We start from the raw sequence: 56,387 nt of genomic DNA, 5'->3' as shown, positions 1-56,387 counted from the left end.
AGGGCCGGCCCCGGCAAGTGAATCTTATTTAGTCGGGCAGAAGATCATTGGTGCTTGTTTGCTGACAGGTGCTGAGGCTATTCATCCTGGATATGGATTTTTATCAGAGAATGCTGAGTTTGCAGGAATGGTGAAGGATGCAGGTCTGATTTTAATTGGTCCCTCACCTGAAGCAATGGCTATTATGGGGAATAAATTGACTGCAAAAGCTGCTGCGCTGAAATATCAGATTCCTATGGTTCCCGGAACTGAAGAGGCCATTACAGATATTGAAGAGGCAAAACGCAGAGCGCAGGAAGTTGGTTTCCCAATCCTGATTAAAGCCGCCGCTGGTGGTGGTGGAAAAGGGATGCGGATTGTAGAGGAAGTCGCTGCTTTTGAAGAGCAGATGCAATTGGCAGTTAGTGAAGCGAAATCAGCATTTGGTGATGGTGCAGTATTTATAGAAAGATATGTATCCTCACCCAGACATATAGAAATCCAGGTGTTAGGTGATAATTATGGGAATATCGTCCACTTGTTTGAAAGGGAGTGTTCCATTCAGAGAAGGCATCAAAAGGTAATTGAAGAAGCACCTTCCAGTGTACTCAGTCCTGAAATCAGAGCAGAAATGGGTAAATGTGCTGTGGATGTAGCGAGATCCGTTAATTATACTGGCGCAGGTACGGTAGAGTTTATTCTGGATGAAAATCTTGATTTCTTTTTCCTGGAAATGAACACCCGTTTGCAAGTAGAACATCCGGTTACAGAACTGATCACAGGACTTGATCTGGTAAAAGAACAAATAAAAATAGCCAGGGGTGAAAAATTAAGCTATAGCCAGGAAGATTTGAAAATCAGTGGTCATGCGATAGAACTCAGGGTTTATGCGGAAGATCCTCAGCATAATTTTCTTCCTGATATCGGTGTCTTGAAAACTTACCGTACACCCAAAGGTAATGGGGTAAGGGTAGATGATGGATTTGAACAGGGGATGGAAATTCCTGTGTATTATGATCCTATGATCGCTAAGCTGATTACTTTTGGCGCAGACCGCAACGAAGCTATTGCGAGAATGCGCAGGGCGATTTCAGAATATGACATTACGGGCATTCAAACTACTTTGAACTTTGGTAAATTTGTGATGGAACATGAGGCGTTTACTTCGGGAAATTTTGATACCCATTTCGTTGGTAAATACTTCAATCCAGAAAACAAGGAAAATACAGACGAAGATGATGCCCTGATTGCAGCAATAGTCGCGTTGAAAAGCCTGAAGCAAAAAAATAGTTCTGCTGTGATCACATCAGCGGAAGGCACATCAAGTAACTGGCTTAAAAACCGGGCAAAATATTAAAATTTATGTTTACAGGAATTATTGAAACACTAGGTACAGTAAAAGAGATTACAGCAGAAGGAACAAACCTTCATTTTATAATCGAATCTGCATTGAGTAATGAATTGAAAATTGACCAGAGTGTATCTCATAACGGCGTATGTTTAACTGTTGTGGCATTGAATGAGACAAGCCATACCGTTACGGCTATTCAGGAGACGCTGGAGAAAAGTAACCTGCAACACCTGAGTGAGGGGATGAAAGTGAATCTGGAGCGTTGTATGCAGATGAACGGACGTCTGGACGGGCATATTGTACAAGGGCATGTTGACCAGACTGCGGTATGTGTATTGAGGGAAGAACTGGATGGCAGCTGGGAATACCGTTTTAAATATGATAGCAGCAAAGGCAATGTAACTGTAGAAAAGGGATCTGTTTGTATTAACGGAATCAGCTTGACAGTGGTTAATTCTGCTACTGATGAATTTTCTGTATTTATCATTCCTTATACTTTTGAACATACCAATTTACAAGAGGTGAACGCAGGGGATACGGTGAACCTTGAGTTTGATATTATTGGTAAATATGTAGCAAGGTTACTTCATAAATAGATAGAGGCTATTTTTTAATATTCGAACCTAAATCGTCTATATTGCTGTTTATCTTATGATTATCCGGTTTTTGAACAGAAATTAAAATCTATGGCAAGGTAATTGGTTAGTAATAATTGTAAATAATTACAGCAGAATATAAAATATAGTCATATGGATACTTTAAAAAAGTTCGAATTAATGGAGAAGATTGTAAGAGAATTAGAAGACTTACAACATTCGCAACAGGCAATTATTCAAAAAATCGGCAAGATTGAAGTAGATAATATTGAATTGGGAGATAAAAAACTAGATAAAGATTTACCAGATATGCATCAGCGTGTTGCTGATAACCTGGATACCATAGTAGAGATATTAGCTTATTTTGCTGATAAAACTCAAAATTTTGGTAACAAAAACAATGTTGATGTGCTTAAAGAACAGCAAATCATTGATGAGGCAACAAAAGGTTAGTGAACCTTATTGTTGTGTGTAGAAAAAGGGCTGTTTTTAGACGGCCCTTTTTTATGCAGAACGTCTTGGGATTTGCAGTTTGAATAGAGTTCCTTTACCTAATTCGCTCTCAATAGTAATACTTCCTTCATTCCGCTCCATAAAATCCCAGCAAACCATTAAACCGATTCCGGTGCCTTTTTCATTTTGTGTACCCCGGCTGGAAAAATTCTCTCCATTGAAAATCTTCTGAATGTTCTCGAGTGCAATACCAACGCCGTTGTCCTGAATTTGCAAGCCTATATATTCTGCATTAATATAAGAAGCCATAATGTTAATCCGGCAGTTTTCGTGGCAGAACTTGATCGCATTAATAATCAGGTTACGAATCACAATCTGCATCATCAGCAAATCGGCATAAGCAACCAGATCATCTGTTAATTGCTGAACAATTTCTATCTTTTTTACTGAAGCGGCTTTAAGATGATAACTAACTTCTGAATTGATCAGCTTTTTCAGGTCAAAAATTTCCTGGTTAATCCCGTATCCTTTCAACTGGCTTCTTGACCAGTGCAGGATGTTTTCTAATAGATCAGTAGTATAAGAAATGTCTTTAGTCAGTGTCGGAGAAAGTTCTTTAAATTCTTCTGCACTGATGGTATCGTCAGAGGTCATTTTTAAGACTTCTGCCAGGTTTAGCAATGGCCCTCTGAGGTCATGTGCCATAATAGAAAATATCCGGTCTTTTAACTGATTTAGTTTTTGAAGTTCTTCTGCCTGACGCTGAGATTTTAAGGCTTCCTGCCGGGCATTTGTTAAATCCTGAAGTTTGATTATCGTTGCATTTCTGTTCAGCTTATTTTCATTCAAAAAACAGACATCTGCTTCCAGGTCAAATACTCCATTCGCCGTATGTACCATTAATTCTACTTTCCCGGACTCTTGTTGATTAAGCAGATCCAGCAGTTCCGGCTGATATTGCAGCAATTCATTAATGTCTTTACCGATGATTTTATTTGGATGATAGACACTGATATATTTTTTAAATGCTGAATTATAATCGATAATCCGGTTGCGGTGATCCAGCACCATGAATCCGTCTCCCATCAGTTCCAGGACTTTTTCCCTGGCAACAGGCAGTACATCCAATAGTTTAAACCTGTAAATTGCTATAAAAATCAGAAAAGTAGAAACCTGAAAAGCAAAAGGAGTGATGTCCAGATTTGGAATTGGCCTTAAGCCGATTAAATAAGAGAAATTCGCTATCCATGGAAGCATTGCTGCGGTCAGGATAACCCTGTTTTGTTTTTTATAGACCCGGTCAGAACGCCTGAATTTTTTAACCAGAAAATAGTTTCCAACAATCAGTAAGGTATAAAAGTAACAGACGAAAAAATAAAAGGCAATTCCAGGAACGATTTTGAGCATAGGAAAGCTCCCGCTGTAATCAATACTGGCCTTCTTATAATTCAGGTGATGCAAATTATTAGTCCATACCAAAATGATATACACAACAGGGACAGCAGTAATCAGAAACTGATTACCTGGTTTTTTTAACCATTTTTCCTTTCCTGCCAGATCTAAACAGAATAAAAACCAGTAAAATGGAACAGCCACAATACCCACGTATTCAACATTAATGAACATTTTCATATGCTCTAATGTCTTGCTGGCCAGTTCAAAGCCATAGCCCAGAGACCAGACCGAATTAGACAACATCAGGTAACCTACCCAACGGACTGTTCCTTTTTCATTGCTTAAGATGTATCCGGAAAGGAGAAACGTAATAATGCCAGAAATGATCAGGCTTAATGCATAAAGGTTAAAATCTAAATCCATTAGAAAACTGAGTGCGGCATGTGGTTCGGGAGCATAAACAAAGCTATGAAATAACGTGTGATTAATTTAAATTGACGTAATTTAGTTTGCAAAAAAAATAATCCTAATTTTACTCCGTATAAAAGCCATATTGTGCTTGATTACCTTTAAAATAACAAACAAAGAAAAACTTATGAAAAAAATTGTTCTATTCTCATTGTTTATCTGCTTTAGCGCAGTAGCTTTTGGCCAGATACTGCCATCTTTTCAATTTGGTGTTAAAGGAGGAGCCAATCTTTCTAAATTAAGTAGCCATAATACATTCAGCAGCGATAACTCAGCAGGTTATTATGCAGGTGTGTGGGCAAGAATCGGGGCAGCAGGGATACATTTTCAACCAGAGCTTTATTTGTCAGGCAAAAACACGACAATGACGAGCAATGAAGCTGGAAGTGCTGGTCAGGAAAACAAAGTTAAATTTACAAGTCTTGATGTACCTTTATTGATTGGTACTAAAATCGGTGCTGTTGGTGTTGGAGTGCGTTTAAATACAGGTCCTGTAGTTTCATTTATTTTGGATGATAAACAATCTTTTGGTGCTGCTACAAGTAATATCTTTAGTGGTGACTTCAAAAAACAAGCTGTTGCATGGCAGTTTGGTGCTGGTTTAGACATCGGTAAAATAGGTGTAGACCTTCGATATGAAGCTGGTATTACCAAATTAGGAAAACAAAACTATGATGGCCAGAGATTAAACTTATTTACTTTAGGATTGGCACTTAAACTTTTTTAAGCAAAGAATTTCTATAGTAAAACGATTAGCAGAACTTTAAAGCGCTGCTATGCAAAAAAGGAGTAAACGGATCACGTTTACTCCTTTTTTTGGCGTTAAATTTGCTGGAATAATCTTCCCTGACCTTAAATCTTAAGCTATGAGTATCAAAGAGTTATTATTAAACGGAACAAGCTTTTTATTGCTGATGAAAGAGTATGCTATTGATATCGCCGATATTAAAATAAAGGACGAAGAAGTAATTGCTGTACAGTTTTTGCAACATCCTGAGATCTCTAAAGAGAGCATTTGTATCGAAGGCAAAAATAAAGACGGAATTATTAATTTTTTTGGTACCCTTCATTATAATCTCCTGAATAAATTAGCTGTATTTGAAATGCAGGGATTTGAGCGGACTGCTTTGCAGGAGCTGAGTTAAGATGGCTTTAGAATTTCTTTGATTTCATAATTAAATGCTCCTTTAATGGGGCGTATAGGAGTTTCTTTGGCATCACTCAGCACTTTCACAAAACAAGCTCCGAAATAAAAGATAAAGGAAGAATAAAATACAAAAAGCATAATCAGCACAATGGAACCAGATGCTCCGTATATATTGCCTATGTTGCTCATTGGTAATGCGATACGTAGAATATATTTCCCAAGTGTGAAAAGGATTCCAGTCAGAATGCCACCTCTGATCGAAGATTTCCATGTAGGCCTGCCGCTGGTCAGAAAGCGAAATAAAACACTGAACCACGTTGTTACAATCGCAACAAACAGCAATTGGTTTAAGAGCATTAGAAATACCCTTCCAAAAGTAGGAGAGGCAGTATTGATATAAACACCTATAAAAGCCTGTACACTATCTGTTAGTAAGCCTATAAAGAATAATAAGCCTGCCAGCAGGATAATAACCATAGATCTTGCTCTTATTTTTAGCTTAAACATAAAACTCGTATGTTCTTTCATGCCAATAGACCAGATCTGATCCATGGAATTCTTAATGACTGCAAAAAGTGTGGTCGCTACAAAAAGAAAGAATACAAAACTCAGTAATGTAGCATACCATTGATGATCCATTCCCCTTATATTTCTTAATGTTTGTCTGATTTGTTGGGTACTGCTGTCATCAAGTATGGTTCCCAGACGTTCAAAGATCCGGTTTGCCATGGTCTTGCGGTCTATGAAAAAACCAAATAACCTGATCAGGATCAATAATATGGGCGGTAAGGCGAAATTTGCGAAAAAGGCTGTTGCGCCGGCCAGTCTTAACGGATCATTCTTTTGAAAGAGTTTAAATGCTCTCCGGAAATGCACTGTAAAAATATGAATTCTCTGGATAGTGATATTAAACATGCCTCTCTGATTGCCGGTGAAGTCCGAAAGTAGTTAAATTTTCCGAATGGAGAGGTAGAAAAAATCAACTTTACCAGGGAAATCCCGCGGGAGACCTAAAAGGACACCCCACGAGTTATACCTGGTTTTTGTAAACAATTTAGCTAAACACACCACATAATTAACTAAACAACAAACCATATAGTGGTAAGACCATATGGGTAATAAGCTTACAGGTTATAAATAACCTATTTAAGCTGAATAAGTTTGGAAATTAACCCTATAAATCTGATTATAGGGTTAAAGTATTGACTGATCAAACGTGCCGAAGGGGTAATACCCCTATGCAAATTTTCATTTTTTTATAAAAAACCATTGTTATATCATATGGCTTAACGTTCGCTACCCCCTCAGACAGCGTAACTCGGCCAATAAACAACAATGGTTTTATACTATTTTAAAGGTTACCTCTCAGTTCCTGCTCACGTTCCAGGGATTCAAACAAGGCCTTAAAATTTCCTGCACCAAAAGATTGAGCACCTTTTCTCTGAATAATTTCAAAAAATAAAGTCGGGCGATCCTGAACAGGTTTAGTAAAAATCTGAAGTAAATAACCCTCTTCATCATGATCAACCAGGATTCCTAATTCTTGTAAAGGCGCAATATCTTCATCGATTTTACCAACGCGTTCCAGTAAAGTGTCATAATAAGCCTTTGGCGGTGGACTCAAAAACTCTACTCCACGTGCTTTCATCTCTCTTACAGTTTGAATAACATCATGGGTAGCTACGGCAATATGCTGTACGCCTTCACCATTATAAAACTCCAGGTACTCCTCAATCTGTGATTTCTTTTTCCCTTCAGCAGGCTCATTGATCGGGAATTTTACATAGCCATTTTTGTTGCTCATCACTTTACTCATTAAAGCAGAGTATTCTGTGTTGATCTGTTTATCATCAAATGAAAGGATATTTCTGAAGCCCATTACATCTTCATACCATTTCACAGCCTCATTCATTCTGTTCCAGCCTACATTTCCAACACAGTGGTCAATGTATAAAAGACCTGTGCTTCCTGGTTGATAACCACCTTCTACAGCAACATAACCAGGCATAAATGCACCTTTATAGTTTTTGCGTTCTACAAATAAATGGACAGTTTCACCATAAGTATAAATACCTGCAGTACGGACCTCACCAAATTCATCTGTTAAAGTTTGTGGTTCCTGGTAAGAAACTGCACCGCGTTTAATGGTCTCTTCGTACGACTTATAAGCGTCATCTACCCATAATGCAAGGATCTTTACCCCGTCACCATGTGTTTTAATGTGTTCTGCAATTACGCCTTCAGAACCCATTGGCGTAGTCAGTACCAATCTTATTTTTCCTTGTTGTAATACATAGGAAGCTCTATCTCTCAGGCCGGTTTCCGGGCCTGCATACGCTACAGTTTCGAACCCAAAGGCTGTTTTGTAAAAGTGTGCAGATTGTTTTGCATTACCTACATAAAGCTCCAGATGGTCTGTGCCATTAAGCGGCAGGAAATCACGCACTTCTGTGTCTTTTTCTACAACTAGTGTTTGCATGTCTTTGTCTTTTTATTGAATTAAAAAAAATGTTCAGGTATAATAAGTTAGTTTTTGATTATTCTACATTGATTTGCCAGCTCTTATGATAGTCTGGATCTTCAATCGCTAATGCATCTTCTGTAAGCATTAAAGGGCGGAAAGGATCAATCATCACGGCAAGTTCTTCTGTACTTTCTTTACCAATTGATTTTTCCACTGTACCGGGGTGCGGCCCGTGAGGAATGCCTCCCGGATGGAGTGTGATCTGTCCTTTAACTACACTTTTTCTGCTCATAAAGTCACCATCTACATAATATAACACCTCATCACTGTCTACATTACTGTGGTTATAAGGGGCAGGAATAGATAAAGGATGGTAATCAAATTTGCGCGGTACAAAAGAACAGATGACGAAATTGTGACCTTCAAATGTCTGATGCACAGGTGGCGGCTGATGAAGACGGCCTGTAATTGGCTCGAAATCATGAATTGAGAAAGCCCATGGGTAATGGAAGCCATCCCAGCCTACAAAATCAAAAGGATGTGTCCCATAAGTATAAGGGTACATTAGTCCTTGTTTTTTAATCAGCACTTTAAAGTCACCAAATTCATCAATCGTTTCCAAATCTGCTGGTCTTCTGATATCACGCTCACAATAAGGAGAATGTTCCATCAGCTGACCATATTCATTTCTGTAACGTTTTGGAGACCTTATCGGGCTGAAGCTTTCCACGATGAACAAACGGTTCTTTTCGTCATCAAATTCCAGCTGGTAGATTGTACCGCGTGGAACAACCAGGTAATCCCCATAAGCAAAACGAATCTTTCCAAAGCCTGTTTTTAAGGTCCCTGTTCCCTGGTGGATGAAAATAACCTCATCGGCCTGACTGTTTTTATAGAAATAATCAGTCATGGATTTCCTTGGCGCAGCGAGAGAAATGTGCAGGTCGCTGTTAACCAGTACTGGTTTTCTGCTTTTCAGATAATCGTCTTCCGGAGCTACGTTAAAACCGATCAGAGAAGTGTGTTTCAGATGTTTCTCCCTGGCAATTTTAGGTTCTACAGAATAAGGTTCTCCGAGCGACTTAACGATCGTTGGCGGATGACAGTGATAGACAAGCGAATATAAGCTCGAAAATCCTTCAGTGGATACCAGTTCCTCTGCATAAAGTTCACCGTCTGGTTTTCTGAAAACAGTGTGTCTTTTAGGTGGAATGGTTCCTAAGGTATGATAAATAGGCATATCTATAGGTTATAAAATGGTTGAAATGTAGGATCAATAAAAAACGTGAGAACGTTTAATATGCGGTTGCTTTAGAAAAAAGCTTAAATGGAATATTGTGCAAAAATGAGCTTAGAGAGCATAGCATACCTGAACCCGGCCAGTACCTGGCTGGCAATACGATCCTGATATTTTAGTTTGCGCTTTGTCATTGTTGCGAAGGCTAAATTAAGAATTATATTGTTAGCTATCAAATTTATGCCATATAATCTATTGTCATTTATTTCACAGGCTTTTGTTCATTGTGGGCTAAATTCTCTAGCTTTGAAGCTGTACTATACATTGTGCTACCAAACATAAAACTATATGAAATTAGTATCCTACAAAACAGAAGACAGAGAACACCTTGGTGTTTTCATCAGCGGACATATCTATAACCTGAATTCATGCGATAAGCAGATTCCAAATGATATGAACGAGTTTTTAAAAGATTCCGAAGTACTGATGGAAAGGGCATTAGCGATTGATGCTAAAATTAAATCGGGTGAAATTGAACCTAAAGAAGAAGCTTTTTATGAAGTTGTAGCGCCAGTTCCGCATCCAAGCTCTTGCAGAGATGGTTATGCTTTCCGTCAGCACGTTGCTGCCGCACGCAGAAATCGCAAAGTAGACATGATTGCTGAATTTGATCAATATCCTATATTCTATTTTACCAATCATAATGCGATCCAGGGACCTGGAGAAATCGAATGTATGCCTGATCATTTCCAGAAACTGGATTTTGAACTGGAAGTAGCAGTCGTTATCGGTAAAAAAGGAAGAAATATTAAAGCTGCTGAAGCTGATGCTTATATCGCAGGTTATATGATTATGAATGACATGAGTGCCAGAACGTTGCAGATGGAAGAAATGCTGTTAAACTTAGGCCCTGCAAAAGGAAAAGACTTTTCTACAGTAATTGGCCCGTGGTTAGTGACGCCGGATGAACTGGAACCCTATAAAACTGCCCCTAAAACAGGTCATACTGGAAACAGTTATAAGCTGGAAATGACTTGTACAGTAAATGGAATCCAGGTTTCTGCTGGAAATACTGCTGATATGGACTGGACATTTGCTGAGATTATTGAGCGCTGTGCTTATGGTGTGGATATTTTGCCAGGTGATGTAATCGGTTCAGGTACGGTAGGTACAGGTTGCTTCCTGGAATTGAATGGTACGGGTTTGTTAAACGATCCAAACTTTAAACCACAATGGTTACAGGATGGTGATGTAGTAGAGATGGAAATTACCGGTCTTGGCCGTTTAAGCAATACGATCCGCAAAGTGGATACTGATTTTTCCATTCTAGCCCTTAAAAAATAATGCTGACAGTTAAAACTTCAGATTTGAGTCCGGCGCAACTGCAAAACTATTTGCAATATGCAGTTGCGCCAAGGCCAATATGCTTCGCTACCACCATTGATAAGGAGGGAAATATTAATTTAAGCCCTTTCAGTTTCTTCAATATGTTCAGTACTAATCCGCCGCTTTGCATTTTTTCACCAGCGAGAAGGGTACGTGACAATACCACAAAACATACGCTTGAAAATATCCTGGAAGTTAAAGAGTGTGTAATTAATATCGTGAATTACCCGATGGTTCAGCAAACTAGTTTGGCGAGTACTGAATATGCAAAAGGTATTAATGAATTTGAAAAGGCTGGTTTTACTATGCTTCCTTCACAACTGGTTAAGCCACCACGTGTTGCTGAAGCCCCTGTTCAAATGGAATGTATCGTAACCGAGGTGATTCATCTTGGGGATAACCCTGGCGCTGGAAACCTGATCCTCGCTGAAATAAAGCTGATTCACATCAAAGAAGAAATTTTAGATGAGGAAGGTAAAATTGACCAGGCCAAGATAGATTTAGTAGCGCGTTTGGGTGGTGACTGGTATTGCCGGGTAACGGCAGACAACTTGTTTAAAGTTGCAAAACCACTAACTACACTGGGTATTGGTATTGATGCTTTGCCTCAGGGTGTGAGAAATTCTTATGTATTGAGTGGTAATGATCTTGGAATGCTTGGTAATATAGAGCAGGTTCCTTCAGCAGAAGAAATCGATCTGATTAGAAATCATCCTGCTGTAAAAGAAGTATTGGATGCAACAATAGGCGATGCTGTAAACCGTCAGCGTGAATTGCATGAGCTGGCTAAAGAAATGTTAAGCAGGGGCGAAGTGCCTGACGCTTTGAAAGTAGTTTTGCTGGAAAGCTAAGTATTAAAGAATACTAACTGCTTTCATCAGACGGCTTTTGTAATAAGGATTAAGTGTGGTAACGGTTACACCGTGTGCTTTACCAGAAGTAGAGTGGATAAACTTAATCGTATCTCCTTCAATATCTGCGATAATGCCAACGTGGCCTACCACACGTTTTCTTGGATTGGTTCCGGTGAAAATAAGGACATCACCAACCTTTGCGTTTTCCAGCTTAACAGGAGTTCCTGCCTGGTTGAATTCTGTAGATGAACGCGGAACATTGACACCGAAATTATGAAATACATAACTGACAAAACCTGAGCAGTCAAATCCGATAGCCGGATTACTCGATGCATATCTGTAAGGTATTCCGATGAGTGTTTTTGCAAAACCTATCAATTGATCAGAGGTTTTATTAGCAACCATTTTTTTGAGTAATTCCTGATACTTAACAGGAACAGTCTGCGACTTGCCGGAAGCGGCAAAAAGAACTACGAAGCAGAATAATAACAGGCTTTTCTTCATATATCGTCCGCTAAGTTATCAAAATATTTCACAAAGCAATAAAAAAAAGACCCCTTGGCATGGAAGCCAAGGGGTCTTTTTTTATTGCTTTGTGAAATTAAGGAGTAGTAACGGCAACAGGAATGATCTTCCCGTTAAAAAACTTATGACCGGTTTTTGCAAAGTCAGCTACATATTTACCCATTTCAAAAGCCATTACAGGAGACTGATAACCCGGAAAAGCCTGTTCCAGCATTTCCGTTTGTGCCGATCCCAGCGCCAGGCAATTCACCTTAATACCTGTATCAGCCAATTCAAAAGCCAAACACTCTGTTAAGGTATGTAATGCACCTTTACTTGATGAATAGGCTGCAAGTCCCGGAAATTTAACACTCCCCTGAAAACCGCCCATACTTCCTATATTTACAATATGACTTCCATTATGCATCAATGGCAGCAGATTCTGAATCATATTAAAATGACCCGTCACATTGCTGTGAAACATCTCATTTAAATCTTCTGCCGAAAGTGCCAAGAATGGTTTGTTAATCAATGCACCCGCATTGTTGATCAGAATATCTACTGTACCCAGTCGTTCTTTTAAAAATGGGACTAAGGCTGCATAATCATCATTGACAATATCAAATTCAACCGGCAATAATGTGCAATCCGGATTGATACCTTTTGCGATTTCTAATAATTTTCTCAATTTATCAGCAGATCTGGCAATGCAGACTACCTTATTTTGAGTTTGTAATGTAAATTCCAAGGCAGCTTCAAAACCTATTCCGCTGCTTGCTCCTGTTAATACAATATTCATGTTTAGTCTTCTTCTGTAATTAATTGTGTAACAGGGTTTTCTATGACATGTAAACCATCCTGAATCAGTTTTTGATGTTGCGGTTCAGCGGAAGCTTTGGTTTCCAGGTAGATCCTGATTTCCTGCTCCAGGTTGTGATCTGTCTGGTTATAATGTGCTATCTCAAGAATCTCTAAAGCGCAAAGCCAGTCCTGAGGATAAGCGGCTTTTAAATTTTCAAATAAAGCAGGCAAGCGTTCTTCGCCAGTACCTTCTTCCCTGATCTGTCTTACTGCTTTGTAAATATGGTGCAATTGGTTCGTAACCTCATCGTAAACAACTTTTTCGGTTTGTTTACCGCTGATATAGGTGATTTCTTCGTAAGCATCTTTATCGGCCGCACCATTAAAAACAGAAATAATAGAGTTTCCGACAGCCATATCATAAGTACCCCATTCTGGTTGGAAAAGGATATTTCCGTTTTGTTCTTTAACTGTACAATCTTCAAACGCAATCAGAATTACCTGATTTTCATGTTTGTAAACTGCTTTAACAACTCCATTTACCTGGATACCGCTTTCAAAAAACAGTTCCGTAGTATTTCCTTCGATAATTCCAAAAGCAAAAAGCTCGTCGCTGCCAAAGTTTTCCAGCGGTAAGCCGGTGTCTTTCAATTTGCCAACCGGCGATGAAAAACCGTCCTTATGGTAAAATTTGCTATGCCCATTTAGTTGGATGTTGTCTACAGAAAGTGCAGAAGGCCCGGTAGTTTTAATAAAAACAGGTTCTCCTGAATCATTTAATCTCATATCACTGAATACGCCAGTTACCTGCAAGCCTGAGCTGTAAACTGCAGTCGCCGGATTTTTAGAGTCCATCGCTTTGCGTATACTTTCAGCACCACCTTTTCTAAAGGCCATTGTATTGGCAAATTGTTCTAAGACATCAATCAGGTTCTGAAAGGTCTCTGTGACGAAAAGCTGTGGTTGCGTTTTAGTAATATCGTACGAATAATTTAGCGTATCTATAGTATAAGGCAGTTTTTTAACGTTTTCTGTCATACAGCTGGAACTTTCCCCAATCGAAGAAAGCAGACCTGCACCGTATATTTTAGGATCAGTCAGACTGCCTATCAAACCATATTCTACAGTCCACCAGTGCAATCTGCTCAATAAAGCCATTTCCGAAGGTTCACCCATATTCGCTGAGATCTCCTGTAACTGTGCTTCAGCTTTGGTAATCTCAAATTCGGGTACATCTACTGCTTCTTTCAAAATTGATAAAGCACGGATAGCTTCGTATAATTCGAAATCTTTTGCCGAAAACATGGCTTTAGCACCAATAGAACCGATATAACTCAGGTAACTATTGTAATCAGCATCTGCAATAATAGGTGCATGCCCGGCCGACTCATGGATGATATCCGGAGCTGGCGTATATTCAATATGGTTAATCTGACGGATATCTGCCGCAATAACCAGTACATGGTAAGCCTGATATTCCATGAATGCCGCCGGTGGAATAAATCCATCCACAGTAACTGCACCCCAGCCTAATTTACCAAGGTTATCATTCATTGTTTGTAAATCCGGGATATATTCAATACTTAATCCCGCACGTTGTAAACCTTTGATATATGGATAATAAGCAACATCTTTTAAATAACTATAATTCTGACGCATTACATAACGCCAAACCGCCTGATCGACAGGCGTATATTTAGCATAGTTCTGATCTACGATAAATTGCCTAAGATGTTTAGGAAGCTGTGCTACCCGGGGGTTGTTAAAGTCATTAAAATCGCTCATTGCCTTTTATATTTGTGTTTGTCTAAAGATAAGGTTGACCATACGATTTATCAAGAAAACCGTAACCCTTTTACTTCTGGATGATTTATTTTTTTACCTTGAAAGAAAAGTGCTTTTGGCTGAAATAGCTGAATACAGCAAGAATCACTGTACAGATAATTTTGGCGACGGTTGGATAAAGGTGAAAAGTTTCTACCAGTAATTTCAGCATCGCAAAATTGAGCAGGATATTCGTAGCTACGACAGTACCGTATCGGAATAGCTGAACTCTTCCTTTTAACTGTGACTGTGTGAATACCAGGTACTTATTCAGGGAAAATCCGATGATGAAAGTAATAACAGACTCAATAATCAATGCAGCAACAGGAGCTGTAATCATTCCCGGAGGAAATGGCAGATCTACGTGTTGCTGATGAAGGATGAAGTTATAGACTATATAATAAACGATAATCCCTGTTGCGGCAGTTGTCCCACCAGAAATAATGTATCTGAAGGTGTGAGGAGATACCCAACGTGAAAAAGGAGGATAAAAAAAGTCTATAAATCTGAGTACGGCTTTACGCATGCTGGGTTAGAAATGTATAATGGGCGCAATTTATGAATTGATATCAGATATCAAAAATAACAGCCCATATTAACGGTTGACAGGTTCGGAAATAAAGTCAATTACAGCACAATATTTATAGCCTGGGTGTGTGCTGATATTGACGCCAACAAGGTTTAAGTTATAACTTGTCCCTAAAATTGTTTTCCTGTGTCCAAGATCCGGAACATTTTTATCGAGTAATAACATACAGACATTGGCCAGGCCTTTAGAGAAGCCAAAGGCAAGGTTTTCTGAAACTGCCCGTCCTGGATAATATTTCCAGATCCGGTCCGATACAGATCTTCCGTCACTGGAATTATGTCCGGCAAGATTATGTTTTTTCATGTCTTTGGCATGTTGTTGTGAAATCCAGGTCAAAGTTTCATCCGGGCTGAATAAGGTTAAGCCTTTTATCGTTTTCAGATCCTTTTCCAGACCACGGTAATATTTATCTTTACGATTGACTTTCAGTTCATCATAGTTCCGGTATTGCTGCATATCTACGTTATAAGCTGCTACAAAATCCTGGAAATAAGTATTGAAAAACTTCTGTCCATCGGTACGTGCCAGGTTCATATAAAAAATGATTTTTTTCTCTTCGTCATTGAGATAACTCGTGTTTTTGGCAGTATTCGCATTTTCGAGTTCTTCGGGTGTCCAGTTTTTAGCAGAGGACTGTGCTTTTATAGCATAGGTGCTGAAAAAAAATAGAAGGAATGCTATAGGGATGAATTTCATGTTAAGGTAAACGTCAGAAAAGTGAACTTAATTATATCTCCTCAACAATAATGGAACCAGTTATAGGAATAACTCCATAAAAAAGGCCTGCTTTATTGAGCAGGCCTTATATTCTAATCAATAGCAACGTTGTTAAGATTGTCTTAACAGATTTTTCCAGCTTACTTTATTTGCAATTAATTCTTCAAGATCTTTGATGTCAATTCTTTGCTGCTCCATGCTGTCACGGTGACGAATAGTTACTGTATCATCTTCCAGTGTCTGGTGGTCAATAGTGATACAGAAAGGTGTTCCGATTGCATCCTGTCTGCGGTAACGTTTTCCAATTGAATCTTTCTCTTCGTAAACTACATTATAATCCAGTTTCAGATTATCCATGATCGTTTTTGCTTTTTCTGGTAAACCATCTTTTTTAGTTAATGGCAGGATAGCTGCTTTAATTGGCGCCAGGCAAGGATGTAAATGAAGCACGATGCGGCTATCAGTTTTTTCACCTTCGCTCAGATCCTGCTCTTCAAAAGCACCAATCATAGTTAATAAAAACATGCGGTCTAAACCGATTGAAGTTTCAATTACGTATGGGATATAATTACCATATGGCTTACCATCTTCATTCAGATCATTGTCGAAATATTGCATTTTCTTACCAGAAAATTCCTGATGCTGCGTTAAATCGAAATCTGTACGGCTGTGAATACCTTCAACTTCTTTAAATCCGAATGGGAATTCAAATTCAATATCAGTAGCTGCATTTGCATAGTGTGCAAGTTTAGCGTGGTCATGGTATTTATATTTCGCAGGATCTGTACCTAAAGCGGTATGCCATTTCAGACGTGCTTCTTTCCAGTATTCAAACCACTTCATTTCTTCGCCCGGACGCACAAAGAATTGCATTTCCATTTGTTCAAATTCACGCATACGCATGATAAACTGACGTGCGATGACCTCATTTCTGAAGGCTTTACCGATTTGAGCAATACCAAAAGGGATTTTCATTCTTCCTGATTTTTGAACATTCAGGAAGTTTACAAAAATACCCTGTGCAGTTTCAGGACGTAAATAAACTTCTTCAGCACCTTCGGCCATTGCACCAAACTGTGTGCTGAACATTAAATTAAACTGACGTACATCAGTCCAGTTTTTTGTACCGCTTACAGGGCAGGCAATTTCATGTTCTTCAATCAGTACTTTAAGCTGCGGGAGGTTTTCAGCTTTAAGGGCTTCGTCCATATCAGCTTGTAATTTTGCTGCTTTATCTGTTTTACCGTCTTTTTCATAACGGGTAATTTTATCTTCTAATAACTGGTCTGCACGGTAACGTTTATTCGAATCTTTGTTGTCGATCATTGGATCACTGAATCCATCTACGTGACCACTTGCTTTCCATACTTTAGGGTGCATAAAAATTGCAGAATCAATACCTACAATGTTTTCATGCATCTGAACCATGGATTTCCACCAGTATGTTTTGATATTGTTTTTTAGTTCAGCCCCTAACTGACCATAATCATAAACGGCACTTAAGCCATCATAAATTTCGCTGCTTTGAAATACGAAACCATATTCCTTGGCGTGGGAGATCACATTTTTAAATTGTTCGTCGTTATTCGTTTTGGCCATAATACTGCAAATATAGAATTTGGAGGGTAATTTTACCTTATATTAAATACGAATTATTACTTTTGAATTGATAGTTATCAGCTGTCAATCACAATTAAAATTAGCCCATTGAGTATAAAGGTAGAAGGACTGTCCAAAATATACGGTCATCAAAAAGCAGTAGACAGTATTAGTTTCCAGGCCTCTCCGGGTAAAATACTTGGTTTTCTAGGGCCCAATGGTGCTGGTAAATCTACAACAATGCGGATGCTGACCGGTTATTTAAAGCCAACTTCTGGCAAATCCAGTTTGGGCGGCTTTGATTCGCAGCTTCAGAGTCTGGAAATGCGTCGTATTCTTGGCTATTTACCAGAAAACACACCTTTGTATACAGATATGTATGTGCGGGAGTTTCTGACTTTTGTAGCGAATACTTACCAGCTGTCTCAAACTGATGTTAAAGTAAGAGAGGTTATAGAAAGGGTAGGACTTGGGGAGGAACAGCATAAAAAGATTTCAATGCTGAGCAAGGGCTATAAACAGCGTGTAGGTTTAGCGCAGGCTATTATTCATGATCCTCAGTTATTAATTCTGGATGAGCCTACTACGGGGCTGGACCCCAATCAATTGACTGATATCCGCGAACTGATCAAAAATCTGGGCAGGGATAAGACTGTAGTTCTTTCTACACATATTATGCAGGAGGTAGAAGCGCTTTGTGAGCAGGTAGTAATTATCAATAAAGGAAAAATTGTAGCAGATTCCTCATTAATTGAGCTGAAAAGCCAACATAAAACTGACTCTTTAGAAGAATTGTTCAGGTTTTTAACTAGTTGATAGTTAGTTTATTATATAAAATTATTTAGGTTTGGCAGACTTTTTGTTTAATCCAGTAAGGATTATATCCGCTAACTTAAATTAGAAATCATGAAAAGGTTATTTTTACTAACAGCTATAGCAGGAATTTTTGCAGTCTCAAACGTTTCAGCTCAGAAAAAAGATCCTGCAATGTCAGGTCAGAAATTAGGAATTGGCGTTGATTTTGGATTACCAACTGGTAATTTTAATAATTTATACAAATTAGGAGTAGGAGGTTCACTACTTTTCCAGACACCAATTGCAAATAATTTAAACTTTACTGGTAGTGCAGGTTATTTGAGCTTCACTGCTAAGAAATTTGCTGGTGTTAAATTATATGACAATTATGCTGCTATTCCTGTAAAGGCAGGATTAAGATATTTCTTGGCTGAAAATGTATTCGTTGGTGGTGAATTAGGTGCTGCTTTTGGTACTAATACAGGGGCAGGAACTTCATTTGTTTATTCACCAAATTTGGGAGTTGAATTTCCAGTAGCTGACAAATCCAGTATTGAGCTAGGCGCAAGGTACGAGTCATGGTCTCAAAACGGAGCAGCTAGATTTGTAGGTTTTAGATTAGCTTATAACTTTGGGATATAAGTTTACTTCTAGTTTTAAATTATAAAAACAAAAAGACCTTAAATAAAATTTAAGGTCTTTTTGTTTTTGTTATCTAAGAAAAGCGTCTTAAATTTTATTTTAAGACGCTTTTTTATGGAGTCCTCACCGTTCATATTTCCAGTTTCTGGATTTGCCCTCTGCGATCCATTCTATCGCATTATCCATCCTTTTATATCTTGTCGCTTCAGTTTTGGCTTCGTTAAACCATTCCAGATACTCTTTCCTTTTTGAAGTAGTGAACTTCTCGAAATTAACTCCGGCAGCAGGAACCTGTACTAGTCTTTCAATAAAGTCATCAGGAACCTGTAATTCTGTTTTAGGGGGCTTATCTTTTTTAGGTAACTTAATTCCCTCTTTATTCAGAATCACTGCATTTTGGATATAAGTGATCAAAACATCATCACCAGGCAGGTCTTCAACAGTTTCAATTTTCCCCAGATGGCCCATGGCATGTTGTTTATCTTCTCCTACAAGATGATGCAGATCCGGGAGCAAAGCTCCTTTCCAAAAGCCAAAAGCGCAGTGATTTTTGAAAGCAGCCATATGACATACCGGGCCTTTATAATCGAAATGCGGACAACCCCACTTTATCTTTTCTGTAATTTCCGGACAAGCTTCATGTACAAGCATCCTGAGGTGATTTAATATTGGCTGCGCAAAAACAGCTGCATGATCAATATATAGATCAATGCCATTATCTGATTTTCCCATGGTCTTTATGCTTCAATAGAAAACAACGGTCAACTGATACTAATTTAGTCAAAAATGTAATCTGTTTTCCATCCCGATATTTACTAACTTCGGCATCATTATCTTTTTTCATGTACGCAGTATTTAAACGCGAATTATTCAGTTTATTAAATTCATTAATGGCTTACATTACCATCGGTGTATTCCTGTTAGTTTCCGGGCTGCTCTTATGGTTTTTTCCGGATACTTCTATCCTTGAATATGGCTATGCTGAATTGAATGGCTTTTTCAGTCTGGCTCCATTTCTATTTATGTTTCTCATTCCTGCAATCACTATGCGTTCCTTCGCAGAAGAGCGCAGAGAAGGGACTTATGTCTTGCTGGCCAGCAGGCCACTCACCGACTGGCAGATTATCCTGGCTAAATATTTTGCCTGCATGACGCTGGTTTTATTTGCGCTGATTCCAACATTATTATATTATTATTCCATTACACAACTGGGGCTGCCTAAAGGAAATATTGACGGTGGAGCGGTTGCAGGTTCCTATATAGGTTTGTCATTACTAGGTGCAGCTTTTGCAGCTATTGGTACTTTTTCCTCGTCTATAACTAAAAATCAGGTGATTGCTTTTGCAGTCGCTGTTTTATTCTCATTTATTGCTTACAGTGGTTTTGATTCACTCGGCAAAATTTTCGCTTCTACCGTATTGGAAGATGTGTTTGGCTGGTTGAGTATCAATACGCATTTTCAATCGATGAGCAGGGGAGTGCTCGATACACGTGATGCCGTCTATTTTATCACTTTTATTATAGTCTTCCTGGGTTTAACCCGGATCGTGATCGGAGGCAGGAAATGGTAAATAAGAAAATTAAAATAATGTTTTTCGCTGTTTTGCTGATATTAGTAAACATCGTGGCGAATTACTTTTATATGCGTTTTGATTTTACGAAGGAAAAAAGATTCACCTTAAATCCAAAATCCAAAGCAGTTTTAAATAAGGCACAACAGCAAATTACCATTACCGTCTTTTTAGATGGAGAACTGCCTGCCGCATTTAAACGTTTACAACATGCTACCGCAGATTTATTGAATGACTACAAAGCGAATTCTTCGGTAAAGATCAAAGTTGTATTTTCTGATCCGATCAGTGGACTATCAGCAGAAGAACAAGACACCGTTTTACGTCAGCTCTATACTATAGGTATTGAACCTACAAATCTTAATATTAAAAAAGATGCAGGCTTTACACAGAAAATGGTCTTCCCGATGGCTATTGTACAAGCTGGAGAAAGACAAGTTCCCGTGCGGTTACTTCAGAATCTTGATGCCGGAGGTAATTATGAGGATAATATTAATAACTCTATTCAAAATCTGGAATATGTATTTACTTCAGCAATTAAAAAGGTAAGTACAGGAGAGAATCCCCGGATAGGATTTACAGAAGGGAATGGCGAACCATCGGATCAGTATTTAAGTGATGCAATGAAAACCTTATCCGATAGTTATGAAGTTGGGCGGGTAGATTTGAATCAGATTAGTAAACAGGGACTGGATAAGCTTAAAATTCTTTTCGTGACCAAGCCTCAGCGCGAGCTTTCGGAAGCGGTAAAATATAAGATCAATTATTTTGTAATGAATGGTGGCAGTGTGGTCTGGAGTATAGATCAGGTTAGTGCCAGTCTGGATAGTTTACAAGGAAAAGGGGAACAGCTTGCTTTTAACAATAAGTTGAATCTGGATGATATGCTGTTTATGTATGGGGCAAGAGTTAATTATAACCTGGTTGCTGACTTAAATTGTGCAGAGATTCCTATTGCGATGAATGGAGGAGCCGGGCGTGATATTCAAATGGCTCCCTGGGTATACTATCCTGTACTAATTCCGGATACATCGAACAATATGGTTAGAAATATTGATGGGATAAAAACAGAATTCCTAAGCACAGTTGATACAATTGGTGTCAAAGGGATTCATAAAACAGTAATTCTTCGTACCTCCCCTTATCATATTACTTACAATACACCTAAACTTTTATCTTTAGGAGTTGTTGCTGAAGCACCTGATCAGAAATTATATTCCAACCCTCCGCAAAATACAGCGATCCTATTGGAAGGTGTATTTCCTTCTGTATTTTTAAACCGGGGCGTTCCTGCGGGGATTACTGAAAATTACGGTGTTACCGCGCAAAGTAAAAAGACTAAAATGATTGTGATTGGAGATGGGGATATTTTCCTGAATCAGGTAAGTGGCAGAGATGGTTCTGTTTTTCCGCTCGGTTTTGACAGGTATACGCAGCGGAATTTTGGAAACAAGGCTTTTCTGCTAAATGTTGCAGATTATTTGTCGAGTGACGATAATTTAATCGAAATCAGGAATAAAGAGGTAAAGGTCAGGCTACTGGATAAACAGTTGCTTAGACAATCAAAAAGTAAATGGCAGTTGATTAATCTTATATTGCCATTATTACTGTTAATATCATTCGCAATTTTTCAACATTATTACCGCAAGTATAAGTATGCAAGGTAATTTTTATATTTTTGAGAACTGACATAATCATATTATGAGATTTATTGTATCCACATCAACGCTATTAAAACATTTACAAACGGTTAATGGTGCTTCAAGCAGCAGTACTGTTTTGCCGATACTGGAAAATTTCCTTTTCGAGATTAAAGACGGAAGTTTAACTATTTCTGCTACAGATTTGCAGACCAGTATGACTACTTCTTTACCTGTTGAATCCAAAGAGGGCGGAAAAGTTGCTGTACCTTCAAGAATCTTATTAGATACTTTGAAAACACTACCTGATCAACCAATTTCTTTCAATATTGATGATGCTACATTTTCTATTGAAATTAGTGCAGGTGACGGAAAGTACAAACTGAGCGGAGAAAATGGAGATGATTTTCCTAAAATTCCAGTAGTAGAAAATGCCTCTTCGGTAAACCTGCCGGCTTCAGTTTTAACAGAAGCAATTACCAAAACTATTTTCGCAGTCAGCAATGACGAACTGCGTCCGGCAATGACAGGTGTTTTCTGCCAGTTATCGGATCAGTTTATCACATTTGTAGCCACTGATGCACACAAACTGGTAAGATACAGACGTATGGACAGTAAAGCAGACAAAACGGCTTCGTTCATTCTGCCTAAAAAGGCACTCACTTTGTTAAAAGCAGCTTTACCATCAACAGACATTAATGTATCAGTTGATTATAATGCAACCAGTGCATTCTTCAAGTTTGAGAATATCAACCTGGTATGCCGTTTAATAGATGAGCGTTACCCTGATTATGAAGCAGTAATCCCTGCGAACAATCCTAATAAATTAATTATTGACAGGGCTTTATTCCTGAACACTTTACGCCGTGTAGTTATTTTCGCCAATAAAACAACCCACCAGGTCAGGTTAAAAATCAACGGTAGTGAATTAAATATCTCTTCTGAAGACCTTGATTTTGCAAATGAAGCTCATGAACGTTTAAGTTGTCAATATGAAGGTGAAGACCTTGAAATAGGCTTCAATGCGCGTTTCCTGATTGAAATGTTAAGCAATCTTTCTGGTGAAGAAGTGACTTTGGAACTTTCTACGCCTAACCGTGCTGGTTTATTGATCCCTCAAACTAATGATGAAAACGAAGATGTCCTGATGCTGGTTATGCCGGTTATGCTGAACAACTATAATTAATTTTAGATAACAACTTCTCTGAACGTCATTATGAGCGAAATAAACACGCTGTAATGACGTTTGTTATGATACACTATGGACATCATCAATCAGCTGATACAATTTATTCTGCACACAGATGTAGAATTGGTTAAGCTGGTAAGCAATTACCAGACCTGGACCTACCTTATTTTATTCCTAATTATTTTTGCAGAAACCGGATTTGTAGTAACTCCATTTTTACCTGGTGATTCTATGTTGTTCGCAGTAGGGGCATTGATTGCTAAAGGTAACACTGGTCTGGATATCTGGATTATGTTTCTTATTCTGGTTATTGCAGCTATTCTGGGTAACAGTTTAAATTACCGTCTGGGTAGTTTCTTTGGGATAAAGGTCTTCAAGGAAGGAAATAAAATCTTAAAGCTGGAGTATTATAATAAATCACATATGTTCTTTGAAAAACATGGTGGTAAAGCAATAATTTTTAGCCGTTTCCTGCCGATTTTCAGAACTATAGCGCCTTTTGTTGCTGGTGTAGCGAAAATGCCATTTGGCAGGTTTACTTATTACAATATCATTGGAGGAATAGGATGGATCGCAAGTTTACTTTTTGCGGGATTTTTACTGGGACAGATTCCGATTGTCAGAGATAACTTCTCTATTGTAATTCTATTCATTGCAGTAGTTACCTTTGCTCCTGTAATCTTCGCAGCAGTAAAATCAAGATTCAAAACTAAAGATATCATAGAGAGCTAGTTTTCTCTGCCAATAATTTTTCCGGAGCTGAACTTCAGATTCAGCTCCTTTATTTCTTGCGCTGCCGCCGCGTCAGGCAGTAGCTTAATCATCTTTTCGAGCTTTGGCTGTCCGGCATCTATCCATGCAGAATACCAAAAAGAACCTGTAGCCAGAATGGATGCCCGCATTTGTCTGGCAACCATATGATTCATATGGGTATGATAAGCCCTGGCATATTCAACAGCATATTGCTTCATCACCTGTTTATTTCTTTTAGAATAGCTATACTTCCGGTAGGCTGGGAAACCACGATTTAAACGGGCTTCAATCCATAAAACACTATCAACAAGCTGATGGGTATGGGTAATGATTTTCCAGGTTTCTTTTAAAGGATCATCAATGTAAAATGCTCCGCCTACTAAAAAACTATATTTTTCGGAGAATAATTCTGGTAAACGACTTTCCCAGAAAGCGTGGATACCATATTGATTAGTCAATTGGCCGTTATGATTTTCTGTGGTGTGCAAAGGAACATGCGCATCGGAGATATAATGTCCTAAATAAGCAGAGTGAGAAAGTATTTTTAAGGAATCTCTTTCTTTAAAGGCTTTGACTAATTGATAATAGGTACGCTGGATCTGCCAGGGTAGTGTACCGTTTTTAGCCAGTTTTTGCAGCCCATACTTTTTGGCTGCATCATTCCATTTTCTTGGAATACTGTCGGTTTCAACCTCATAAGCTTCTATATCAAGGTAATGCCGGGGTGCTTCGGCAGTATCGGCATAACGTCTTTTATCTGCATCTACGGCATGATCCGAGAGGTATTGTATATTGGATTTATAAAACCTGCTCATTCCGGCAGGGAGCGTAAATACAGCAAGCCTGTTAATTCGCATATGTGCGAAAAATCCCCAGGAACTGGTTAGCACAGTAAGTGCTAAAAAAAATACGAAAATGAAAGGTCTTTTCATTTTCGTAAATTTAATGCTATTCTGAAATACTTTGGTAATAAACCTTTTTCAGCAGGCTTGCTACTTAATCAATCGATTTTCCCTTCATCGCTTTAGAAACCGCGATGTCCATCAACCGCTCTGCAAAAGGACGGGTAAATTCATTCAGTTCATCTGCCTTTTTAAGAATCGTGTCTTTATTTCCTTCGGTCAGTGCTTCTCTTAAAGCAATGATATATAGTTTCGTGTTTTCTAATTCTTCCGGAGTTAAAACAAAACCGTTTTTATCAATAAAACGCTCAGCGGTATAAACCAGTTGTTCTCCTTCGCCACGGGCTTCAATCAGCATTCTTTGCGCAACATCACTTTCCGCATGGGTAATACTGTCAATCAGCATTTTCTCTACCGTATCATCTGTAAGGCCGTAACTAGGGGTAATATCTATTTCCTGCTTCACGCCAGAACGTAATTCAACCGCCTGAACGGTTAGGATCCCATCGGCATTCAGGATGAAATTAATATCTACTTTAGGCATTCCTGCTGGCATAGACGGAATACCCTTTAAATCGAATTCAGCTAATTTTCTGTTTTCTTTAACCAGATCACGCTCTCCCTGATAAACAGAGATTTTCATATTCACCTGTCCATCTATTGAAGTAGTATACTGACGGCCTGCTTTGGTCGGAACTTTTGCATTTCTGGCGATGATCACATCCATTAAACCGCCCATGGTCTCAATACCCAGAGAAAGGGGAGTAACATCCAGTAACAGGATGTCAGAACGGTTACCAGCAAGGATGTCTGCTTGTATTGCTGCACCTAAGGCTACTACTTCATCCGGGTTGATCTGATCGTGTGGCTGACGGCCAAAGAATGCGGCAACCTGCGCTTTTACATAAGGTGTACGGGTAGATCCACCAACCATAACCACTTCGTCAATAGCTGTAATGCTTAATTTGGCATCTTTCAAAGCTTGCTGACAAGAAGCTAAAGTTTCTTTAACTTTTGCTTCGATCAATTGCTCGAATGTATTTCTGTCAAGGGTATACCAGATGTCTCCTGATTTTTCATTGAACAGATTTTGGGTGCTGAGTGCTTTTTTTGCTTCTTCGGCTTTTAAACGAAGGTTTTGCATTAATCCCGGATTTTCGGCCAGTGCAGCTGCATCAAGGTTGTTTTTCTCTATCCAGTAATGAACAATAGCACGGTCAAAGTCATCCCCGCCAAGGAAAGTATTTCCGTTAGTAGACAATACTTCAAATATGCCGTTCTGAATAGCAAGAATAGAAACATCAAATGTTCCACCTCCTAAATCATAAACTGCAATCGTTTTCTGCTCAGTAGGATCAAGTCCTATTCCGTAAGCTAAACTGGCTGCGGTTGGCTCATTGACAATTCTTAAAACATCTAATCCTGCTAAACGGCCTGCATCTCTTGTGGCCTGTCGCTGACTATCATTGAAATAAGCAGGAACAGTAATTACGGCGCGGTTAACAGGTGTTTTTAAAGCATGTTCTGCTCTGGCTTTCAGCTCCTTTAAGATCTCTGCTGAGAGCTCAATAGGAGTGTAGAATTTATCTCCGGCCTGTATTTTAACCAGGGAATCATTACCTTCATCTATTAGTTTGTAAGAGAAGGTATCCTGATGACCAGCAATGTCTTTATAAGACCGGCCCAATAAACGTTTAACTGAAAATATGGTATTGGCCGGGTCAGTGATCAGAAATTCTTTTGCTCCATTACCCACCAAGGTATCTCCTGCTGCATCGAAATGGACTATAGAAGGTACTAATAACCCTTTTCCAGTGTCATTGATAACTTTAGGTTTTTTGTCCGGATCAATAAAGGCCACCAAACTGTTGGTCGTCCCTAAATCAATTCCTACAATGATTTCTTCTTTTTGTAAAGAACCTGTTGCCAGGTTGATGGATATCTTTGCCATAATCACGGCAAATTTAAGATTTTAAATGTATTAGGGCTGTAATGTTTTATGCATTTCCTTTTTATGCAGATTAAATACCCATAAAACAATATCCTGGTAACTGTCAGTTCCTTTTTTCTGGTTATTGATTTTGAGGAATTTATCGAATGCCACACCGAAGTACCCTGACATTTCAGAATTGTACTTTCTCCAGAATTCCTGTTCGTTCTTAAAATCTGCCAGTGTAGCTTTATTTATTTTTTTAAAGAGGTCTTCATAATCTTCGGGTGATTTAATTCTGATCTCGAAAAGAACGTTCCGAAGGATATTATAATAACCGGAATATTGAAAATTAAGATCTGAACTACCTGTGCTGACGAGGTAACCTGCAAGATTAGCTTCGTCTTCGCGTGCTACGCCAAGTTGGTGCGAGATTTCGTGACAGGTGATAAAGGGTAAATCTATGGCGGGAATAAGCATGTTGACATTAGCTTCGCCCGACGGAGGAGCATAATAGCCTTCTATGCCCGATTTGGTAATGGTCTGTTCCAGAATTACCGCTTTAACAGCCGGCACGCTGTAAGTAAACAGGGAATTGGTTTTCGCTAATTTATCATAAGCAGATTTAGAGCCGCTTTCCAGCTCTTTAATATTGAATCCCCTCTGGACACCGGTCTGCTGTATTTTTTGTTTAGTGGTATTGACCCGGTTAATCAGGAAATCACCTAATTGAACAAGATCTTTTGTGGTATATTTTTGATTACTAAGTCCTAATTGTCTGGAAATGGAAGGTCTGGAATAATTCAGACCCCAAAGCAGTTTAAAGACTATATATAAGATCAGTGTAAAGTTAGCCAGTTGTAATGGGAAGAAAAATTGCAACTGCTGTTCCGGTCTCCTGCGTTTTATTTTTCTAATCGCTTTAAAGACCGACCACAGGCAGTAAAGAATTAAAATCAGGTACAGAAAATCGCCCACCGCAAAAGGAAACGGTGAGCTGATGAAGCGCTGAGCGACCGAGACCAGTGGATAAAGACCGCTGGAATAAATGGTTTCTGTCAGTTGACTGTTAAGTCCCAGAAGGAAAATCAGTAAAGCAATAGTACTTAATATAACCAGACGGCGTACTTTTGACTTGATCGCAGAATTCATTTATCTGTTGAAAGTTAATCGTTTTCCAGTTTCATTGGTCATGAACTTTCCTTTTTGGTAAGCCAGATTCCCAGAGATAAAAGTATGGGTAATATCAGCTTTGAAAGTTTGTCCTTCAAAAGGAGACCAGCCGCATTTATATAAAATATTAGCTTGAGTTACTTTAACAGGATCATGGAGTGCAACTAATACTAAATCGGCCCAGTAACCTTCTCTGATAAATCCTCTTCTGTCAATCTGAAAGCAGGTGGCTACGTTGTGTGCTGTTTTCTCTACTATTTTTTCAAGCGTGATCTTTCCCTGATGATACATTTCCAGCAGTGCAGAAAGTGCATGTTGTACGAGTGGTCCGCCCGCAGGGGCTTTCAGATAAGTTTGTGCTTTTTCTTCAATGGTATGCGGGGCGTGATCGGTAGCAATCACATCGATATGGCCATCTAATACACCTTTCAGAATGGCATCACGGTCTGCTGCTGTTTTAACAGCAGGATTCCATTTAATCAGGTTACCTTTGGTCGCATAATCCTGGTCGCTGAACCAGAGGTGGTGAACGCAGGCTTCGGCAGTAATTCTTTTATCCTTTAAAGGAGTAATTGCATCGAATAATGCGATTTCTTTTGCAGTAGAGATATGTAGAATATGTAATCGGGTATTGTGTTTTTTAGCAAGTGAAACGGCAAGTGATGAGGAAATGTAACAAGCTTCATCGTTGCGGATCAGCGGATGCATATCTATAGTAATGTTTTCTCCGTATTTTTCTTTGAAAGCAGCCATGTTGGTTCTGATCGTCAGTTCATCTTCACAGTGTGTGGCAACCAGTATTGGGGCTTCTCTGAAAATATTATCCAGTACCTGTTCATTATCAACCAGCATATTTCCGGTAGAAGAACCCATAAATACTTTAATACCACATACTTGTGCCGGATCAGTTTTCAGAACTTCTTCAATGTTGTCATTAGAAGCACCCATAAAAAAGGAGTAATTAGCCAGTGACATTTCTGAGGCAATCTGATATTTGTCAGCTAACAGACTTTGCGTAAGCGTATTCGGGACTGTATTGGGCATTTCCATGAAAGAGGTAATTCCTCCGGCAACTGCCGCCATGCTTTCGGTAAAGATATCTGCTTTGTGGGTTAAACCGGGTTCTCTGAAATGGACCTGGTCGTCAATCATACCAGGTAACAAGTGTAACCCTTCTGCATTGATTTCCTGATCGGCTGATCTGTTTATTACCGGACTGATTTCTTCAATTAATCCGTCTTTGATAAATACGTCCGCAACATAAATTTTTCCTTCATTAACTAACGTTGCGGCTTTTATAAGGATGGTGTTCATATTGCCAAATCTAAGGATTTTGAAGCAATATTTTTAGGCATGATTACAATTGCTAAACTGAAAGGCAGTGTTAAATATACGATTATTTTTATACTAGTTATGGTCTTAACTGATTTAAAACCAATTAATATGACTAATTTTGGAAATGACTATTAAACACGTATTAACCAAGACACAGGAAAGCTTTATAAAAAAACACAAAATCCCAGCGGATTTGCTGTTTGACGCACAAGGAGAGGGGATGACAGAAGAGCTAAAGCAGCGTATGTCTGAGACAAATACAGTCTTCGCATACAATACTGTAGGTTGTACTAAAGATGATAATCATAATTTCAAAACTATCGGCGGTCAATGTCCACAATGTGAAACAGGTAAAATTGCAATTTTATTAAGAGAGCATGAAGCTGGTTTTATTTACATTGCCGGTTCAAGAAAAGGAACTTTGATTAAGGTGGGTTCTACAAGTAATATCATTGACAGAATCAAAAGCTTAAATATGCCTAAGACCAGATATGCAGGTTTTGATGACTGGGTACTTTTATTTGATGCAAGAACGACAACACAAGGAAGAAGCGAACGTAAGATTCAGCAAAAACTGAGTGAAAACAAAGTGAATTATCTGGTAGAGAAAAGCGGAAAAGCAACTGATTCAGGTGAATTGTTCAGATGTTCTTACAATAAAGCTAAAGATGCAATCACAGCTTTGGAAACTGAAGAATCTTTCGAATTTACCCAGGTACACGAAAAAAGAGATTTAATCCCTGATTACCAATTCAAAAATTTAAAAGCAAGAGTACAGACTGCTGCTGTTGAAGCATAAGCTGTTCTCAATTTATAGTTTTTTAAGATCTGTCTGCGTGTTTTTAAGATAGATAATAACTTCTGGCTGAGTTTTTTTAATGTGTTTCTTTTAGAAATGAAACGCATTAAAAAAATAAAAGCTGTTCCGTGAGAAATTAGTGTCAATTTCTCTTTTCCCCTTTATCCATAAAATAACATTTAAAGAAGCGCTTAATTAGCTTCCTATTAATTATATTATATTTGCAAAATGCCAAAAACATTCGAAGAGTTCAACCTTAACAGACAGATTTTAAATGCTGTTGCTGATGCAGGGTTTACGGTTGCTACTCCAATACAAGAAAAAGCAATCGCACCGGTTTTATCGGGACAAGATATTTTTGGGATTGCCGAGACTGGAACAGGAAAAACGGCAGCTTATGTGCTGCCTATATTAATGCAGCTTAAATATGCTCAGGGAGATGCTGCACGCGCTTTAATTCTGGCACCAACGCGCGAATTAGCGATGCAGATTGCTGAGCATGTCAAAATATTTTCAAAATATACAGATTTACGTTCCGTAGTTGTTTTCGGGGGAATAGGGCCGAAAACGCAGATAGAACAGGTAAAAGCTGGTGTAGATATTATTATTGCTACTCCCGGCCGCTTCCTTGATATTTATCTTGCCGGACATATTAATACACAATACCTGAAATTCCTGGTATTGGATGAGGCGGATAAAATGATGGATATGGGTTTTATTGGCTCTATTCACAGGATTCTGGAAGTGGTACCGCGTAAAAGACAGAATTTACTTTTCTCGGCTACCATGAGCGATCTTGTTCATAAAATTGCTGGTGATTTCCTGAAAAACCCAACGATTATTGAGGTTGGTCAGCAGGCTACTCCTGCACAAACAGTTACGCAGGGGTTATATGAGGTTCCGAATTTCAAGACTAAAATTAATCTTTTACAGCATTTACTAAAGAATGAGATAGATTTTAAGCGTCTGATTATCTTTTGTAAGACTAAAACTGTGGCTGATAATATTTTCAGTTTTATTGAACGCAGATATGGCGCTGCGGAGGTAAGAGTAATCCATGCAAATAAGGGGCAGAATACGAGAATTAATTCAATCAATAGTTTTAAAGAGGGAAATATTCGTGTGCTGGTAGCTACAGATGTTGCTTCCCGGGGAATTGATGTAGCTGAGGTTAGTCATGTGATCAACTTTGATGTCCCAATTATTATTGAGGATTATGTTCACCGTATTGGCCGTACCGGAAGAGCTTATGCGAAAGGAGATGCACTTACTTTTTGTACGGAAGCAGAGCTGTATTATGTTAAAAAGATTGAGAAACTGATGCGTCAGACTATTCCGGTTCTTGAGCTTCCAAAAGAGGTTTTTGTAGAGGAAACTCCTTATGAGGAGCGTCAGTATATTGCCAGAGAAATCGATAATCAGAAAAGGAAAGATGATCCGGATTTCAAAGGAGCTTTCCATGAGAAGAAACATGCTGCTGCAATTGCTGCAGCCGCTGCGGCTTCTGCGAAGAAAAAGATGGATAAAACTCCGGCCTGGAAGAAAAGAAAATTCAAAAAAACTTAGTCTTGAAATTAACGCCTTTAAATATTGTCAGCTCGGGCTGTATTGTATTTGCATTATTGCTTTTCTTTAGCCCGGATAAACAGCTTCCTGTACAAAAGGGGATGAATGGATTATTAACAGGTCTTTGTATTTTAACTGCAATTATTGCTTTCATTTCAGATCTGATTTTCCGGAAGTTTATACCTTTGCTAGGCAAATTATGGATAGTGGAGTGTGCTTTGATCATTTTCACTGTGGTATTGATGGTTATTCTAAGGGTTAGTTTAGGATAATATTTGGCAGAGGTTTGAATTAATAGAAAACGAAAAACAACAATTACATTGTAATGAAAACAGCAGAAATTAAGATAACGGTTGAGCTTGATGATAATAACGTCCCTGAGAATTTAATGTGGGAATCTACGGATGCGGAAACACAGGAAAAAGTTCCTGTGAAATCTATGATGTTAGCGCTTTGGGATCACAATTATAAAAATTCAATGCGTATAGATCTATGGACTAAGGATATGCCTGTAGATGAGATGAAAAGGTTCTTTTATGAGACTTTGCAGACGATGGGTGATAGTTTCTTAAAGGCAACTGGTGAAACTCTGATTATCGAGGATTTAAGAGATTATTGTGCGCATTTTGCGGATAAAATGGGGATTGATCCGGGAAAGTAAGAATTTATAAAAAGAGAAAGGCCATGTTTGTTGTCGGCGCCCGCCTGAAAAGGTGGCCAATGTCAGCAAACATGGCCTTTCTCTTTTTTATCGTAGCCATACTTGTACTGGAATTTGGAGGGGTTGAAGTGAGGCGGGATCAGATTGAGGCGAGACTTGATCTAGTTGAAGCCAGGCTTGATGAAGCGGATGGTAAATTTGATCTGATACAGTTTAACTTTGAAAATGTACACAAAAAACTGGATTTTGTAATAGAGGAAATCGTTAAAATTGATGGAGTAAATAGATATGTGGATATTGACAAAAACCTCAAAACACTAAAATCAAGATAGAAGGTTTCTGCCTTTTATAACCAGCAAAAACTCTGACCGGAGCTTTTGCTGGTTTTGAACTGAATATTCTTTTCAGGGAGAGTATTTTTATAAGATCTTAGTTTTATTCAGTAAATAGATGATACTTTTGTAACTGTTTATTTAAAATATGCTTTTTTTATGAAGATTCAAGGTGTAATTGGTGCCTTATTACTTGCTGCAGGAGGGATGTGCCCTTTGGTACATGTGCCTATTATTGGAAACTGGAACTATTTCGGAATAGATCAGTCTTTGGGAACTATTTTTTATGTAATTGTTGTATTGGCTTTTTTAGGAGCTTTTCTAAATAAAACAGGTTTATTAAGAGGCTGTGGATGGGCAGCGGTCGTAATGGTTATTCTGACCCTGTCAGCTGTATGGTTCAAGTCCCATGACTATTTCAGTTTTATACATTTCAAAAAGTTAATCAACCTGGCTTCGGGTATGGTAAAATATAAGTGGGGCTGGTTCGTGATTTTGGCTGGAGTATTACCTTTGATTACGGTTAGAAAGAAGGTTATTGTTATTCAGCAAATACCGGAAGTTCCGCTTTCAGAAGTGTAATTGCGGCTTTATATCTGCTCTTTTATCATAGAAGTACAATATAATCGATATTTGAAGGTGAAATGACCCTGCTTCGGTAAAAAAACAATACATAAAATTATATTTGTGCCGGAATGCAGTTGATAAAAGAAGTTAAGTATTTAATTGGGAAAGAATTGTTGCTCGAGTGGCGCTCAAAGTATGCGTTGAATGGGGTAGTACTTTATGTCGTATCTACTGTATTTGTCTGTTTTCTTTCTTTCGTTTCCTTAAGAGGGATAACCTGGAATGCTTTATTCTGGATCATTATGTTATTCGCTTCTATCAATGCGGTTTCCAAGAGTTTTCTTCAGGAAAGCAAGGGGAGGCAATTGTATATTTATACGATTGCAAGTCCGCTGGCATTGATCATATCCAAAACGATTTACAATATCTTTTTGATGTTGCTGCTCACTTTGATTGCTTTAGGTTTTTATACCCTGGTATTTGACTATGTACCAGAGGACATGGGCCTTTATCTGGTTGCTACTGTTCTGGGCAGTCTGAGTTTTTCGACCATCTTTACTATGATTTCAGCAATAGCTTCGAAAGCTGGTAATGGGGGAATGCTAATGGCAATTTTAAGTTTTCCTGTAATTATACCAGTAATTACTGTCCTGATTAAGCTGAGTAAGAATGCAATTGACGGGCTGGACAGGAGCGTGAGTCTGGATGAAATAGGAATTCTGTTGATTATCAATGTATTGGTAGCCGTGTTTTCACTGATGTTGTTCCCATACTTGTGGAGGGACTAGGCAGCTTGTGGTGCATTTAAAAAATTAACTAAAATATATAAAGCTTTGTTACCTTTGAACTCGCAAAATTAAGCTGATTGCGATTGGTTTAACAAGCGACCTTAAATCTGAAATAAATGTATAAATCCTGGTGGAAAATTTTAGGAGCAGTATTGGTAGTTTATTCTACAATAGCCGGCTTCCTGGCGTCAGTTCCTGCTTTACCTATATTGCATCAAACTATCAGAAACTTATACTTCCACGTTCCGATGTGGTTTAGTATGATTATTCTTTTTAGTGTTTCTGTCTTTCACAGCATAAAATATCTGAGCAATAATAACGAGGAGCATGATATGAAAGCAGTGCAGAGTGTAAATGCTGGTGTATTGTTTGGCATACTTGGAATTATTACCGGCGCTATCTGGGCTAAATTTACCTGGGGACAAGCCTGGAGTTTTGATGTGAAACAGAACTTTGCTGCGATTGCACTCTTATTGTATTTTGCTTATCTGGTACTGAGAAATGCAATTGATGAAGATCAGAAAAGAGCTAAAATTGCTGCAATCTATAATATTTTTGCCTTTCCGATGATGGTGGTTTTACTTTTTGTATTACCTAGATTATCAGATTCACTGCACCCGGGCAACGGAGGTAATCCCGGATTTAATGCCTATGATCTTGACAGCCATATGAGAATGGTTTTCTATCCTGCTTGTTTAGGCTGGATATTAATTGGTTACTGGATATATACCCTGCTTTTCAGGGTATCTGCTATAGAGAAAAACAAAACAGTATAAATATAATCTGATGAAAAAACTTATTACTACAGTTCTGATGTTAATGGTTACGCTGCAGCTTTTTGCACAGGATCAGACTTCTGCGATCACTGATACCCTTGCAGGATCAGAAAAAATTTACGTGGTTGTTGTGTGCGTGGCAGTTATTTTACTGGGACTGATCTTTTTTCTGTTCTCAATTGATCGCAGATTAAAAAAACTAGAAAAAAAATCTTAAGGAAAAAAATTATTTTTAAGGCCTTTAACACAGGTTTTTGAGTGGTTTTCAAGGAGGTGTTTCCCTTACACTAAGCAATTATTAATTTGTATTAATCGTTTTTTTTAGTGCAATTTTGCAGCTATAAGAATAAGAACATAATTCAAATTCATAAAAATCAAATAATGGCTACTACAGCAAACGAGACAAATTTTTTTACAGATGTCTGTAAAAACTTTGATAACGCAGCACAATTCACCGGTCACCCAGAGGGTTTACTTTCTCAAATTAAAGCTTGTAACAGTGTTTATCGTTTCCAGTTTCCAATCCGCAGAGGAAATGGATTCGAAGTAATTGATGCATGGCGTGTTGAACACTCTCACCACATGAGTCCTACCAAAGGAGGGATTCGTTACAGTGAAATGGTTAATGAAGATGAGGTAATGGCATTAGCAGCACTAATGACTTATAAGTGTGCAATCGTAAATGTTCCTTTTGGTGGTGCAAAAGGTGGAATTAAAATTACGCCAAAAAACTATACAACAGGTGAATTGGAAAATATCACCCGTCGTTATACTACAGAATTAATTAAAAAGAATTTCATCGGTCCTGGTATTGACGTTCCTGCTCCTGATTATGGATCCGGAGAACGCGAAATGAGCTGGATTGCTGATACATATATGACAATGAACCCAGGTCAGCTGGATGCATTAGGTTGTGTTACCGGTAAGCCAATTGCTTTACATGGTATCCGCGGACGTAAAGAAGCTACAGGCCGTGGTGTTGCTTATGCAGTAAGAGAATGTGTAAGAGTAACAGAAGACATGCATAAGATCGGTCTTAAAGCTGGTTTGGATGACAAAAGAGTTATCGTTCAGGGATTAGGAAACGTAGGATACCACTCTGCAAAATTCCTTACTGAATTTGGTGCTACGATTGTTGGTCTTTGCGAGTTCGAAGGCGCTATTTACAATGAGAACGGACTGAATGTTGATGAAGTGTTCGCACATCGTAAATTAACAGGTTCAATCCTGGGTTTCCCGGGAGCCAAAGAATTTAAAAATTCTATGGAAGGATTAGAGCAGCCATGTGATATCCTTGTTCCTGCGGCATTGGAAAATCAAATCACAGCAGAAAATATCAGAAACATCAAAGCGAAAATTATCGCTGAAGGTGCAAACGGACCGTGTACCCCTGAAGCTGAAGAAATCTTCACTGAAATGGGTGGTATTATCATTCCTGATATGTACTGTAACGCAGGTGGTGTAACTGTTTCTTACTTTGAGTGGTTGAAAAACCTTTCTCACGTAGCTTTTGGCCGTATGGAAAAACGTTATGCAGAAAACTCAAATGCTAACCTGATCAATACACTGGAAAGCTTAACAGGTCAGAGTATCCCTGCTGAACACCGCTTAATGATTGTTAAAGGTGCTTCTGAATTGGAATTAGTAAATTCAGGATTAGAAGATACAATGATTCATTCTTATCATGAAATCAGAGAGACTCTTTTGACTAAACCTGGTATTCAGACTTTAAGAACTGCTGCTTTTGTTGGTTCAATCGACAAAATTGCTGTTTCTTATATGAACTTAGGTATCTGGCCATAAGCCTCTGCTAAATTATATCAGATCCGCAACGTCTAAAACGTTGCGGATTTTTTGTTTAGGGTCAATATGACATTCTGATTGAAATCTGCACAGCCGGGTTTTCGTATATTGGTATGGAGGAATGATTCATATGGTCATCCAGTGATGAAAACAGGCATATTTCTATTAATGATCAGTTTATTATTTGTTTCCTGTTCAGACAGAAAACAGCAAATAGCAAGTAATAACGGATTTGCCGTTTTACCCATGCGTAAATCAAATGAAGCCGTAGCCACTTTTGCAGGGGGGTGCTTCTGGGCGATGCAGGAAAGTATGATCCAGTTGAAAGGAGTAAATACAGTCATCAGTGGTTATGCCGGTGGAAGTACTGCAAATCCCACTTACGAAGATGTTTTGAGTAAGAATACTGGTCATGCTGAATCAGTTCAGGTTTATTACAATCCGGAAGTGATTTCTTATAGACAACTCCTGCATGCTTTTTTCTTTGCCCATGACCCTACTGAATTAAACAGACAGGGGCCTGATGTTGGAAATGATTACCGCTCGATTGCTTTTTATCGCAGTCCTGAAGAAAGAAAGACAATTGCCAAAGTTATGGCAGACATGGAGGCCGCTAAATACTATCCCGGTAGTTTTGTTACAGAACTGGAACCATTTCAGGTATTTTATCCGGCAGAAAGCTCACATCAGGATTATTATGAGCGTAATTTGTGGGATCCTTATATCAGAAGTGTTTCTAAACCAAAAGTAATGCATGTGAGAAAACAACTGCCGCAATTGGTTAAAAAAGAGTGTCTTAAGTAGTCATGCTGCTGCTAATCCAATTACTTTTCCACCTATAATGTCGTTTATTTGTCAGCCGACTATCAATATTTTGTCATCTAAAGCATTAGCCGCTGTGTAAGGGACATTAGGTACTTATATTTTTTATCTTTGTGTACTCTTTTAATGGGTTAGGTAAGGAGGCTCGTGTAAGCAAGCTATATGTCCTGTTTAAATTGGCGGAGCCAGTTTATGTTTTAACCATGAAAAGGCAGCCAGTATATAATATATAGCTGCAAACATCAATTTTGACAAAAAAAGATATATTCTCATGAAAAAAAGTGCAATTATTGGCTTAATTACCATTGCTATCTGTGTCTGTTTTCTGGTCAGCTTAAATGCTGATACCAGCAACTATTCGACCTTTACAGAAGCTGCTAAAGACTCCAGAGAGTTTCACGTAATGGGCCACTGGGCAAAAGAAAAGGGAACTTATTATGATGCCTTAAAAGATGCTAACCATTTCTCTTTCTATATGAAAGATGAAAAAGGTGATATTGAGAAAGTTATTTACAGTGGGACTAAACCACAAGACTTTGAACGTTCTGAAAAGCTTGTATTGATCGGTAAGATGAATAAAGGTACTTTCTACGCCTCTAAAATATTAATGAAATGCCCCTCTAAATATAATAACGACCTAGTAGAGATAAAGCAGGACGGACAGGTTAAACGATACAAATAATTTTAATGGACATACAATTCACAGGAGAGACCCTCCTCCCCGGCAAAGTTGGGCAGTTTTTTATTGTTTTAGCGTTTGCCGCTGCACTACTTTCAACGATTTCTTATTTCTTTGCGACCCGCAATAAAGACCTTGCAGATAAATCCTGGCAACGTTTGGGAAGAATAGCATTTTTAACTAATCTTTTGAGTGTAATTGGAATTGGGGCAACACTGTTTTATTTGATCCTGAATCATTATAACGAATACTATTACGTTTATTCACACTCTTCAAAAACACTTCCTGTATATTATATCGTTTCTGCATTCTGGGAAGGGCAGGAAGGTAGCTTCTGGCTTTGGGCCTTTTGGCAGGCTATTTTGGGAACGATACTAATCTGGAAAGCAAAAACCTGGGAAAATGGGGTACTGACCGTTGTTGCCTTCTCACAGGTATTTTTAACATCTATGTTATTAGGCGTTCAGATTTTCGGTGAACGTATCGGAAGTTCTCCTTTTATCCTGTTAAGAGATGCTGTAAACCTGAAAGATATGGCTCCGGTAGTATTTGCCGATGCTGAAAACTATAAGAACTATCTTAAATTTATTACTGATGGAAGAGGGTTAAACCCACTTTTACAGAACTACTGGATGGTTATTCACCCGCCAACACTATTCCTTGGTTTTGCGAGTATGATTGTTCCTTTTGCTTATGTAATCACTGGATTGTGGCAAAAAAGATATAAAGAATGGGTAAAACCAGCTATGCCATGGGCTTTGTTCGCTGTAATGGTTTTAGGTACAGGAATTATTATGGGATCTTTCTGGGCTTATGAAGCACTGAACTTTGGTGGCTTCTGGGCATGGGATCCGGTTGAAAATGCGTCGTTGATTCCATGGTTAACCTTAATTGGTGCAGTCCATGTCATGATTGCTTTCAAAAATACCGGTCACGCTTTCTTTACTTCTATTGCCTTGGTGTTAGTGAGTTTTATCCTGGTATTATATGCTTCTTTCTTAACAAGAAGTGGTATTCTTGGAGAAACATCAGTACACTCTTTCACAGATCTGGGAATGTTTGGTCACCTTATTTTTTACAACGTAGTATTCCTGGCTATTCCGGTAGTCCTGATTGTTTTACGCTGGAAAGAATTGCCTATTACCAATAAAGACGAAGAAACTTATTCAAGAGAATTCTGGATGTTTATCGGTGCGCTTGTCGTAACTGTTGCCTGTATCCAGGTTATTTTCTCTACCTCTGTTCCTGTATTCAATAAAGCTTTCGGAACTAATTTTGCACCACCAATTGATGCTATCAAATATTACAATCAATGGCAGGCCCCGTTTGCTATCCTGATTACCATGATATCTGGTTTCTCTCAATTCTTAAAATATAAACGTACTGATACCCGTAAATTCTATAGTAGTCTGGTTGCTACACTAGTTATTGCTATTGTAGTTACAGCAGGGTTTGTTTATATCACTAACGTATACAATAACCTGATCTATATCTTGCTTTCGTTCAGTTGTATGTTTGCTATTTTATCTAATGCACGTGTGCTTACTCAGGGATTCAGTGGTAAAGGTAAATTGGTAGGAGCAGCGGTTGCGCATATTGGATTTGCTTTATTATTAGTAGGAGCACTGGTAGCTGCGGCAACAAGTAAACCTGTTTCTATTAATGCAACAAACTTTATCCCGGTAAAGGACTTCGAAAAAGTAGAAAAACCAGGTGAGAATATGGTATTGTATAAAAATGAGCCAAAGAAAATGGGGCGTTTTACAGTAACTTATACAAATGATACTACGATAGCACCTAATACTTATTATACACTGAACTTTAAAGTGATTGATGAGAAAACAGGTAAGCTTAAAGAAGATTTTAACCTGAACCCACGTGTTCAGATCAATGAGAAAATGGGGCTGATTGCTTCTCCGGATACTAAACATTATCTGACTTATGATGTCTATACGCATATTACCAGCGCTCCTGATAAAAAGGATGCACATGCAGATAGCGATGCACAAAGTGATGAACAGAATTATAAAAAACCAAGAGTAGTTACCGTAAGTACAGGTGACACCTTACATACCAGCAGTGGTATTATCACTGTAAAAGACCTTAACTTTAAACCAACAGCGAAAAGCCTGGCTTTAGCAGAAGGAGATATTGCAGTAGGTCTTCCGCTGGAAATCAACCTGAATGGTAAGATTTATAAGACTGAGCCGATATTCTTAGTCAAAGGAAATAACACATTCGATTTTGCACGTAATATTCCTGAGCTGGGCTTAAGACTGAGATTTACGAAAATACTTCCTGATCAGAAAAAAGTGGAATTACAAGTATTTGAAAAACCACAGCAATCTAAAGACTGGGTTGTGTTTAAATCTATCGAATTCCCTTATATCAATTTATATTGGGTGGGTTTAATTGTAATGGTAATTGGATTTATAATTTCTATTATCAGAAGACAAAAAGAGATTAAGTCAGTTTAATTAAAAGTATTTTTACCAGGGAAATTTAAACTGACTCTCCATGAATATTGTTTGTATAGGCTCGGGAAATGTGGCTACACATCTCGCAATCGCTTTCAAAGCGATTGGAGCTGACATTGTTCAGATCTGGAGTCAGGATAGCAGAAATGCAGAAATCCTTGCCGCTTTAACAAAAGCAACGCCAATCAGCAACTGGAACGATCTGGATCGTTCTGCTGATTGTTATGTGATTGCAGTAAAAGATAGTGCAATTGCATCAGTTGCTGCTCATCTGAAAGATGTAAAGGGCATTGTTGTCCATACCTCGGGCGCTACACCAATGAGTGTGCTTTCCGTAGTAAAGAGTGGTTACGGCGTGTTATATCCCTTGCAAACTTTCTCTAAATCCAAAGCAGTAGATATGACCCGTGTACCCTTATGTATTGAGGCAGACCGGGAAGAGACACTGGAGAAGATTAAAATAATCGCTCAGTTATTAAGCTCAAAGGTTTCCGTAGTCACCTCACAGCAACGGAGTATTCTGCATGTTGCAGCTGTTTTTGCTTCTAATTTCAGCAATCATCTTTATCAGCTGAGCAGCGAATTACTGGAACAGCATCAGCTGAACTTCGATTTATTAAAACCACTCATCCTGGAGACTGCCGAAAAAGTGCAGTCATCGGCACCAAATGAGGCACAAACTGGTCCGGCTATCCGTAATGACCAGGAAACTATAAAAAGACACCTTGATTTGCTGAGCGGAACACCCGGATTACAGAAAATCTACCAAACGTTAAGTAATAGCATTAAAAAAACTGATCTATAACAAGATTGCGGTTTTTGCTGCTTATTTTTGAGAACAATTATGAATATTTATCAATTAACAGTCAATTTTGAAGAAAAGGGTAAAGCACAAATTCAGTTACCAATTGCAGGTGGAGAATCAGTGCTGGAAGTCTGTTTGGATAATGGAATAGATTTACAACATAACTGCGGCGGTGTTTGCGGTTGCAGTACCTGTCATGTATACGTGACTAAGGGAATGGATAACATTCAGGAAATATCTGACAAAGAAGAAGACTTCATTGACAGGGCAGTAAGTCCGAAAATCTCTTCCAGATTAGGTTGTCAGTGTATAGTGATCAACGGAAATATCGAAGTGACTATCCCTAACCAATCAGAATTTTTAGGCCATTAAATAATTATAAAACAAGAAAACATGCAGGATAAGTTTGCTTTACCTATTCACTGGCAGGATCATGAAGATATTGCTCAGGAATTATATGAAAAGTTTGGTGATGATTTTAACGAATCTAAAATCTACAGGATCAGGTTTACTGAATTAGTGGACTGGGTTCTTTCCTTACCTAATTTTAAAGGTACAAGAGAAGAAAGCAATGAAGGTCACCTGGAGCAGATCCAGTCTGCCTGGGTTTATGAATGGAGAGATAACCAAGACTAGATGTTACTGCAAAAGCTTAAAGGAATTACCACATTTATTTTTGATGTCGACGGCGTTTTAACCAATGGAGATGTCATTGCAACTGATTCCGGAGAGCTGATGCGTACTTTCAATATTAAAGACGGCTATGCTTTACAGCTGGCCGTTAAAAAAGGATACCATGTATGTATCATTTCCGGAGGCCGTGGGCAGGCGATGGAAAAACGCTTTGAAGGTCTGGGCATACCAGATGTATTTTTAGGCGTATCTGATAAAGTTGAGGTCTTCAACGATTACCTGGAAATCTATCATATTAAAGCCAGGCAAGTCCTGTATATGGGAGATGATATTCCTGACCTGAATGTAATGAAGCTGGCCGGTATTCCTGCCTGCCCTTCAGATGCCTGTTCAGATATCAAAGCTGTCTCCGAATATATTTCGCCTTTTAAAGGTGGTCAGACAGCAGCGAGAGACGTCATCGAAAAAGTCCTGAGAATACAAGGGAAATGGTTTGATGCCAACCCTTCGGCTGTCGATTCCAGTAAATAAGTTACCTGGCAATTTTAAACCTTCCTTTGACTTTTAACTCTATCTATAAAAAAAAGAATAGATATGAAGAAATTATTGATGATTTGCGGAATGTTATTCAGCGTGATAACTTTTGCACATGGACAAGGTGGTAACCGTAACGCAACACCAGAAGAAAGAGCCACAAAATCTACTGCGCAGCTGACTGAGAAATTAACTTTGACTACCGGTCAGCAAACCAAAATTCACGATATATTGCTGGATCAGAATACACAGATGAACAAAGCGCGTGAAGCAGCTGGTGAGGATAGAAAAGAGATGCGTACCAAAATGATGACGCTGATGCAAAGTAATAACGAAAAGATCAAAGCAGTATTAACTGACGATCAAAAGAAAGCTTATGACACCTTCCTGGAAGAAAGAAGGACAGCAATGAAAAACAGAATGGGAGGCCAGGGAGCAGGTCAGCCAGCAAAAAATCAGTAGTTGCTTAATTCAGTGGCTGAATTGATACTGAATCTTAAATAACAAAAATAATAGAAGCGGCTTTGGGCCGCTTTTATTATTTTTGCCCAAAATATATAAATATGTATAAGCAAACAACTCCTCTTATTCTGGCCTCTAAATCACCCCGCAGACAAGAACTCATGCAATTGATGGGACTTGATTTTAAGGTGTTATTAAAAGATGTAGACGAGAGTTATCCTGAAAACCTGGCTCCAGAAGCAATTGCCTGTTACATATCGGAAAAGAAAGCAATGGCATTCGTAGAAGAACGCTTAACGAGCCTGGTGATTACTGCTGATACTATTGTCGCATACAACGGAGAAATTCTGGGTAAGCCAGCAGATGCAGTACAGGCTAAAGTGATGCTTGAAAAACTGTCCGGCACCAGTCATCAGGTCTATACCGGAGTAAGCCTGGCTTATAAAGACAAGCTTAAAACCTTTTTCGATCAAACAGAAGTACGTTTCAGAATACTCAGTACAGAAGAAATAGAACATTACATCAATAAATATAATCCACTGGATAAAGCAGGTTCTTATGGTATACAAGACTGGCTGGGCTTTATCGCAGTAGAACGTATTGAAGGCTCTTATACCAATGTAATGGGCTTACCAACAGAAAAACTCTACTTAGAGCTTTCAAACTTCTGATCTGCCCAAATCTGGTATAATACACCCATTTTTAAATCGTATGTAGATAAGCTGATTGCTTTTAATCCTGTTTTGTCCAGGATATAATTGGTCAGGATGGCGGCGATGACAATCATATCTACTCTGAGTGGAATCAGATTTGGCATCAAAACCCTTTCTGCATGTGCAGAAGCAATCAGCCTTTCAGCAAGGATGCGATACTGGTCAATATCAAATGACGCTGAACTTATCGTTTTCAGGTCAATATCTTCCAATAGCATTGCTGCGAAAGTTTCAAACGCACCCGCTGAACCAACCAGCAGTTGCGGCTCGTATTGCTGGCAGGCGGTCAGCAGGTCTGTGAGCACCTGATCAAGATGGTTTTGTATAGCAGAATGGTCTTCACTGCTGATCGGATCAGAATGAAAATAAGCCTGTAATAATCTTGCAGCACCTATATTGTAACTTTTCTTCCATAACTGGCCGTGCTGATTACAAATAATGAACTCAGTACTTCCTCCGCCAATGTCCATAATCAACGATTGCTGATTGATTACGCCTGTTGCTTTTACACCATTAAATATATAAGCAGCCTCATCCTCACCACTGATCACTTCAATAGCTATACCCGCTATCCTAAGTGCAGCGACAACAAAATCTTTTCCATTTCCTGCACTGCGTACCGCAGAAGTTGCAGTGGCACGTACAATAGTAACCTGCTGTGCATCTATTTCTTTTTTAAAGCCCTTCAGCGCCTCTATTCCACGCTCAAAAGCCTCAGGTATAATCAGGTTCTCATTAATCCTGCCCTGGCCTAATTGTACAGGTAAATTAGTTTTATAAATGACCTCCACACCCGCAGGTGTAAGCTCAGCTATCACTAAGTGAAAAGTGTTCGTACCTAAATCTATAACCGCTGCTCTCATCCGTTTTGTTAATACTGTAATTTTAATTCTTGTAACTGAACCACTTGAACATTTCCTTCAAACTGGTCTTTTTGCCATACATTAATATACCCACTCTGTATATTCTTGAAGCTACCCACACTGTCCCTATAAATCCCGCAATCAATAATCCCATAGACAAGGCCAGCTGCCAGTCGGGTACACCATAAGGTAACCTGACCATCATCGCAATCGGAGAAGTAAAGGGTATCATTGATAGCCAGAAAGCAAGCGGGCCATAAGGATCGTTCACCACTACACTCAAAGATAGGGCATAACTTAAAGTAAGCGGCATCATAATAGGCATCACAAACTGCTGCGTCTCTGTTTCACTATCTACAGCCGAACCAATTGCTGCATAAAGAGAACTATAGAATAAATAGCCGCCAATGAAAAAGAATATAAAGACCAGCAGAATTTTAGTCAGGTCAAGATTGGCCATACTTTTTTGAATATAGGCCACCGGGCCATTGTCTGCCACTTGTTTTCCTATAGAAGCTCCAGTTTTCGCGTTTACGGCAGAAACCGTATTTTTCTGTAGTTCTTTATCACCCGTAAAAGCCCGAACAGCTACAGTTGAAATGGTTGCTGTCAATAAGATCCAGAGTACAAACTGTGTTAAGCCTACCAAAGCTATACCGATAATTTTTCCCATCATCAGCTGAAAAGGCTTGACAGAGGAAATCATCACTTCAATAATTCTGCTTGTTTTCTCTTCAATCACCCCCCGCATCACCTGGATGCCGTAAATCAGAATGAAAGTAAACATCAGGATACCAGATGCATAACCGATAACAGTTGTCGCACCAGCACTGGAATCCTCTTCCTCACCTGCCTGATTAATCTTTTTGTTATCGATGTTGACAGTAGCTTTTAATTTATCAAGATCTTCCTGGGCAATACCGCTTTCTTTAAGTTTTTGAATTTTGATCGCATTCTCCACGTCATCAACTACCTTCCCGTTCATGGAAAAACCAGCCTGCTTAGTCCCTAAAAGCTGTATCCCTGAAGGATTGTCCAGGCTAAATTCAGGCAGGTAAAGAATATAGTCATAATTTTCATTCTTAAGGCTGGCCTTCATTGCTGTCAATGATTTGCCGACATAAACGTAGGTCGTATTTTTAGTAGAAGCGATTTTTTCAGTCAGTGTTTTGTTGTCATTGACTACTGCTATCCTGTTATTGGTCGAACTAGCCCCTTGTATAGAGAAGTAAATGATCATGCCATAAAACCCGGCAACAATAATCGGTGTTAATAGCGTCATGACAATAAACGATTTTTTTCTGACCCGGCTCAGGTATTCTCTTTGTATAATGAGTAAAATCTTGTTCATCATGTTAATTCTTTAGTTTTACCTGGTCAATAAAAATATCGTTCATTGTGGGAATCACTTCATCTAAACGATGAATATTCACCAGAGGGAGCAAAGCTGATAAAAGCTGATTGGCAGTTTTACCTGCACTGATTTGTACCTTAATCCTTATTTTTCCTTGCAGTATCTCTTTATGCAGTATTTCGAACAGCCCGGTTGCCAGTTCAACAGGATATTCACCATCATATTCTACCCAATACGTATTGTTCCTGTATTGCTCTTTAATATCAGATACTGAGCCATCCAGGATTTTTTTAGACCGGTGAATCAAGGCGATGTTGTCACATAACTCTTCCACAGACTCCATGCGGTGTGTAGAGAAAATAAAAGTTGCCCCTTTTTTATTCAATTCCAGGATTTCATTTTTGATAATATCAGCATTGACCGGATCAAACCCCGAAAAAGGTTCATCCAGAATAATCAATTCAGGCTCATGTAGTACAGTGGCTACAAATTGTACCTTTTGCTGCATCCCTTTACTTAAATCCTCGACTTTTTTATTCCACCAACTCGCCATTTCCAGTTTCTCAAACCAGTATCTGACCTTTTTAGTAGCTTCAGCAGTACGCATTCCTTTAAGTTTGGCCAGGTACAATACCTGTTCACCAATCTCCATTTTCTTGTATAAACCACGCTCCTCCGGGAGGTATCCTATCCTTGCAATATGAGAGGAATTGAGGCGTTGTCCGTTAAAGATGACTTCGCCGCTATCTGGTGCGGTAATTTGAGTGATAATTCTGATCAATGATGTTTTGCCCGCACCGTTGGGGCCTAGCAGCCCGAAAATCTTGCCCTGCTCTACCTTCAGACTTACATCGTCCAGTGCAAGATGCGTAGCATATTGTTTAACAATATTATTTACGTTAAGCATTTAGTCTTTATTTAGTTCTTAGTTACCCTTTAGACTGAAATCAGACAAAATGTTACAGCGTCAACGCTTTCTATCTGTCAATGCAATCAATTGCTTTGCATTGGTTAATGCCGATGTGCCCCAGGTATTGTTGAAATATACGAATACTTGCTGAGGTCCCTGGATTATAGATTTAGCGAAGGCAATTATTTCCTGCCCGGTATAGAGTGATTTGTACAGCACAGGCTTACCATGAAAACGGTAATAAACAGGATCATTAAATAAGACCACTCCATCTGGCAAGGCCGAAGGATAACTTAGTCCGCTGAAGGTCAGGTGATGTTTTTTAAACTCGTCCATCACCGTATTGTTCCACCAGCTGATATGCCTGAATTCAACCACATTCTTAAAAGCCGGGTTTAAATTCTTCAATATTAAGGCTAATCTTTCCTCTGTATAAGTAAAAGAAGGAGGGGTTTGGAACAGTACACAGCCCATTTTGTCCTGAAGGCCAGCATTAATCACCTCGTAAAAGTCAGTAACCAATTCTTCTACCTCATTAAACTTGTTATAATGTGTAATTGCGCGGGGTGCTTTAATCGTAAACAGAAAATCAGCAGGGCTGGTTTCATACCATGTTTTAAAGCTTTTTAAAGAAGGTTGTTTGTAAAAGGAAGAATTAATCTCTATCGTATTGAAATGCTGGCAATAATAGCTAAACCACTCCTTTTGAGGAAGACCGGCAGGGTAGAAGATCTCTTTCCATTCTTTATAATAAAATCCAGAGCAGCCAATTCTCCAGTCTGCTGTTGCTATTCCATCCATAACTGTTTTTTAGATTAAACAACAGTTACAGCCTAAAGTTTTTGCATAAAAAAACAGGCTGTATCCATTCAGATACAGCCTGTTTCAAATATATTCAGAGAATTGATTACTCGAAATACTCTTTCATTTTTTCAAAGAAACTCTTATCGTTTTTACCTGGCTGAGGTTTGAAATTCGGAGATTCACGTAGTTTTTCCAGCATATTCCGTTCTTCACTGCTCAGTGCTTTAGGCGTCCAGATATTCACGTGGATAATCTGATCACCACGGTGATAAGAATTCACTTCAGGAATACCTTTAGCTTTCAGGCGTAATAACTTTCCGCTTTGTGTACCTGGTTCGATTTTGATTTTAGCTTTCCCATCAATTGTTGGTACTTCGGCGCTGTAGCCTAATGCAGCATCAATAATACTTAAGTGTAAATCATAAACGATATTGTTTCCTTCACGTTTCAAGGTTTCATGAGGGATTTCTTCAATCAGGATGATCAGATCACCAGGAATACCACCATTAGGGGCAGCATTACCTTTTCCGCTCATGCTCAATTGCATACCGTCACTTACACCCGCAGGAATGTTAATGGTAATCGTTTCCTCGCCACGAACTGTTCCTTCACCATGACATGAGGTACATTTAGAAGTAATCTGTGAGCCGGCACCATTACAAGTCGGGCAGGTAGAAGTAGTCTGCATCTGGCCTAAGATGGTATTGGTTACTCTGCGAACAGAACCACTGCCACCACAGGTTTTACAAGTGCTGATAGATGATTTGTCCTTAGCTCCCGAACCATCGCAGGTTTTACAAACAATCTGTTTATTAACCTTTATTTTTTTCTCTGCGCCATGCGCTATTTCTTCAAGGGTAAGTTTGACTTTAATACGAAGGTTAGTGCCTTTAGCTACGCGTCTGCCGCTGCTGCGTTGTTGCTGTCCGCCGAAAAAACTATCGAAAGGACTGCCACCGCCGCCACCGCCACCAAAGATATCGCCAAACTGGCTGAATATATCTTCCATGTTCATGCCGCCGCCGCCATAGCCGCCGCCGCCACCAGAAGCTCCGCCAACACCAGCATGTCCATAATGGTCATAACGTTGTTTCTTCTCCGGGTTGCTTAATATCTCGTAAGCCTCAGCAGCTTCCTTAAATTTATCTTCAGCAGTATGGTCATCAGGATTTTTGTCCGGATGGAACTTTATAGCCAGCTTTCTATAAGCTTTCTTGATCTCTTCCGGAGAAGAACCTTTACTTACACCAAGGATATCGTAATAATCTCTCTTACTCATAATTAACTACCTACAACTACTTTTGCAAAGCGTATAACTTTGTCATTTAAAGTGTATCCTTTTTCTAATTCATCTATAACTTTTCCTTTCAACTCTTCAGTTGGAGCAGGAACCTTAGTGATTGCTTCATGAAGGTCTGTGTCAAAAACAGTATTGGCACATTCCATTTCTTTTAAGCCTTTCTGATTTAAAATGCTTTTCAGTTTGGTATGGACTAACTGAATCCCTTCACGGATTGCAGCCACATCAGTAGCATTTTCAGTCGCTTTATTTGCACGGTCAAAATCATCCAGTACTGGAAGCATAGAGATAATTACATCCTTGCCAGCAGTCTGTAAAAGCTCAACACGTTCTTTTTGTGTACGTCTTTTGAAATTGTCAAACTCAGCAAAAAGGCGAAGATATTTATCATTCAACGCTGCATTATCAAGTTTTAATTGCTCTTCAGCAGAGATTTCCTCTACAGGTTCAGTGATAGTATCCGCATTCGCGTCATCAGTAAGCTCTTTGTTTAACTGCTCTTCAGCAGTATTTTCCGTAATGGGATTTTCTGTATCGTTTGTTTTCTTCTTGCTAAACATGGTATAGTAGAATTTTATAATGCAAACTCAAAAGGTTTGCCAATGAAGTATATCAGCCATGCTGTCAGTTTTGTTTGAACAAGACTGTACAGAATGGCTGAAATGAAATTATTTTGTCAGGAATGGTCAGTTTTTTGGAACAGACACTTAGTTAATTGTTGCATCATCATGGACAATACCTGCTTCACATTTGATGATACGGGAAGGCAGGGTACGGATGATATGATAATCATGCGTAGCCATTAATACAGCAGTACCGCTCTGGCTGATTTGTTTCAGCAGCAATACGATTTCTTCGGAGGTTTCAGGATCTAAATTCCCTGTAGGTTCATCTGCAAGGATAATATCCGGATTATTTAATAGCGAACGCGCAATCACTACACGCTGCTGCTCACCACCAGAAAGCTCATGTGGCATTTTTCTGATTTTTGAACGCAGACCTACTTTTTCCAGTACATCTTTGATACGTTCTTCAATTAGTTTTTTGTCTTTCCAGCCAGTTGCTTTCAATACAAAATCAAGATTCTTCTCAATTGTACGGTCTGTTAACAATTGGAAATCCTGAAATACGATTCCTAACTTTCTGCGCAGATAAGGAACATCCCGCTCGGCCAGTTTTTTAAGGTCGAAACCTGCAATTTCCCCCTCACCATTACCGATATGAAGTTCACCATAAATGATTTTCAATAAACTGCTCTTTCCAGAACCCGTTTGTCCGATCAGAAATACAAACTCACCTTTATCTATGTTAAGATTAACATCAGAGAGTACAAGGTGTTTTTGTTGAAATACATCTACGTTCTTTAAATTTATAACTGCGTTTCCTGCCATGTCTTAAATATCTAATTTTGCAATCTGACCAAATGGTAAATCTTTTACCATATCCATAATATAAGGCAACTTGTCACCCAGACCTAATTTTTCCAGAGATTTATCAGGCCGGTCTACCCTGAAATAAGCCAGTAAGGTGAATTTATCATCCCTCAGCTGGACGTAATCCGGGATTTTGGCAATACCTTTTACTTTGATTACATACATTTTGTTCAAAAATAGTGTTTCAAAATGATAAAATGAGAGCCTGTTTAAATTTGTAGCTTAAACTTATAACTTATTTAAGAAGTTAATCGTATTCACATTATCCGCATAATCCCATAACTGAGGATGCTGACTTTGTCCAAAAGTTACGGAAGCTACATCCAGTTGTACAGCTGTGTTGGTGACTACACATTGAATATTGTCCTGTATACCTTTCAGTTTCCCGGTTAACTCATCCAGATTTTTATACTTCTCAAAGTATAAAACGGCAAGCGGAGAAGACAAGCCTTCATCTTCTTTTAATAATAAAAAGCCATTGTCAAAATGCTGGACAGTATTGACAAGGTAAATAGATTTATTATAATCGTAGTTATTATTGTATTTGAAATGATTGATAATATCCTGATACTGTTCAAGCGGTTCAAAGAAGTTTTTGATCTCATAATCTTCAGGAACATAGATTTTAGATACATTTCTGCAACCCAGTCCGAAGTAATCAAAAATATCATGGCCTAACTGTCCGATTTCAGCTATACTTTCCTGACCATCCAGTACGGCAATACTATTTCTGTTTTTTCTGATAATATTAGGCACTTTACCAAAATAGTAATCAAAGTATCTGGAAGTATTGTTACTTCCGGTTGCAATGATCGCGTCAAAATCTTTCAACCTTTCTGCATAGACAATTCTGTCTGTCAAAAGCGGCTCAAATTCAATAAGTTGTTTCAATAAAGCCGGTAATAGCTGGCTATCAGAAGAAGAAAGCTTGATCATAGCTATATTTCCTGTAGCCAGTACAGACAAGATATCGTGAAAACCTACCAGTGGAATATTTCCTGCAAGGATCAAACCTACTTTTTTAGGATGCTCGCTGACCGTAATTTGTTCAAACCATTTTTCCAGCGCAGGCAGATTCAGCATTTCCTGAAAAGAAGCTAAAGATCTGCGTACTTCAGCCACAGTAAACCAGGCATTATGATGAGGTGCTGAATCGATCGTATTACTAAATTCATCACCCGGGTGATTTAAGAAATCACTTAGTTTATGGAATGCAATAATTAACTTTTCAGCGGTAAGGATTGACATGTTTGAAGTAATTTTAAAGTATAAATGTTATATTTGCAGTGCAAAGGTAACTTTAGCAAATAGATTTATACGAAGACATGGCTATTAAAATAACAGACGAATGTATTAATTGCGGAGCATGTGAGCCTGAATGCCCAAATAATGCAATTTATGACGCAGGTACAGCCTGGCGATTTTCTGATGGAACCAACTTGAATGGTATCATTGATTTTGGTGATCAGGAAGTGGATGCTGGTGCGGCTCAGGAAGCAGTTTCTGATGAGGTATATTATATCGTTTCAGATAAGTGTACAGAATGTAAAGGGTTTCATGATGAACCTCAGTGTGCGGCAGTGTGCCCGGTAGATTGTTGTGTGGACGATGAAGATATCCGTGAAACTGAAGAAGAACTATTAAAGAAAAAAGCCTGGTTACATCAGGAGGATTAGTTCTTTAATTCAATATAACAGAAAAGGGCAAAGGGCACATTAGTGTTTTTTTGCCCTTTTCTGCTGTATAGTGTATTTTATACCTCTGCCTTATTCGGAATAATCAATACAGGACAGGCCGATTTTCTGGCCACATGCTCAGCTACACTTCCCATTAAAAAGTGATATAAGCCCGTTCTGCCGTAAGTTCCGATCACAATCAGATCAGATCCCCATTCGTCAGATTGCTGAATAATTCCATGTGCTGCAGTATCTACTACGCTCAAATATGTAGTTTTAATCCCGTTACCATAAGTATCTTCCATCTCTTTCAACAGCTGATGGCTGTTCTCTTCACTGTTATCGTAACTTTCCAGGAAAACAGGGGCCAAGGTAAGATCCTGATTGATCGTGGCTGGCATTGGTTCAATAATATTGACTAAGGCGACCTCGGCATTAAAAGTTTTAGCCAGCTCGTAGCCTGTTTTTGCTGCTTTTTCTGAGCAGGTACTATTATCTACTGCGATTAATATCTTTTGGAGGTTCATAATTTCTGGCGCTAATGAATGTAATACTTGTATAACAAATTTATCAATCAAATGTTTATCCTGTCGTTTTGTAAATCGCTATCCTTACTTTTGAGTACTAGATTTCATTATGGAACAGACATTTGCAATTTGCAGGGTAGCGGTAGCACCAATAAGAGCATTATCATCCGATAAAGCCGAAATAACGACGCAATTATTATTTGGAGATCACGTAGAAGTATTGGAAAAAGCAGAACCCTGGTGGCGAATCCGTAATGGTTATGATGGTTATGAGGGCTGGATAGACTTTAAGCAGCTTGCAATACTCACTGAACCTGAATACGAAGCCTGTAAACAACGCACCGCATTAGTACCGGCAGCAATTCATAATCAGGTGCTGGCGGCTGATGGAAGTGCTTATTATTTAGCTGCAACCAGTAATTTGCCGGCTTATAGCGATGGGTACTGTCAACTGGGTAAAGAGAAATTTCAGGTCTTATTTGAACCTCATGACCCTTCACAACAAGCTATCGGATCAAAGCTTGCTGATGCTGCGCTGTTTTATCTGAATGCACCTTATTTATGGGGAGGCCGTACCTTGTTCGGTATTGATTGCTCCGGATATGTGCAGGCTGTTTTTGCTTTATATGGCATTATCCTTCACAGAGATGCCTCTCAGCAGGCAGAACAAGGAGAGACGGTTAACTTTTTGCCGGAAGCACAAACCGGAGATCTTGCTTTTTTTGATAATGCCGATGGTAAAATTATTCATGTAGGGCTGATGCTGAATGCCAATCAGATTATTCACGCTTCAGGAAAAGTAAGAATTGATCCCATAGATGACCAGGGGATTTATAATCCTGAACTTGGACGTTATAGTCACAAACTCAGGATTATTAAAAGATTTTTATAAATCCCATTCCCACACCATAACTAATTTGTCATCGCCTGTGGTCAATAAGTATTTACCATCCGGGCTCCAGATGAGCTTATTGATAGAATGAGTATGTCCATGCGTACTCTTTTCAATACTCAGGATTTTGTATAACCTTAAATCATCACTGCCCCATAGTTTGATACTTTTATCCTGGCTTACTGTAGCAAAATAGGGTAGCGAAGGATGAAATGCAATTCCATAAATACTAAATAAATGTGCCGGAATAGTATGCTGAAGCTGATAATCCGGCAATGACCAGAAATTTAACTGTGCGTCTCTTCCTCCGGAAATCAAGTATTTACCATCAGGCGAATACTGAACAGAGGTAACCGGTAAAGTATGCTGTTGTAAGCTATGCAACAAACTGTAATCACTCAGCTCATAAATACGGACCGCCCCATCTTTACAACCAAAAGCAACTTTCAAACCATCTTCACTAACTGCTATTGCTCTTACAGTATCGGCAGAAACCCTGATCCGGTAAAGTAAAGACCAGTCGGTCAATGACCATACTCCAACAGTACCATCCTCACTGGCAGTTAAAAATTCCTGTTTTTCCGGAATGGTTACCAGATCAAATACAGGTTTTTCATGTGCCTGGAAAGTTGTCTTAACCATTTGCTTGTTCAGGTCAAATATACTGACCTCACCACTTCTCTGGCCAACAAAAAGCTGCTTTTGGTACTGATGAAGACTATAAACAGAGGTTTTTACCGGCATTAAAACCTTTAAAAAGGACATCTTTTGCAATGACCATTCTACCACACCTTTATCATTTCCACCAGTAAAGAACATACCTGGTTCACTGGAATTGGTTAAGGCATAAACAGGGTTTTGATGACCGCTAAGTGATCTTAAATGTTTCAGCATAATTAACGATGTCTGCCTTCCAGGTTGACCCCGATATCAGCCAGTGTTTTACCTTTTTCTCTTAATAAGACTAATAAGTGGAAAATTAAATCGGAACTCTCATTTACAAAGTCAGCATCTGTTTCGTTTAATGCTGCAATGACAGTCTCCACACCTTCTTCTCCAACTTTCTGCGCAATCTTGTTTAATCCTTTTTTGCGAAGTTTATTGACATAAGATTCTTCCGTAGGATGATCATATCTGTCATGAATAATTTTCTCCAGTTCAAAGATGAAATTCTGGTTAAAATTAGTCTTAAAACAGCTTCTGCTTCCTGTATGACAAGTAGGGCCTACCGGGGTAACTTTAATCAGGATAGTATCTTGATCACAATCAATATGTGTCTCTTTTACATATAAAAAGTTACCGCTTTCTTCTCCTTTAGTCCATAAACGGCTTTTAGAGCGGGAATAAAATGTTACTTTCCCTTCCTGCTGTGTTTTTGACCAGGCTTCCTGGTTCATATAACCCAACATTAACACTTCCAATGTTTGTATATCCTGAATGATTACAGGAACCAATCCATCGGTTTTCTCAAAATCTATAGTCATAACCTTACTGGTATGTTGTATTTTTTTAATTCGTTTTTCAGGTGGGGGATAGGGATTTCACCGAAATGAAAAACCGAGGCTGCTAAGGCCGCATCCACACCTGTTGTGGTAAAAACTTCTGTGAAGTGCTCAATTTTTCCTGCTCCGCCCGAAGCAATCACCGGGATATTGATCATTTTACTGATACTATCCAGTAGTTTACAATCGAAACCCTGTTTAGTCCCATCATGATCCATGGAAGTCAACAGGATTTCTCCTGCACCCAAATCCTCTGCCTGTTTAATCCAGTGTTCTGTTTCGATCTCTGTAATTAAACGGCCTCCGTTCAAATGCACCATGTTCCTGCCTGCAACCAGTTTAGTATCTACTGCAACTACTACGAACTGAACGCCAAATACCTTAGCCAGATCGGCAATGAGCTGCGGATTTTTAACGGCTGCGGAATTGATGCTGATCTTATCAGCACCAGCATTCAATAAAGCTTCTGCATCGGCAATCTCTGTAATTCCACCACCAATGGTAAAAGGAATGTTGAGCTGTCTGGCAACTGATTTCACCATTTCAATCATCGTTTTACGACGCTCATGGGTAGCAGTAATATCCAGGAATACCAGTTCATCAGCACCTTGCTGAGCATATTGCCAGGCCAGTTCTACCGGGTCTCCGGCATCCTTCAGGTCCACAAAATTAACGCCTTTGACTGTCCGGCCATCTTTGACGTCCAGACATGGAATGATACGTTTGCTTAACATCGATTATAAAGAAGTCAGCGCTTTAAGGTTCCATTCCTTGATCTCTTCAATAGAAATACGGTTTTCATAAATGGCCTTTCCAACTACACAAGATCTGATTTCAAGCTTCGCCAGTTCTTCAATATCTTCCATTGAGCTGATTCCGCCCGATGCGATCAATTTGATAAACGGAGAATGTTCCAGTAATTTTTTATATAAATCTACAGCAGCACCACCTAATTTACCATCCTTATTGATATCAGTACAAAGGAATCTGAAAAAGCCTAACTGTAAACATTTATCAACGTAATCCATTAATTTGATAGGTGAACTTTCCATCCATCCGGAATATTTGATGACCTCATCCAGTACATCAATCGCAATGACGATACGGTTGGCATAATCATATTTTTTACCTACTTCTTTACTTAATTCGGCAAGGAAATCAGGATTGGTAATGGCTTGCGTGCCAACAATAACCCGGTGGATACCTGCATCAAGCAGATTAGTCACCTGCTCAATAGTACGGATACCGCCGCCGTACTGTACACGCATCTCCGTTTTTTTGATAATATCAAAAAGCTCAGTTTGATTACTAAAATCTCCTTTAGCACCATTCAGGTCAATAATATGTATGAATTCAGTACCGTTAGACTTATAAGTCTCAATCATTTCAGCAATTGATACATCATATACGGTCTT

Annotated in this window: 63 protein-coding genes (2 of these 63 only partly in view); 34 read left to right on the top strand and 29 right to left on the bottom strand. The window is 38.8% G+C overall.

Features of this window, described 5'->3' with window-relative positions; translation table 11 throughout:
• From accC to AB3G38_RS12250, 3 genes are all read left to right on the top strand, one after another.
• Positions 1-1,336, top strand: the 3' portion of a protein-coding gene (accC, locus tag AB3G38_RS12260) for an acetyl-CoA carboxylase biotin carboxylase subunit (protein ID WP_367864211.1). The gene continues 149 nt to the left of window position 1, outside the view; 1,336 of the gene's 1,485 nt are visible here — the last part of the coding sequence; its start codon lies off the left edge, out of view; it ends in the stop codon at positions 1,334-1,336.
• Positions 1,337-1,341: 5 nt separating this feature from the next.
• A complete protein-coding gene (locus AB3G38_RS12255) occupies positions 1,342-1,926 on the top strand; it encodes a riboflavin synthase (RefSeq protein ID WP_367864210.1) in 585 nt (194 codons plus the stop codon).
• 153 nt (positions 1,927-2,079) lie between these two features.
• On the top strand, positions 2,080-2,379 hold the full coding sequence (locus AB3G38_RS12250; protein ID WP_367864209.1) for a hypothetical protein: 300 nt from the start codon (positions 2,080-2,082) through the stop codon (positions 2,377-2,379).
• Positions 2,380-2,430: 51 nt separating this feature from the next.
• On the opposite strand, the gene AB3G38_RS12245 is transcribed toward AB3G38_RS12250, so the two are convergent.
• Positions 2,431-4,197: a histidine kinase N-terminal 7TM domain-containing protein gene (locus tag AB3G38_RS12245; protein WP_367864208.1), complete on the bottom strand. Its 1,767-nt coding sequence runs from the start codon at positions 4,195-4,197 to the stop codon at positions 2,431-2,433.
• Between the two features lie 172 nt (positions 4,198-4,369).
• On the opposite strand from AB3G38_RS12245, the gene AB3G38_RS12240 reads away from it, so the two are divergent.
• Both AB3G38_RS12240 and AB3G38_RS12235 read left to right on the top strand, forming a co-directional pair.
• Entirely contained in the window at positions 4,370-4,969 is a 600-nt protein-coding gene (locus tag AB3G38_RS12240) for a porin family protein (RefSeq protein ID WP_367864207.1), read from the top strand.
• Between the two features lie 139 nt (positions 4,970-5,108).
• Positions 5,109-5,387 (top strand): hypothetical protein, encoded by a 279-nt coding sequence (locus AB3G38_RS12235; RefSeq protein ID WP_367864206.1) that lies wholly within the window; start codon positions 5,109-5,111, stop codon positions 5,385-5,387.
• Here AB3G38_RS12235 and AB3G38_RS12230 read toward each other — a convergent pair.
• From AB3G38_RS12230 to AB3G38_RS12220, 3 genes are all read right to left on the bottom strand, one after another.
• Entirely contained in the window at positions 5,384-6,304 is a 921-nt protein-coding gene (locus tag AB3G38_RS12230; protein WP_367864205.1) for a YihY/virulence factor BrkB family protein, read from the bottom strand. The genes AB3G38_RS12235 and AB3G38_RS12230 overlap by 4 nt on opposite strands.
• A gap of 436 nt (positions 6,305-6,740) precedes the next feature.
• A complete protein-coding gene (hppD, locus tag AB3G38_RS12225; RefSeq protein ID WP_367864204.1) occupies positions 6,741-7,868 on the bottom strand; it encodes a 4-hydroxyphenylpyruvate dioxygenase in 1,128 nt (375 codons plus the stop codon).
• A gap of 58 nt (positions 7,869-7,926) precedes the next feature.
• Complete coding sequence (locus tag AB3G38_RS12220) at positions 7,927-9,093, bottom strand: homogentisate 1,2-dioxygenase (RefSeq protein WP_367868739.1); 1,167 nt, start codon at positions 9,091-9,093, stop codon at positions 7,927-7,929.
• Positions 9,094-9,438: 345 nt separating this feature from the next.
• Between AB3G38_RS12220 and AB3G38_RS12215 the strand changes: the two genes are divergently transcribed.
• Both AB3G38_RS12215 and AB3G38_RS12210 read left to right on the top strand, forming a co-directional pair.
• Positions 9,439-10,434: a fumarylacetoacetate hydrolase family protein gene (locus AB3G38_RS12215; RefSeq protein ID WP_367868738.1), complete on the top strand. Its 996-nt coding sequence runs from the start codon at positions 9,439-9,441 to the stop codon at positions 10,432-10,434.
• Positions 10,434-11,327 carry a flavin reductase family protein gene (locus AB3G38_RS12210; protein WP_367868737.1) on the top strand — a complete coding sequence of 298 codons (894 nt, stop codon included), beginning with the start codon at positions 10,434-10,436 and terminating at the stop codon, positions 11,325-11,327. Before AB3G38_RS12215 ends, AB3G38_RS12210 begins: the two co-directional genes overlap by 1 nt.
• Before the next feature lie 3 nt (positions 11,328-11,330).
• Here AB3G38_RS12210 and AB3G38_RS12205 read toward each other — a convergent pair whose 3' ends face one another.
• The 6 genes from AB3G38_RS12205 to AB3G38_RS12180 form a co-directional block, all read right to left on the bottom strand.
• Positions 11,331-11,834 (bottom strand): C40 family peptidase, encoded by a 504-nt coding sequence (locus tag AB3G38_RS12205; RefSeq protein WP_367868736.1) that lies wholly within the window; start codon positions 11,832-11,834, stop codon positions 11,331-11,333.
• A 97-nt stretch (positions 11,835-11,931) separates the two neighbouring features.
• Positions 11,932-12,633 carry an SDR family oxidoreductase gene (locus AB3G38_RS12200; protein WP_367868735.1) on the bottom strand — a complete coding sequence of 234 codons (702 nt, stop codon included), beginning with the start codon at positions 12,631-12,633 and terminating at the stop codon, positions 11,932-11,934.
• Positions 12,634-12,635: 2 nt separating this feature from the next.
• Positions 12,636-14,420, bottom strand: coding sequence for an aromatic amino acid hydroxylase (locus AB3G38_RS12195; RefSeq protein WP_367868734.1), 1,785 nt, complete (start codon positions 14,418-14,420; stop codon positions 12,636-12,638).
• Positions 14,421-14,505: 85 nt separating this feature from the next.
• On the bottom strand, positions 14,506-14,985 hold the full coding sequence (locus tag AB3G38_RS12190) for a GtrA family protein (RefSeq protein ID WP_183869507.1): 480 nt from the start codon (positions 14,983-14,985) through the stop codon (positions 14,506-14,508).
• A gap of 69 nt (positions 14,986-15,054) precedes the next feature.
• A complete protein-coding gene (locus tag AB3G38_RS12185; RefSeq protein WP_367868733.1) occupies positions 15,055-15,744 on the bottom strand; it encodes a CAP domain-containing protein in 690 nt (229 codons plus the stop codon).
• Between the two features lie 132 nt (positions 15,745-15,876).
• On the bottom strand, positions 15,877-17,364 hold the full coding sequence (locus AB3G38_RS12180) for a glycine--tRNA ligase (RefSeq protein WP_367868732.1): 1,488 nt from the start codon (positions 17,362-17,364) through the stop codon (positions 15,877-15,879).
• Positions 17,365-17,472: 108 nt separating this feature from the next.
• Here AB3G38_RS12180 and AB3G38_RS12175 point away from each other — a divergent pair, with 108 nt between their 5' ends.
• Together AB3G38_RS12175 and AB3G38_RS12170 are read left to right on the top strand one after the other, a co-directional pair.
• Positions 17,473-18,180 carry an ATP-binding cassette domain-containing protein gene (locus AB3G38_RS12175; protein ID WP_367868731.1) on the top strand — a complete coding sequence of 236 codons (708 nt, stop codon included), beginning with the start codon at positions 17,473-17,475 and terminating at the stop codon, positions 18,178-18,180.
• A 90-nt stretch (positions 18,181-18,270) separates the two neighbouring features.
• Complete coding sequence (locus AB3G38_RS12170) at positions 18,271-18,801, top strand: hypothetical protein (protein ID WP_367868730.1); 531 nt, start codon at positions 18,271-18,273, stop codon at positions 18,799-18,801.
• A gap of 123 nt (positions 18,802-18,924) precedes the next feature.
• Here the strand turns inward: AB3G38_RS12170 and AB3G38_RS12165 are convergent, their stop codons facing one another.
• A complete protein-coding gene (locus tag AB3G38_RS12165; RefSeq protein WP_367868729.1) occupies positions 18,925-19,533 on the bottom strand; it encodes a YdeI family protein in 609 nt (202 codons plus the stop codon).
• 110 nt (positions 19,534-19,643) lie between these two features.
• Between AB3G38_RS12165 and gldF the strand changes: the two genes are divergently transcribed.
• The 4 genes from gldF to AB3G38_RS12145 all read left to right on the top strand — a co-directional run bounded on the left by gldF (position 19,644) and on the right by AB3G38_RS12145 (position 23,933).
• Complete coding sequence (gene gldF, locus AB3G38_RS12160) at positions 19,644-20,372, top strand: gliding motility-associated ABC transporter permease subunit GldF (protein WP_367868728.1); 729 nt, start codon at positions 19,644-19,646, stop codon at positions 20,370-20,372.
• A gap of 32 nt (positions 20,373-20,404) precedes the next feature.
• A complete protein-coding gene (gene gldG, locus AB3G38_RS12155; RefSeq protein WP_367868727.1) occupies positions 20,405-22,039 on the top strand; it encodes a gliding motility-associated ABC transporter substrate-binding protein GldG in 1,635 nt (544 codons plus the stop codon).
• 34 nt (positions 22,040-22,073) lie between these two features.
• Positions 22,074-23,198, top strand: coding sequence for a DNA polymerase III subunit beta (gene dnaN / locus AB3G38_RS12150; RefSeq protein WP_068395112.1), 1,125 nt, complete (start codon positions 22,074-22,076; stop codon positions 23,196-23,198).
• Between the two features lie 75 nt (positions 23,199-23,273).
• Positions 23,274-23,933: a VTT domain-containing protein gene (locus AB3G38_RS12145; protein ID WP_367868726.1), complete on the top strand. Its 660-nt coding sequence runs from the start codon at positions 23,274-23,276 to the stop codon at positions 23,931-23,933.
• On the opposite strand, the gene AB3G38_RS12140 is transcribed toward AB3G38_RS12145, so the two are convergent.
• From AB3G38_RS12140 to AB3G38_RS12125, 4 genes are all read right to left on the bottom strand, one after another.
• A complete protein-coding gene (locus tag AB3G38_RS12140) occupies positions 23,930-24,886 on the bottom strand; it encodes a zinc dependent phospholipase C family protein (RefSeq protein ID WP_367868725.1) in 957 nt (318 codons plus the stop codon). The two genes, AB3G38_RS12145 and AB3G38_RS12140, sit on opposite strands and share 4 nt — an antisense overlap.
• A gap of 64 nt (positions 24,887-24,950) precedes the next feature.
• Complete coding sequence (gene hscA / locus AB3G38_RS12135) at positions 24,951-26,807, bottom strand: Fe-S protein assembly chaperone HscA (protein ID WP_367868724.1); 1,857 nt, start codon at positions 26,805-26,807, stop codon at positions 24,951-24,953.
• A 30-nt stretch (positions 26,808-26,837) separates the two neighbouring features.
• Entirely contained in the window at positions 26,838-27,938 is a 1,101-nt protein-coding gene (locus AB3G38_RS12130) for a DUF3810 domain-containing protein (protein ID WP_367868723.1), read from the bottom strand.
• Entirely contained in the window at positions 27,939-29,273 is a 1,335-nt protein-coding gene (locus AB3G38_RS12125; RefSeq protein WP_367868722.1) for a dihydroorotase, read from the bottom strand. It lies immediately after the preceding gene.
• 145 nt (positions 29,274-29,418) lie between these two features.
• Between AB3G38_RS12125 and AB3G38_RS12120 the strand changes: the two genes are divergently transcribed.
• From AB3G38_RS12120 to AB3G38_RS12030, 19 genes are all read left to right on the top strand, one after another.
• A complete protein-coding gene (locus tag AB3G38_RS12120; protein WP_367868721.1) occupies positions 29,419-30,093 on the top strand; it encodes a GIY-YIG nuclease family protein in 675 nt (224 codons plus the stop codon).
• 228 nt (positions 30,094-30,321) lie between these two features.
• Positions 30,322-31,659: a DEAD/DEAH box helicase gene (locus AB3G38_RS12115; protein WP_367868720.1), complete on the top strand. Its 1,338-nt coding sequence runs from the start codon at positions 30,322-30,324 to the stop codon at positions 31,657-31,659.
• A 2-nt stretch (positions 31,660-31,661) separates the two neighbouring features.
• Positions 31,662-31,931: a hypothetical protein gene (locus AB3G38_RS12110; RefSeq protein WP_367868719.1), complete on the top strand. Its 270-nt coding sequence runs from the start codon at positions 31,662-31,664 to the stop codon at positions 31,929-31,931.
• 53 nt (positions 31,932-31,984) lie between these two features.
• Positions 31,985-32,320 (top strand): gliding motility protein GldC, encoded by a 336-nt coding sequence (gldC, locus tag AB3G38_RS12105; protein WP_068395129.1) that lies wholly within the window; start codon positions 31,985-31,987, stop codon positions 32,318-32,320.
• Positions 32,321-32,379: 59 nt separating this feature from the next.
• Positions 32,380-32,652: a hypothetical protein gene (locus AB3G38_RS12100; RefSeq protein WP_367868718.1), complete on the top strand. Its 273-nt coding sequence runs from the start codon at positions 32,380-32,382 to the stop codon at positions 32,650-32,652.
• Between the two features lie 159 nt (positions 32,653-32,811).
• Positions 32,812-33,234 (top strand): hypothetical protein, encoded by a 423-nt coding sequence (locus AB3G38_RS12095; protein ID WP_367868717.1) that lies wholly within the window; start codon positions 32,812-32,814, stop codon positions 33,232-33,234.
• Positions 33,235-33,347: 113 nt separating this feature from the next.
• Positions 33,348-34,007 (top strand): heme exporter protein CcmB, encoded by a 660-nt coding sequence (locus tag AB3G38_RS12090; RefSeq protein WP_367868716.1) that lies wholly within the window; start codon positions 33,348-33,350, stop codon positions 34,005-34,007.
• A 116-nt stretch (positions 34,008-34,123) separates the two neighbouring features.
• Positions 34,124-34,783, top strand: coding sequence for a cytochrome c biogenesis protein CcsA (ccsA, locus tag AB3G38_RS12085; protein ID WP_367868715.1), 660 nt, complete (start codon positions 34,124-34,126; stop codon positions 34,781-34,783).
• A 10-nt stretch (positions 34,784-34,793) separates the two neighbouring features.
• A complete protein-coding gene (locus AB3G38_RS12080) occupies positions 34,794-35,000 on the top strand; it encodes a CcmD family protein (protein WP_068395138.1) in 207 nt (68 codons plus the stop codon).
• 164 nt (positions 35,001-35,164) lie between these two features.
• Positions 35,165-36,586, top strand: coding sequence for a Glu/Leu/Phe/Val dehydrogenase (locus tag AB3G38_RS12075; RefSeq protein ID WP_367868714.1), 1,422 nt, complete (start codon positions 35,165-35,167; stop codon positions 36,584-36,586).
• Positions 36,587-36,754: 168 nt separating this feature from the next.
• Positions 36,755-37,390, top strand: coding sequence for a peptide-methionine (S)-S-oxide reductase MsrA (msrA, locus tag AB3G38_RS12070; protein ID WP_367868713.1), 636 nt, complete (start codon positions 36,755-36,757; stop codon positions 37,388-37,390).
• Between the two features lie 289 nt (positions 37,391-37,679).
• The gene (locus AB3G38_RS12065; protein ID WP_183869486.1) at positions 37,680-38,090 is read left to right on the top strand and encodes a cytochrome c maturation protein CcmE; all 411 of its coding nucleotides are present in this window, start codon (positions 37,680-37,682) and stop codon (positions 38,088-38,090) included.
• Between the two features lie 5 nt (positions 38,091-38,095).
• Entirely contained in the window at positions 38,096-40,564 is a 2,469-nt protein-coding gene (locus tag AB3G38_RS12060) for a heme lyase CcmF/NrfE family subunit (protein WP_367868712.1), read from the top strand.
• A 40-nt stretch (positions 40,565-40,604) separates the two neighbouring features.
• Positions 40,605-41,369, top strand: coding sequence for a Rossmann-like and DUF2520 domain-containing protein (locus AB3G38_RS12055; RefSeq protein ID WP_367868711.1), 765 nt, complete (start codon positions 40,605-40,607; stop codon positions 41,367-41,369).
• A 39-nt stretch (positions 41,370-41,408) separates the two neighbouring features.
• The gene (locus AB3G38_RS12050) at positions 41,409-41,741 is read left to right on the top strand and encodes a 2Fe-2S iron-sulfur cluster-binding protein (RefSeq protein WP_068395147.1); all 333 of its coding nucleotides are present in this window, start codon (positions 41,409-41,411) and stop codon (positions 41,739-41,741) included.
• A gap of 21 nt (positions 41,742-41,762) precedes the next feature.
• Positions 41,763-42,005 (top strand): Fe-S cluster assembly protein IscX, encoded by a 243-nt coding sequence (iscX, locus tag AB3G38_RS12045; protein ID WP_183869483.1) that lies wholly within the window; start codon positions 41,763-41,765, stop codon positions 42,003-42,005.
• Positions 42,006-42,533, top strand: a complete 528-nt coding sequence (locus AB3G38_RS12040; RefSeq protein WP_367868710.1) for a KdsC family phosphatase — start codon at positions 42,006-42,008, stop codon at positions 42,531-42,533.
• Between the two features lie 63 nt (positions 42,534-42,596).
• Complete coding sequence (locus AB3G38_RS12035) at positions 42,597-42,998, top strand: hypothetical protein (protein ID WP_367868709.1); 402 nt, start codon at positions 42,597-42,599, stop codon at positions 42,996-42,998.
• Positions 42,999-43,099: 101 nt separating this feature from the next.
• The gene (locus AB3G38_RS12030) at positions 43,100-43,669 is read left to right on the top strand and encodes a nucleoside triphosphate pyrophosphatase (RefSeq protein ID WP_367868708.1); all 570 of its coding nucleotides are present in this window, start codon (positions 43,100-43,102) and stop codon (positions 43,667-43,669) included.
• On the opposite strand, the gene AB3G38_RS12025 is transcribed toward AB3G38_RS12030, so the two are convergent.
• From AB3G38_RS12025 to AB3G38_RS11985, 9 genes are all read right to left on the bottom strand, one after another.
• On the bottom strand, positions 43,645-44,574 hold the full coding sequence (locus tag AB3G38_RS12025; protein WP_367868707.1) for an exopolyphosphatase: 930 nt from the start codon (positions 44,572-44,574) through the stop codon (positions 43,645-43,647). The genes AB3G38_RS12030 and AB3G38_RS12025 overlap by 25 nt on opposite strands.
• Positions 44,575-44,596: 22 nt before the next feature.
• Positions 44,597-45,928: an ABC transporter permease gene (locus AB3G38_RS12020; RefSeq protein ID WP_367868706.1), complete on the bottom strand. Its 1,332-nt coding sequence runs from the start codon at positions 45,926-45,928 to the stop codon at positions 44,597-44,599.
• Position 45,929: 1 nt separating this feature from the next.
• Positions 45,930-46,835: an ABC transporter ATP-binding protein gene (locus AB3G38_RS12015; RefSeq protein WP_367868705.1), complete on the bottom strand. Its 906-nt coding sequence runs from the start codon at positions 46,833-46,835 to the stop codon at positions 45,930-45,932.
• 60 nt (positions 46,836-46,895) lie between these two features.
• A complete protein-coding gene (locus AB3G38_RS12010) occupies positions 46,896-47,639 on the bottom strand; it encodes a DUF72 domain-containing protein (protein WP_367868704.1) in 744 nt (247 codons plus the stop codon).
• A 106-nt stretch (positions 47,640-47,745) separates the two neighbouring features.
• Positions 47,746-48,921 carry a molecular chaperone DnaJ gene (gene dnaJ, locus AB3G38_RS12005; RefSeq protein ID WP_367868703.1) on the bottom strand — a complete coding sequence of 392 codons (1,176 nt, stop codon included), beginning with the start codon at positions 48,919-48,921 and terminating at the stop codon, positions 47,746-47,748.
• A gap of 2 nt (positions 48,922-48,923) precedes the next feature.
• Positions 48,924-49,502 (bottom strand): nucleotide exchange factor GrpE, encoded by a 579-nt coding sequence (locus AB3G38_RS12000; RefSeq protein WP_111633717.1) that lies wholly within the window; start codon positions 49,500-49,502, stop codon positions 48,924-48,926.
• 147 nt (positions 49,503-49,649) lie between these two features.
• Positions 49,650-50,333, bottom strand: a complete 684-nt coding sequence (locus AB3G38_RS11995) for a cell division ATP-binding protein FtsE (RefSeq protein ID WP_068395170.1) — start codon at positions 50,331-50,333, stop codon at positions 49,650-49,652.
• Between the two features lie 3 nt (positions 50,334-50,336).
• On the bottom strand, positions 50,337-50,540 hold the full coding sequence (locus AB3G38_RS11990; protein ID WP_068395172.1) for a fructose-6-phosphate aldolase: 204 nt from the start codon (positions 50,538-50,540) through the stop codon (positions 50,337-50,339).
• Positions 50,541-50,603: 63 nt separating this feature from the next.
• A complete protein-coding gene (locus AB3G38_RS11985; protein ID WP_367868702.1) occupies positions 50,604-51,623 on the bottom strand; it encodes an acyl-CoA reductase in 1,020 nt (339 codons plus the stop codon).
• A gap of 77 nt (positions 51,624-51,700) precedes the next feature.
• Here AB3G38_RS11985 and AB3G38_RS11980 point away from each other — a divergent pair, with 77 nt between their 5' ends.
• Positions 51,701-52,051, top strand: coding sequence for a 4Fe-4S dicluster domain-containing protein (locus AB3G38_RS11980; RefSeq protein WP_183869472.1), 351 nt, complete (start codon positions 51,701-51,703; stop codon positions 52,049-52,051).
• 77 nt (positions 52,052-52,128) lie between these two features.
• Here AB3G38_RS11980 and AB3G38_RS11975 read toward each other — a convergent pair whose 3' ends face one another.
• The gene (locus AB3G38_RS11975; protein WP_367868701.1) at positions 52,129-52,578 is read right to left on the bottom strand and encodes a universal stress protein; all 450 of its coding nucleotides are present in this window, start codon (positions 52,576-52,578) and stop codon (positions 52,129-52,131) included.
• 109 nt (positions 52,579-52,687) lie between these two features.
• On the opposite strand from AB3G38_RS11975, the gene AB3G38_RS11970 reads away from it, so the two are divergent.
• Positions 52,688-53,470, top strand: coding sequence for a C40 family peptidase (locus AB3G38_RS11970; protein ID WP_367868700.1), 783 nt, complete (start codon positions 52,688-52,690; stop codon positions 53,468-53,470).
• Here the strand turns inward: AB3G38_RS11970 and AB3G38_RS11965 are convergent.
• The 4 genes in view from AB3G38_RS11965 to hisA are tightly spaced (at most 3 nt apart) and all read right to left on the bottom strand, a layout consistent with a single transcriptional unit that may run on beyond the window.
• Complete coding sequence (locus AB3G38_RS11965; RefSeq protein ID WP_367868699.1) at positions 53,465-54,364, bottom strand: WD40 repeat domain-containing protein; 900 nt, start codon at positions 54,362-54,364, stop codon at positions 53,465-53,467. The two genes, AB3G38_RS11970 and AB3G38_RS11965, sit on opposite strands and share 6 nt — an antisense overlap.
• Positions 54,365-54,366: 2 nt before the next feature.
• Positions 54,367-54,954 carry a bifunctional phosphoribosyl-AMP cyclohydrolase/phosphoribosyl-ATP diphosphatase HisIE gene (hisIE, locus tag AB3G38_RS11960; RefSeq protein ID WP_367868698.1) on the bottom strand — a complete coding sequence of 196 codons (588 nt, stop codon included), beginning with the start codon at positions 54,952-54,954 and terminating at the stop codon, positions 54,367-54,369.
• Positions 54,951-55,706: an imidazole glycerol phosphate synthase subunit HisF gene (gene hisF, locus AB3G38_RS11955; protein WP_367868697.1), complete on the bottom strand. Its 756-nt coding sequence runs from the start codon at positions 55,704-55,706 to the stop codon at positions 54,951-54,953. Before hisF ends, hisIE begins: the two co-directional genes overlap by 4 nt.
• A 3-nt stretch (positions 55,707-55,709) precedes the next feature.
• A protein-coding gene (gene hisA / locus AB3G38_RS11950; RefSeq protein ID WP_367868696.1) for a 1-(5-phosphoribosyl)-5-[(5-phosphoribosylamino)methylideneamino]imidazole-4-carboxamide isomerase crosses the window boundary here: on the bottom strand, positions 55,710-56,387 show its 3' portion. It continues 72 nt past the right edge of the window; only the last 678 of its 750 coding nucleotides appear in the window; the start codon falls outside the window, past its right edge — the gene reads right to left on this strand; the stop codon is at positions 55,710-55,712.

Source organism: Pedobacter sp. WC2423 (genome assembly GCF_040822065.1).
GTDB lineage: Bacteria > Bacteroidota > Bacteroidia > Sphingobacteriales > Sphingobacteriaceae > Pedobacter.
This window is presented reverse-complemented; position numbering and strand designations above follow the sequence as displayed.

What these genes read in the sequence shown, in the direction of transcription:
- AB3G38_RS11985 (WP_367868702.1), bottom strand. Translation starts at nt 51,623, where the DNA reads ATGTCAATCCTTACCGCTGAAAAGTTAATTATTGCATTCCATAAACTA.
- AB3G38_RS12115 (WP_367868720.1), top strand. Translation starts at nt 30,322, where the DNA reads ATGCCAAAAACATTCGAAGAGTTCAACCTTAACAGACAGATTTTAAAT.
- AB3G38_RS11980 (WP_183869472.1), top strand. Translation starts at nt 51,701, where the DNA reads ATGGCTATTAAAATAACAGACGAATGTATTAATTGCGGAGCATGTGAG.
- AB3G38_RS12230 (WP_367864205.1), bottom strand. Translation starts at nt 6,304, where the DNA reads ATGTTTAATATCACTATCCAGAGAATTCATATTTTTACAGTGCATTTC.
- iscX (WP_183869483.1), top strand. Translation starts at nt 41,763, where the DNA reads ATGCAGGATAAGTTTGCTTTACCTATTCACTGGCAGGATCATGAAGAT.
- hppD (WP_367864204.1), bottom strand. Translation starts at nt 7,868, where the DNA reads ATGCAAACACTAGTTGTAGAAAAAGACACAGAAGTGCGTGATTTCCTG.
- hisF (WP_367868697.1), bottom strand. Translation starts at nt 55,706, where the DNA reads ATGTTAAGCAAACGTATCATTCCATGTCTGGACGTCAAAGATGGCCGG.
- dnaJ (WP_367868703.1), bottom strand. Translation starts at nt 48,921, where the DNA reads ATGAGTAAGAGAGATTATTACGATATCCTTGGTGTAAGTAAAGGTTCT.
- hisIE (WP_367868698.1), bottom strand. Translation starts at nt 54,954, where the DNA reads ATGACTATAGATTTTGAGAAAACCGATGGATTGGTTCCTGTAATCATT.
- AB3G38_RS12195 (WP_367868734.1), bottom strand. Translation starts at nt 14,420, where the DNA reads ATGAGCGATTTTAATGACTTTAACAACCCCCGGGTAGCACAGCTTCCT.
- AB3G38_RS12025 (WP_367868707.1), bottom strand. Translation starts at nt 44,574, where the DNA reads ATGAGAGCAGCGGTTATAGATTTAGGTACGAACACTTTTCACTTAGTG.
- AB3G38_RS12120 (WP_367868721.1), top strand. Translation starts at nt 29,419, where the DNA reads ATGACTATTAAACACGTATTAACCAAGACACAGGAAAGCTTTATAAAA.
- gldF (WP_367868728.1), top strand. Translation starts at nt 19,644, where the DNA reads ATGTACGCAGTATTTAAACGCGAATTATTCAGTTTATTAAATTCATTA.
- gldC (WP_068395129.1), top strand. Translation starts at nt 31,985, where the DNA reads ATGAAAACAGCAGAAATTAAGATAACGGTTGAGCTTGATGATAATAAC.
- AB3G38_RS12185 (WP_367868733.1), bottom strand. Translation starts at nt 15,744, where the DNA reads ATGAAATTCATCCCTATAGCATTCCTTCTATTTTTTTTCAGCACCTAT.
- AB3G38_RS12100 (WP_367868718.1), top strand. Translation starts at nt 32,380, where the DNA reads ATGTCAGCAAACATGGCCTTTCTCTTTTTTATCGTAGCCATACTTGTA.
- AB3G38_RS12235 (WP_367864206.1), top strand. Translation starts at nt 5,109, where the DNA reads ATGAGTATCAAAGAGTTATTATTAAACGGAACAAGCTTTTTATTGCTG.
- AB3G38_RS12015 (WP_367868705.1), bottom strand. Translation starts at nt 46,835, where the DNA reads ATGCTTAACGTAAATAATATTGTTAAACAATATGCTACGCATCTTGCA.
- AB3G38_RS12080 (WP_068395138.1), top strand. Translation starts at nt 34,794, where the DNA reads ATGAAAAAACTTATTACTACAGTTCTGATGTTAATGGTTACGCTGCAG.
- AB3G38_RS12210 (WP_367868737.1), top strand. Translation starts at nt 10,434, where the DNA reads ATGCTGACAGTTAAAACTTCAGATTTGAGTCCGGCGCAACTGCAAAAC.
- hscA (WP_367868724.1), bottom strand. Translation starts at nt 26,807, where the DNA reads ATGGCAAAGATATCCATCAACCTGGCAACAGGTTCTTTACAAAAAGAA.
- AB3G38_RS12020 (WP_367868706.1), bottom strand. Translation starts at nt 45,928, where the DNA reads ATGATGAACAAGATTTTACTCATTATACAAAGAGAATACCTGAGCCGG.
- AB3G38_RS12010 (WP_367868704.1), bottom strand. Translation starts at nt 47,639, where the DNA reads ATGGATGGAATAGCAACAGCAGACTGGAGAATTGGCTGCTCTGGATTT.
- AB3G38_RS12200 (WP_367868735.1), bottom strand. Translation starts at nt 12,633, where the DNA reads ATGAATATTGTATTAACAGGAGCAAGCAGCGGAATAGGTTTTGAAGCT.
- msrA (WP_367868713.1), top strand. Translation starts at nt 36,755, where the DNA reads ATGATCAGTTTATTATTTGTTTCCTGTTCAGACAGAAAACAGCAAATA.
- AB3G38_RS12220 (WP_367868739.1), bottom strand. Translation starts at nt 9,093, where the DNA reads ATGCCTATTTATCATACCTTAGGAACCATTCCACCTAAAAGACACACT.
- AB3G38_RS12190 (WP_183869507.1), bottom strand. Translation starts at nt 14,985, where the DNA reads ATGCGTAAAGCCGTACTCAGATTTATAGACTTTTTTTATCCTCCTTTT.
- AB3G38_RS12040 (WP_367868710.1), top strand. Translation starts at nt 42,006, where the DNA reads ATGTTACTGCAAAAGCTTAAAGGAATTACCACATTTATTTTTGATGTC.
- AB3G38_RS12145 (WP_367868726.1), top strand. Translation starts at nt 23,274, where the DNA reads ATGGACATCATCAATCAGCTGATACAATTTATTCTGCACACAGATGTA.
- AB3G38_RS12205 (WP_367868736.1), bottom strand. Translation starts at nt 11,834, where the DNA reads ATGAAGAAAAGCCTGTTATTATTCTGCTTCGTAGTTCTTTTTGCCGCT.
- AB3G38_RS11965 (WP_367868699.1), bottom strand. Translation starts at nt 54,364, where the DNA reads ATGCTGAAACATTTAAGATCACTTAGCGGTCATCAAAACCCTGTTTAT.
- AB3G38_RS12000 (WP_111633717.1), bottom strand. Translation starts at nt 49,502, where the DNA reads ATGTTTAGCAAGAAGAAAACAAACGATACAGAAAATCCCATTACGGAA.
- AB3G38_RS12215 (WP_367868738.1), top strand. Translation starts at nt 9,439, where the DNA reads ATGAAATTAGTATCCTACAAAACAGAAGACAGAGAACACCTTGGTGTT.
- AB3G38_RS12095 (WP_367868717.1), top strand. Translation starts at nt 32,812, where the DNA reads ATGAAGATTCAAGGTGTAATTGGTGCCTTATTACTTGCTGCAGGAGGG.
- AB3G38_RS12030 (WP_367868708.1), top strand. Translation starts at nt 43,100, where the DNA reads ATGTATAAGCAAACAACTCCTCTTATTCTGGCCTCTAAATCACCCCGC.
- AB3G38_RS11995 (WP_068395170.1), bottom strand. Translation starts at nt 50,333, where the DNA reads ATGGCAGGAAACGCAGTTATAAATTTAAAGAACGTAGATGTATTTCAA.
- AB3G38_RS12245 (WP_367864208.1), bottom strand. Translation starts at nt 4,197, where the DNA reads ATGGATTTAGATTTTAACCTTTATGCATTAAGCCTGATCATTTCTGGC.
- AB3G38_RS12090 (WP_367868716.1), top strand. Translation starts at nt 33,348, where the DNA reads ATGCAGTTGATAAAAGAAGTTAAGTATTTAATTGGGAAAGAATTGTTG.
- AB3G38_RS12125 (WP_367868722.1), bottom strand. Translation starts at nt 29,273, where the DNA reads ATGAACACCATCCTTATAAAAGCCGCAACGTTAGTTAATGAAGGAAAA.
- AB3G38_RS12165 (WP_367868729.1), bottom strand. Translation starts at nt 19,533, where the DNA reads ATGGGAAAATCAGATAATGGCATTGATCTATATATTGATCATGCAGCT.
- AB3G38_RS12130 (WP_367868723.1), bottom strand. Translation starts at nt 27,938, where the DNA reads ATGAATTCTGCGATCAAGTCAAAAGTACGCCGTCTGGTTATATTAAGT.
- AB3G38_RS12055 (WP_367868711.1), top strand. Translation starts at nt 40,605, where the DNA reads ATGAATATTGTTTGTATAGGCTCGGGAAATGTGGCTACACATCTCGCA.
- AB3G38_RS12255 (WP_367864210.1), top strand. Translation starts at nt 1,342, where the DNA reads ATGTTTACAGGAATTATTGAAACACTAGGTACAGTAAAAGAGATTACA.
- AB3G38_RS12170 (WP_367868730.1), top strand. Translation starts at nt 18,271, where the DNA reads ATGAAAAGGTTATTTTTACTAACAGCTATAGCAGGAATTTTTGCAGTC.
- AB3G38_RS12060 (WP_367868712.1), top strand. Translation starts at nt 38,096, where the DNA reads ATGGACATACAATTCACAGGAGAGACCCTCCTCCCCGGCAAAGTTGGG.
- AB3G38_RS12075 (WP_367868714.1), top strand. Translation starts at nt 35,165, where the DNA reads ATGGCTACTACAGCAAACGAGACAAATTTTTTTACAGATGTCTGTAAA.
- AB3G38_RS12250 (WP_367864209.1), top strand. Translation starts at nt 2,080, where the DNA reads ATGGATACTTTAAAAAAGTTCGAATTAATGGAGAAGATTGTAAGAGAA.
- AB3G38_RS12240 (WP_367864207.1), top strand. Translation starts at nt 4,370, where the DNA reads ATGAAAAAAATTGTTCTATTCTCATTGTTTATCTGCTTTAGCGCAGTA.
- dnaN (WP_068395112.1), top strand. Translation starts at nt 22,074, where the DNA reads ATGAGATTTATTGTATCCACATCAACGCTATTAAAACATTTACAAACG.
- AB3G38_RS12140 (WP_367868725.1), bottom strand. Translation starts at nt 24,886, where the DNA reads ATGAAAAGACCTTTCATTTTCGTATTTTTTTTAGCACTTACTGTGCTA.
- AB3G38_RS12180 (WP_367868732.1), bottom strand. Translation starts at nt 17,364, where the DNA reads ATGGCCAAAACGAATAACGACGAACAATTTAAAAATGTGATCTCCCAC.
- AB3G38_RS11990 (WP_068395172.1), bottom strand. Translation starts at nt 50,540, where the DNA reads ATGTATGTAATCAAAGTAAAAGGTATTGCCAAAATCCCGGATTACGTC.
- AB3G38_RS12050 (WP_068395147.1), top strand. Translation starts at nt 41,409, where the DNA reads ATGAATATTTATCAATTAACAGTCAATTTTGAAGAAAAGGGTAAAGCA.
- AB3G38_RS11975 (WP_367868701.1), bottom strand. Translation starts at nt 52,578, where the DNA reads ATGAACCTCCAAAAGATATTAATCGCAGTAGATAATAGTACCTGCTCA.
- AB3G38_RS12065 (WP_183869486.1), top strand. Translation starts at nt 37,680, where the DNA reads ATGAAAAAAAGTGCAATTATTGGCTTAATTACCATTGCTATCTGTGTC.
- AB3G38_RS12035 (WP_367868709.1), top strand. Translation starts at nt 42,597, where the DNA reads ATGAAGAAATTATTGATGATTTGCGGAATGTTATTCAGCGTGATAACT.
- AB3G38_RS11970 (WP_367868700.1), top strand. Translation starts at nt 52,688, where the DNA reads ATGGAACAGACATTTGCAATTTGCAGGGTAGCGGTAGCACCAATAAGA.
- ccsA (WP_367868715.1), top strand. Translation starts at nt 34,124, where the DNA reads ATGTATAAATCCTGGTGGAAAATTTTAGGAGCAGTATTGGTAGTTTAT.